Here is a 57,671-nt window from a genome sequence, read left to right on the forward strand (position 1 = left end):
CAACGAATTGCGGCGAGAATCATCATTTTTGCTATTTTTTATACTGCATTTGCGAGAATTCACGGGCGAAACTGCTTACCTGCTGCCAATCGGTGTATTCCACTTCTTTACTGGTATCTGTTTCTCCGCCGGTCATGCGCATAATAAGTTGAATCATGACCCGATCAAACCAGCGATAGCGTGGATAACGCAGCGCTCCAGCGAAGACGCCGCAGAGTGTCGGCTGCCAAGGCGAGCTTGCCAGGAACTTACGCACATAAGAATTGGTTTGGGGCGTGCGCTTCTCCGGTTTGCGCGCCGTCAGGTTCACGGCAAAGAAAGCGCTCGGCATAGTATTCAATTGTTCCAGGTGTTGGGTGATGAACTTCGTCAGCACTTTATCGAAGTGCCCATAACGAATAGAAGCTCCGATCATGACCTGTTGGTACTGCCCGAGATCGATATTCCCTACTAATGCCAGATCCTGTACGTCACAATTGACCATCGCGGATAATTCATTAGCCATATAAGAAGAAATAGCCTGAGTTTGCCCATCACGGCTGGAGTAAAGTATCAATGCCTTCATAACTACTTTTTCCTAATTCAAAGTTACTCGCGCCAGAATGTTGGCGTAAACAGTACCAGTAGGGTGAATACTTCCAATCGACCAAACAACATGGTTATCACCAGTATCCATTTAGCTGCGGCATTCATTGAGGTGAAGTTATCTGCTACCACCCCCAAGCCCGGCCCAAGGTTATTCAGCGTCGCAGTGACGGCAGCAAAAGCAGAAAACTCATCCACACCGGTAGCAATGATCGCCAACATACTAATGATGAACACCAGTGCGTAAGCAGAGAAGAATCCCCAGACCGCTTCCAGAATACGTTCCGGTAGCGCACGACGCCCCAGTTTGATGGTGTAAACCGCGTTCGGGTGAACCAACCGCTTTAATTCTCGCGAACCCTGCAGATACAGTAAAAGGATACGAATCACTTTAAGGCCACCGCCGGTTGAACCTGCACAACCGCCGATAAAAGCGGAACATAATAGAAGGATAGGAAGGAATAGCGGCCATTTGGCAATGCTATCGGTAGTAAAGCCCGCGGTCGTGGCCATAGATACCACTTGGAAAAACGCCTGATTCAGAGTTTCCAGACCGGATTTGTACACGCTGTGCTGCCACAAAACCAAAGTACAAACGACTACCAGCGTCAGTTGTACAAAGATAAACATCCGGAATTCGGGATCGCGCCAATACACTTTCAGGCTGCGCCCGCTCAGTACGGCAAAGTGCAGGCCGAAGTTACACCCCGAGATCAGCAAGAAGATGGCAATGATAGTGTTAATCGTTGGGCTGGCGAAATAACCGATACTGGCGTCATGAGTTGAGAAACCGCCAATAGCTATAGTTGAGAAACTATGCGAAATCGCATCGAACACCGACATCCCCGCCCCCCACAGGGAAAGCGCGCAGGCAATGGTGAGGAGCACATAAATAAGCCACAGGGTTTTTGCCGTTTCCGCAATTCGCGGTCGCATTTTATTATCTTTCAACGGCCCCGGCATTTCTGCCCGATACAGCTGCATTCCCCCGACGCCCAATATGGGCAAAATCGCTACGGCCAACACGATGATTCCCATTCCCCCCAGCCATTGCAGCATTTGCCGATAGAACAGAATGGCCTTGGGTAAAGAATCCAACCCGACCAGCGTAGTAGCGCCGGTCGTTGTCAGGCCGGAAAACGATTCGAAAAAGGCATCGGTAACCGAAAGGTTGGGTCGCTCAGAAAAAAGAAACGGCAAAGCCCCGACGCTGCCCAGCACCGTCCAGAACAGAACCACAATCAAAAAGCCCTCGCGAGGCTTCAGTTCATGTTTCTGTTTACGGTTGGGAAGCCAGAGAAACAGGCCAATCACCAGGGCAACAAAGAAGGTTTGACTGAAGGCACGACCGGCACCATCACGATAGATCAACGCCACCAGTCCGGGAATAAACATAGTTCCGGAGAATAAGATGACCAGCAGACCAACAATACGGGTTATGGCACGAAAATGCATTCCGGCACGTTCCTTAGCAATTCACTTGGATGGGGATTATTGCGAAATGGGCGTCAATTGCAACGAACCACGACTCAGATCGCGTAATTTCTCCCCGACCTGACTGGCCTGAGTCGCCGGTAAAGAGAGACGGAGATTGACCTGCGCGCCATAATTACCCTGTAAAATCTGACCATCAACCTGTTGTAGCAGTGATTCCACCATCGCCAACTGCGCGTAATCACATAACAAAGTATATTCCACCTGCGGCACTTTATACTTTACTTCGATTTGTTTCAGCGCTTGCTGCACTCCGCTGCCGTAGGCTTTGACCAGCCCGCCGGTGCCCAGTTTTATGCCGCCGTAGTAGCGAACGACCACTGCGGTTATTTCACCGATATGACTCCCCATCAGCTGTGCCAGTATGGGTTTACCCGCGGTTCCCGATGGCTCGCCGTCGTCCGAAAACCCTAGCTGCTGAGAATCTGTCGGTGCGCCAGCGACAAAAGCCCAGCAATGATGCCGGGCCGTTGGGTGCTCTTCTTTTATCTGCTGAATAAATGCTTTGGCTTCATTCACTCCGTTGGTATGTGCCAGCAGAGTGATAAAACGACTTTTCTTGATTTCTTCAGTGACGCTGACGGAAGCCGCCGGAATAAGAAAAGGCTGCATTAAGCCAGATTCAGATCGCGCGTCATATTCTCAACCCGCTTTTCATGGATAACGATATTGTCTTCAATACGGATGCCGCCATAAGGTTTCATCGCATCAATACGTTCCCAATTAAAATGCTTGCTGAACTCGCCGCTACGCCAAGGTGCCAATAGTGACTCAATGAAGTAGATACCCGGCTCGATGGTTAATACCATGCGCGGTTCGAGAATTCGGGTGCAACGCAGATACGGATACTTCGACGGTGCAGCCAGATGGCTACCTGTATCATCCTGCATAAAACCAGCCGAATCATGTACCTGTAGACCTAACGGATGACCCAAGCCGTGTGGCAGGAATGGGCAGGTCAAACCTTGTTCGACCATCGCTTCTTCACTGATATCCACCACTAATTTATGGGTGCGTAACAGTTTGGCCAAACGTTGATGCATTTGCAGATGGTAATCGGTATAGCGCACGCCGCTTTTAATGGTGCCAATCAGCGCCAGTTGTTCGGCATTCAGATCTTTGATTAACGCCGCAAAATCGCTTTTGCCGTTCGCCGCATAGGTTCGGGTCAAATCTGCCGCATAGCCGTTGTATTCCGCGCCAGCATCCATCAAAAAACTGCGCATTTCGGCCGGTGGTTGATGCTGCAATTTGGTGTAATGCAGCACCGCAGCATGCTCGTTCAGCGCAACGATGTTGTCATAAGGGACATCGGTATCGCGATGACCGGTTGCCATCAGATAGGCCAGATTGATATCAAACTCGCTCATGCCAGACAGAAAAGCTTCGTGAGCGGCGCGATGCCCAACTACCGCAGTTTTTTGCGCTTCACGCATACAAGTAAGTTCATAGTCGGTTTTATACGAACGATGATAGTGGAGGTAATCCAACACCGGCTTCGGATTGATATTTTCCATCGAGATACCCAAGCCACGAGCACGCTCCTGCGCATAGCCAATATAGGCAACTCGTTGACGCTGTTGTGGTAATAAACCAGCGATATCATCCGCTTTAGTTAACGGGAATATTTCGATGGATTTGGTCCAGAAGCTATCAGGCAAAGGTTCCACGCAGTGCCAGTAATCCACCGGTGAATAGAACCATAATTTTGGCGTATTAACACCATCGACCCATAACCAGCAGTTCGGTACTTCAGTCACCGGCACCCAAGCTTTAAACTGCGCGTTTGCCTTAAACGGATAATCGCGGTCATCAAGGAAAATGCGCTGCAACTCCCCGGAATGAATCAGTAAAGCATCAAGCTGATTGCGCTCTAATACTTCACGCGTGCGTTGCTGTAGCGTGGATAAATGTTCGTTATATAAAGAAGCCAGCGTTTCCATCAAAGTACCCTTTGCCATTAGAACTTCAGGTTTTTTATCTTATCACAGTCATCGGAGCCGTGTTTTATCTACGCTTAACCGTGGGATTGCCCACTAAATCCTTAATAATCATTACTTATAGCTAGATTCGCGGGGAAAAATCTCGTGGAAATTACGTCATTATATTATCGATGACAGCAGGATATCGTTCAAACTTAGCTGCCAATGAAATAATTAACCAGCATATAAAACAACAATAAATATTATATATATCAATGTATTCACCAAACCTTTGTGATCCTTGCTGCAAAAAACCAAACTCTTATTTGCATTTATTTAACAAAAAAACCACACTTCCTGAATATCTGGTCATACCAGATCACATGCGCTTATTCAGGAGATAGATATGCTCTACCAAAGCGAAACGCTACAGCTGCACTGGCTTGAAAACGGTATTGCCGAGTTGGTGTTCGATGCACCTGGCTCTGTCAATAAACTAGATACCAAAACCGTGGCCAGTTTAGGGGAAGCCCTAGGCGTGCTGGAAAAACAAACTGAACTCAAAGGGTTGCTGCTACGTTCCAATAAAGCAGCCTTTATTGTCGGTGCGGATATCACCGAATTTCTCTCTCTGTTTAATGCCCCGCCGGAAAAACTGCATGAATGGCTGGTTTTTGCCAACAACACCTTTAACCGACTGGAAGACTTGCCGGTTCCGACGCTGTCCGCGATCACAGGCTATGCGTTAGGCGGTGGCTGCGAGTGCGTGTTAGCCACTGATTTTCGTATCGCTTCCCCAGAGGCTCGCATCGGTTTGCCTGAAACCAAACTGGGCATCATGCCTGGCTTTGGAGGCTCCGTGCGTTTACCGCGCCTGTTGGGAGCCGATGGCGCATTAGAAATTATTGCAGCAGGTAAAGATGTTAACGCAGCCGAAGCGTTGAAAATTGGGCTGGTTGATGCCGTAGTCACTCAGGAAAAACTGATTCCGGCCGCATTGAGCATGTTGAATCAGGCAATTGCAGGCAAGTTAGACTGGCAGGCCGCTCGTCGTCCTAAGCTGGAACCGCTGAAACTGAATTCAACCGAAGCCGCCATGTGCTTCACCATCGCCAAAGGCATGGTAATGAAAGTGGCAGGCAAACATTATCCGGCGCCAATTACCGCAGTGAAGACCATTGAAGCCGCAGCCAAATTTGGTCGTGAAGAAGCACTGAAGCTGGAAACCAACAGCTTTGTGCCACTGGCTGGTTCGGATGTAGCCCGCGCATTGGTGAGTATCTTCCTCAATGACCAATACGTAAAAGGCAAAGCGAAAAAGCTGACTAAAGGCATTACTGCGCCAAAACAGGCTGCGGTATTGGGTGCAGGAATTATGGGCGGCGGCATCGCTTATCAATCTGCGCTAAAAGGCGTGCCGGTCATCATGAAAGATATCAGCGAAAAATCGCTGGATCTGGGAATGAACGAAGCAGCCAAGTTGCTGAATAAACAACTGGAACGCGGCAAGCTAGATGGTTTAAAAATGGCGAAGACGCTCGCAACCATTCACCCAACGCTGGATTATGCCGGTATTGAACGCGCGCAGATTATCGTTGAGGCAGTAGTCGAGAATCCTAAAGTTAAGGCCGCCGTTTTAAGTGAAGTGGAAGGACTTATCGGAGAAGAGACTGTCCTCGCTTCGAATACCTCGACCATTCCTATTAATGAACTGGCTAAATCACTTAAGCGGCCGGAAAACTTCTGCGGTATGCATTTCTTCAACCCGGTTCACCGGATGCCGTTGGTAGAAATTATCCGTGGCGAGAAGACTTCGGAAAAAACTATTGCGACCGTAGTGGCCTATGCCACCCAAATGGGGAAAACCCCGATTGTCGTCAATGATTGCCCTGGTTTCTTCGTTAACCGCGTATTGTTCCCGTATTTATACGGTTTCGGCATGCTGGTACGCGACGGCGTAGATTTCCGTCAGATTGATAAAGTCATGGAGAAACAGTTCGGCTGGCCGATGGGCCCTGCTTATCTTCTTGATGTGGTAGGGATTGATACCGCTCATCATGCTCAAGCCGTTATGGCGCTCGGTTTCCCTGAACGCATGGGCAAAGATTACCGCGATGCCATCGATGTACTGTTTGAAAACCAGCGTTACGGTCAGAAAAACGGTATTGGTTTCTATCGCTACACGCAGGATGCCAAAGGCAAACCGCGTAAAGAAAACGATGATGCTATCGACGGGTTGCTGGCTCCGGTCAGCCAGCCACGCCACACTCTCAGCGACGAAGAGATCATCGCCCGAGCGATGATCCCAATGATTAACGAAGTGGTGCGTTGCCTGGAAGAAGGCATTATTGCCAGCCCGGCCGAAGGGGATATGGCGCTGGTGTACGGCCTTGGTTTCCCTCCGTTCCACGGCGGCGTGTTCCGCTATCTGGACACTCTGGGCACCACTAAATATGTGGAAATGGCGCAGCGTTATGCCGATTTGGGTGCGCTTTACCACGTACCCGCCGGGCTGAGAGCCAAAGCCGAGCGTAACGAAACCTATTATCCCGTAGCGGCAACGCTGCCTGATATCTCCACTGACCAACCGGCATGAGGTCTGAAAAAATGGAAAACGTAGTCATTATTGACGCCGTCCGTACTCCGATGGGTCGCTCCAAGGGCGGCGCATTCCGTAACGTACGCGCCGAAGATCTTTCTGCCCATTTGATGCGCGCAGTGTTAAGCCGCAACCCAGCGCTGAATGCCGGTGAAATCGACGACATTTATTGGGGATGTGTGCAACAAACGCTGGAGCAAGGCTTCAACATCGCTCGTAACGCTTCTTTACTGGCAGAAATTCCACACAATGTGGCCGCAGTTACCGTTAACCGTCTGTGTGGTTCATCCATGCAGGCTCTCCATGACGGCGCGCGCGCTATTATGGTCGGTGATGCGCAAATCTGTCTGATTGGCGGCGTGGAACATATGGGTCACGTTCCAATGAATCACGGCGTTGATTTCCATCCAGGAATGGGTCGTTCAGTGGCTAAAGCAGCCGGAATGATGGGCTTAACCGCTGAAATGCTGGCAAAAATTCACCAGATTAGCCGTGAAGATCAGGATCAATTCGCCGTGCGCTCTCACCAGCGCGCTGAGGCAGCGACGCGCTCTGGCGCATTCGCCAAAGAGATTGTTCCAACCAATGGCCACGATGCCGACGGCGTATTAAAACGTTTTGATTACGATGAAGTGATTCGTCCAGAAACCAATCTCGCCAGTCTGGCTGGCCTACGTCCGGCGTTCGATCCGGTCAATGGTACGGTGACAGCGGGTTCTTCGTCAGCATTATCAGACGGCGCTTCAGCCATGCTGATTATGAGCGAATCACGCGCCAAATCGCTGGGATTAAAGCCACGCGCTCGTATTCGCTCCATGGCCGTTGTCGGCTGCGATCCGTCCATTATGGGTTACGGCCCGGTGCCAGCCAGTCAACTGGCATTGAAACGCGCAGGTTTACGCATTCAGGATATCGATTTGTTTGAACTGAACGAAGCTTTCGCCGCTCAGGCACTGTCCTGCGTGAAGGGGCTGGGTCTACGGGAAAGTATGGATGACAAAGTGAACCTGAACGGTGGCGCAATCGCTCTGGGCCATCCATTGGGCTGCTCGGGTGCAAGAATTTCCACAACCTTACTGAATTTGATGGAACGTCGCGACGCCCAGTTTGGCCTAGCGACTATGTGCATTGGTTTAGGCCAAGGCATTGCGACCGTGATTGAACGCGTTTGATTAAAACAAACTGTAGGACCCGTTAATTCGGGTCCGTACCACCGCTGTACCTGGAGTTTAGTTGCCGTATTTTCCCGCCTGTCAGGGGCGGGCTTTTTTTGTTCCGGCAAAACGGTAACCGGAACACAGCGATAAAACCGTCAGATAAAGGCGAACGCATCGCCGTAAATATGCGCTTCCTGCGCACCGCGCTCTGCACAGAAACGTTCGCGAGCTATTTTGGCCATTTCAAAACGGCCAGCAATGTAAATATCCTGCTCCGCCAATGAACCATAATCCTGCAACACTGCACTTAATACCGTGCCCGTTCTGCCACGCCATTCGTCTTCTGGCTGTTCCACCACGGGAATGACCTTCAACTGAGGGTATTTGATCGAGAGCGCTTCCAGCTCGCTTAAATCATAAAGATGCTTGGATTCACGTCCGCCCCAATAAATCGATACTTCCCGATTTGGTTTTTCAGCCAGCGCCGCCAGCAGAATGGAACGGGCATAAGAGAAACCGGTGCCGCCCGCAATCAGGATCATTGGACGCTCGCTGCCTTCGCGGAACCAAGCTTCGCCGTGTGGAATATCCACATCCAACGTTTTCTCTTTCAGAATGCGATCCATCACCGCCATCGCATACAGATTTAACTCAGATGCGCCAATATGCAGCTCGATATAAGCCTGCTCTAATGGCGTTGACGCCATAGAGAATGGGCGCTTATCACGCTCATCCATCACCACCATCAGGTATTGACCAGCGCGGAAAGAAAACGCCGATTCTGGTACCAGTTGCACTCGGTATACCGTATCGGTAATGGCCTCTACGGAGGTTACTTTACAGCTCAATGTCGTCATGCGTTCCCTCTGTCGGGTCATCAAATGCAAAACTATGGACAAAAATCACGCAATCAGCGCTCAGGCTCTTTGTCACTGAATATGGCAAGCTCATCCCAGATCGCATCTACACGCGTGCGAACCTGCTCATCCATCTTGATAGGACGGCCCCATTCACGAGGGGTTTCTGCTGGCCATTTGTTAGTGGCATCCAGCCCCATTTTCGATCCAAGACCGGAAACCGGCGAGGCGAAATCCAAATAATCTATTGGGGTATTTTCAATTAATACCGTATCGCGCGCTGGGTCCATTCGGGTGGTAATCGCCCAAATCACGTCATTCCAGTCTCTGGCATTAATATCATCATCACAAACAATAACAAATTTGGTGTACATAAACTGTCGTAAAAATGACCACACGCCCATCATTACGCGCTTAGCATGACCCGCGTATTGTTTTTTGATTGTGACAACCGCTAAGCGGTAGGAACAGCCTTCCGGTGGCAAATAGAAATCAACGATTTCCGGAAACTGTTTTTGTAAAATAGGCACAAAAACTTCATTCAGCGCCACGCCCATCACCGCTGGCTCATCCGGCGGACGGCCGGTATAAGTGGAGTGATAAATCGCGTCTCTACGCTGAGTGATATGCGTCACGGTAAACACCGGGAAGCTGTCTATTTCGTTGTAATAACCGGTATGGTCGCCATAAGGACCTTCTGGCGCAATATGACCCTGCTCAATATATCCTTCCAAAACGATTTCTGCACTTGCAGGAACTTCAAGATCGTTGGAAATACATTTAACCACTTCGGTTTTATGCCCGCGTAATAAACCGGCAAAAGCGTATTCGGATAAGGTATCGGGAACGGGAGTTACGGCAGCCAGAATAGTTGCGGGATCGGCACCCAGCGCAACCGAAACCGGGAAACGTTCACCGGGGTGCGCCTCGCACCATTCCTGATAATCCAGCGCACCGCCACGGTGGGATAACCAACGCATAATTAGCTGATTTTTACCTAACACCTGTTGGCGATAAATACCGAGATTTTGCCGTTCTTTATGTGGCCCACGAGTGATCGTTAACCCCCAGGAAACCAAAGGCGCGGCGTCTTCAGGCCAGCAATGCATCACCGGAATGCGGCTGAGATCCACATCATCACCCTGCCAGATTTGCTCCTGACAAGGGGCTGAACTCAGACGCTTGGTCGGCATATTCAGCACTTGTTTGAATTTGGGTAACTTATCGAATAAATCGCGGAATCCCTTCGGCGGATCCGGTTCTTTCAGGAAGGCTAACAGTTTACCAACATCGCGCAATGCGCTGACATCTTCTTGCCCCATGCCCATCGCAACCCGTTTGGCTGTACCAAACAAATTACAAAGCACCGGCATCTCATAGCCTTTAGGGTTCTCGAACAACAACGCGGGGCCGCCAGCACGTAAAGTACGATCGGCGATTTCTGTCATTTCCAGATAAGGGTCAATCGGCTGGGTTATGCGTTTAAGCTCCCCCCTCTGTTCCAGCAACGAGAGGAAGTCGCGTAAGTCACGGTATTTCATGATGATCATTATGGCGGCCACAGGATGGGCCATTATAGGCTGTCTTTATAGCAGTTGCTGTCTTTTTGTTAAAAATGTATACCTGCTCGCTGTAAATGTAGAATCGCCATCCTCCAATAGTATTTTTACACTAGAAATCATGGTTTGCGAGTGGGCAAAGCCATGATTCTAGTCAGGTCTTTATCTGTCACTGACGGCGACTTGTAGATATCAGGTACGCCTCAGCGCGAACAGCCAATGTGGGATCATCACTGACACGAATCCCCTGCGGCAGCACTGTTGGAATAAATACTTTTTTATCGCATTGCTGATCGGTAACTGTCTCGATAAATAACCGCCCCATATTTACCTCACGCCGTTCAGCCGGCCAGGACTGCGTCGGGTCAATCAAATTATCACCTTTCTGCGCTACGATGGCGTACAGGTCGTATTCTATAGGCCCCTTGGCTAGGCGTTGCCGCAATTCCTCTTGCAAGAAATCCGGCGACTTTGCCTTCGCCTGCTCATCGCTTAACCCTTGCCGTCCTTCCACCGGCTCCATACGCCAGCGAACCGCATACTGGGACTGATCTTTATAAGTGATAAAGGTACTCCCGCCCCAATAGGGAATTGTAGCGTAGCTGGCAGGGACGGGCTGTGATGCAACATACTGAGCTTGGCGCAAAGTATGAGGATGGGATTGGTTAAATGTGTTCAATCGCTCTGGATTGGGCTTTCCTGTTTCGGGATCTGGCGTCCTGACCTTTAAAAACTCGATAAATTCCTGCGGGGTTCGAGCAAAAAAGAAAGGGGATGAGATCATAACTAACTGCCAGCGAGAGTGCTTCGTATTAACCAGCTCAAACGCCAGTCCACGCAAGTTTTTGGCGTTATCGGCGGCCTTAGGATTCCCCCCTCCGATTGAAAATCGACCGACAACATCAGACTGCTCGTTTTTACGCAATAAATCAGCCTGTGAAAGTTCAGTCCCTTCACCGCTGGCGATAAACTTACCTGAAAAACAAAAGCCTTTAGCATGGGACGCCCGCTGTTTACTGTGTCGGCCGAATACATCATTTAGAGCGTTAACCATCTGCTCAGCGGTGATTTCTTGGGGAACTGCGCCGGAAACGCTTGGCAAGCAACCAAAAGTAATTAGACATGAGAGCAAGGAAAAACTAACTTTTCGCATCGATTTTCTCCAACCATTTCTATCTTAGCTGTAATGAATCGCGACCATCATTACTGCATATAATTTAGAAAATTCTCTCATTTCAAGCGGGCTATGTTATTTAACTAATCATTAAAAATATTAGTAAAACTTACATCCATTGGTGCTTTCAGATGCGCGATACAAACTTTCCTATTATCCAAACAGGAGCAAACCAATCCGCAGCAAGACATTGCATTCAATTGGAACTGCTCCTGGCTGAAAAAAAATTATTGGCAATAGAATGGAACCCAATCCGCTAGCGGCCGAGTATCGTGATATTCCTGCGGCTCCTCGCCGTGATGGAATACTTTAAAACCCTTATCTAGCACGCTGAAATAGCTTAGCTCGTTGCCGCTAACGTGCAGCAGACTGCCCTCGCGTAAAGCCACGACTCTCTCGCCTGGATTAACCGCGCAAAACTCAGCTAATCGCTCATCTCGCGTTTCTCCCATATGGCCACTGATATGCGCATCAATATAATGTGGATTAATTTGCAGCGGGAATAGCCCCAGCGACGGTAAAACAACGCTATTACGAACCGGCATATCATTAGTGGTACGAATACTCGGCGTAGCCACGTTACATCCTGCGCTCCAACCGACATAAGGCACATTGCGCTCGCGAACCACTCTCTGGATAGGAACGATCAGCCCTTTCTCATGCAGCATCTGATTTAGCATCCAGGTATTGCCGCCGCTGATTAAAATGCATTCCGCTTCGCCAATAGCCGCTACAGGGTCGGCGGCATGGTGAATACTGGTTACAGTGATGCCTAAGGTTTTTTCCAGTTCCTGAGCGCGTTGATCAAAATCGCTGCGGATCAATGCATAAGGGATAAGAACTGCTGAGGTAATTTTCCGGCTAGTGAGCATCACCCGAATACGATCTTTGGCATAACCAAGCAGTTCTGCGTCACCCGATACCTTGCCGTTACTCAGCAAAAACAACTCCATGACTCTCTCCTTTTACTATTCAACAGGACATATCTACATTAACTCGAGGCGACAATTCAGTTACACCGAGGATTAATAGGTTAGCCTTACTTATATCTGATTTCATATTTCAGGGTTGTGATACCTGCTGGGAAATCTGGTGTGCATGAATTAATTCACCATCACTACAAGGTATTCAATACTATTTTCAGCGGCTATATATCTGTTATCGCATTTGATATGCTGATGGATAGGATCTCGAGGCATATGAAATCATGGAATCTTGGTATTTATTATATTGTAAACGCGGACAAATCTTGCGAGCCAAAGAGCATTTAGAGCGTCAGCAAGTGGTGTGCCAAACGCCTATCGCTGCGGTCGAGAAGATTATTCGGGGCAAGCGTAAAGTGGTAGACGAGCCTTTGTTTCCCAATTATCTGTTCGTAAAATTTGATCCTGAGTGCATCCATACCACGACGATCAGCTCAACGCGGGGAGTCAGTAATTTTGTGCGTTTTGGCGCAGGGCCGGTTGTTGTCTCAGATTCGATTATTCAAGCTCTGCTCAACTATTCTCAGGAAGTGATTATCGATCCTGACACGCCTGCTTCTGGGGACAAAGTCCAGATTACTGAAGGGATTTTCGAAGGGTTACAGGCCATTTACGCAGAGCCAGACGGCGAAACGCGCTCAATGTTGCTTCTCAAAATCCTGAACAAAGAAGTTAGTCAAAGCCTGAGCAACAACCAGTTTGAGAAAATCTGATATCAATCTGAAAACATGACGAGGCAAGCGTGCTATAGCGCCTGCCTCGATATTAATGTCTAGCGCTGCATATGCTCATCATGCAGCCACTGAGCAACCTGCTTAGCGAAATAGGTTAATACCCCATCCGCGCCCGCACGTTTAAAGCATAGCAATGATTCCATTACCGCTGGTTTTTCCTGTAGCCAGCCGTTTTGAATCGCCGCCATATGCATCGCATACTCGCCAGAAACCTGATAAGCAAAGGTCGGAACGCCGAAAGTATCTTTAACACGGCGCACCACGTCCAGATACGGCATACCCGGTTTCACCATCACCATATCTGCGCCTTCCTGCAAGTCCTGCGCAATCTCTTGCAAAGCTTCGTCGCTATTGGCTGGGTCCATTTGATAGGTCTTTTTATTGCCACCTTTCAAATTGCCGCTCGAGCCAATCGCATCGCGGAATGGACCGTAGTAGCAGGAAGCATATTTTGCCGAATACGCCATGATTTGCGTATTAATCAACCCTTGAGCTTCCAGACAATCGCGAATCGCGCCAATCCGGCCATCCATCATATCGCTCGGCGCAACAATTTCAGCCCCCGCTTCCGCATGAGATAGCGCCTGACGCACCAGAATATCTTTGGTTATATCATTGATAACATAGCCATCTTCATCAATGATGCCGTCCTGACCGTGGGTGGTATAAGGGTCTAATGCCACATCGGTCAACAACCCTAGCTCCGGCACTGCGTCTTTTAACGCACGTACCGCTCGCTGCACCAAACCGTCAGGATTATAAGCTTCCTCTGCGTGTAAAGATTTGAAGCTCGACTCAATGACAGGGAACAGAGAAAGCACGGGAACACCAAGTTTCGCGACAGCTTCAGCTTCCTTCACCAGCAGATCGATAGTCATCCGCGATACGCCCGGCATAGAAGGCACGGCCTCTTGTCGGTTAGTACCTTCCATCACAAACACGGGATAAATCAGGTCATTAACCGTCAGTTGATTCTCGGCAACCAGGCGGCGACTGAAATCGTGGCGACGAACGCGGCGCATACGACGACCTGGAAAAGTACCCGGAAATGCATAGCTCATTTTTCTCTCCTAACTCAAACCAACCGGAAAACCCGGCGAGCGTTTTCAGCAGTTTTCTGTCCTAGCCATTCAGGGTCTTCTTCTCGCCAGGCAGCAACCTGCCGGACGATGTGAGGCAGAAAACAGGGTTCATTGCGACGAGATGCAGGTTTAGGATGAAGATCCCGGGGCAATAAATAAGGGGCATCAGTTTCCAACAATAAACGTTCGGCAGGAATACGTGGCAATAAGGCTCGCAGCTCAAGACCACGGCGTTCATCACATACCCAACCGGTCATACCCACTGACAAACCCAGCGACAGACAATCATCCAACTCCGAAGCCGAGCCGGTAAAGCAGTGCACGACAGCCGCGGGGAGCTTTTCCAGCCAGGGAGACAACAGATGGACAAAGCGATGATGAGCATCGCGGCAATGTAAAAATACTGGCAGTGACAGTTCGGCTGCAAGAGCCAGTTGCGCAGTAAATGCCGTCTCTTGCTCTACAGGTGTAGAAAAGTTGCGGTTAAAATCCAACCCGCACTCCCCTACAGCGACGACAGAAGGTGAAGCCGCTAGAGCATGAATTTGCTGCTCAACCGACGCGTTCCAACTACTGGCATGATGGGGATGAACGCCTGCCGTTGACCAACAGTAATCAGGGTACTGGGCCGCCAATAGTGCAGCTTCATGGCTTTCTTCTGCGCTGGTGCCGGTAATCAATAGACCAGCGACTCCTGCTTCTTTTGCTCTTTCAACCACCTGATGTCTATCTTTAGCAAACTGTGTACTGGTTAAGTTGACGCCAATATCAAACATGGTTATCCCAAAACAGAAGCCGCCCAAAGGGGCGGCTTGACTTGTAAAACTGAAGCTTAAGGTGCTTTAGGTTGGTCTTCCTCGTCCTCATCCTCTTCTTCTGTCACCGGACGACGCTGCTTACCGACATAAAAACGGGCAAAAAAGACGCCAACCTCAAACAGAAGATACATTGGAATCGCGAGTAACGTTTGTGAGAAGACATCGGGCGGGGTCAACAACATCCCCACGACAAAAGCGCCCACGAGTACATAAGGACGTTTTTTCTTCAAATCTTCGGGGCTGGTTACGCCACTCCAACACAATAAGATAATCGCGATTGGCACTTCAAAGGAAATCCCGAAGGCCATAAACAAAGCCATAACAAAGCTGAGGTAATTATTGATGTCTGTCGCAATCATCACGCCTTCCGGCGCCGTTTTCGCAAAGAAACCAAAAGCCAACGGGAAAACGATAAAGTAGGCAAATGCCATTCCCAGATAGAACAGCAGGCTGCTGGAAACCAGCAACGGTGCCATCAAGCGTCGCTCATGCTTATACAGCGCCGGTGCGATAAATGCCCACACCTGATAAAGAATCATTGGCGCGGCAACAAAAACCGACACCATCATGGTGAGTTTTATCGGCGTAAAGAATGGCGATGCGACATCGGTCGCAATCATGCTGGCACCTTGCGGTAGCTGCTTTATCAACGGCGCTGAAACTAACTGGTAGATATCATTGGAAAAATAAACCAATGCTAAAAAAACCACCAATACGGTGATTATGCAATTCAATAACCGCTTACGCAGTTCTATCAGATGACTGATAAGAGGTTGGGTATCATCAACAGCCATGTTTACCGATCGCCGCCTGGTTGGTTAAGACTAGGTTGTTTAGAAGCTGGCTCTGCATGGGATACCGGCGCAGAGTTAACCGAATTCGCCACTACCACATCAGTTTGATCCGCCGCCGCAGCGGGCGCTTTATCTTCCGAATGGCTTTCTACGTGGTGCTTTTCGAGATTAACTGGCGCTTCCGGCGCTTTCACCGGCGCAGAAGCAACTGTCGCTGACTCCGCAGGAGTCACGCCATCATGAATAGCTTCCGGATCGGTCACTAGCGGGTTATGAATGGTATGCTGCTCCAGCGCCGAATCCGGCCGGTAGGAACGCTTCAGCGATTCCGCCGCATCCTTTAACTCATCCATGGAAGCCTTTAGCTCAGGAGTCAGATTTTGCAGGCCCGCCTGTTCGGCTTTTTTCAGGCTATCCTGAAGTTCCTGCAATTTGAGTTCCTGAGACAGCTCATTTTGGACCGTAGCAGCAAGCGAACGCAATGCGCGGATCCAGCCAGCCACGGTTCTTACTGCTACCGGCAGACGTTCAGGGCCAAGTACAACCAGGCCAATGACCATTACCAGCAGCAGTTCACTAAACCCGATGTCAAACACGGTTTATACCTGCTCTTTGTTCTGACTCTTAGACTCTTCAGCTTTTACTTCTGGCTGCTTATCGGTAATAGTCTTCGTTGTAAAATCAGCGTCGTTACTGGTCTTTTCAACGTTTGTCGGAGTCTGGGTATCGTCACCAATCGCTTTTTTAAAGCCTTTGATGGAAGCACCCAAGTCAGAACCTAAAGTCCGCAGCTTGTTAGTACCAAACAGCAGAACAACAATTACGGCAATGATTAACAGTTGCCAAATACTGATACCACCCATTTCAATCACCTCTATTAACAGGGGTTATTCCAAAGATAACCGCATTATACGGCATAGTTTGTCTCTGGATACTGATCTAACTTACTACGTCTTACCTAATCTTTATACGGCAGACATTATTTGTAACGACGAGCTTTTCGAAACTGACCGCTACGAACTTGTTCGTCTCCAGCCGATAACCCACGCCAATGCTCCCGCCACCAGTAACCCGATAGAAATCTCGGTTGCACCAGACAGCTGGAAAATCGTTCCACTCACTAATAGTGTAGCGCCAACGCCGAACAAATACCGTGATTGCCCCTGACGTTGTTGCTGCCCTTGCATCTGCGTTGTGAGCTTATCTACGCTTTGCTGCAATAGTTTATGCTGCTGAAGGCTGTCGTAAACCAGTTCAGGCAACTCAGGGAATTTCTCTGCCCAGAAAGGTGCTTTTTCCTTCAATGCTCGAATAACCGCCGGAATCCCAACCTGATCTCGCAGCCAGCTTTCAAGGAAAGGTTTGGCCGTGGTCCACAGATCTAACTGCGGATAAAGCTGACGGCCTAACCCCTCAACATAGAGCAATGTTTTTTGCAGTAAAACCAACTGTGGCTGCACTTCCATATTGAAGCGGCGAGCAGTATTAAACAGATTGAGTAATACGTGCCCAAACGAGATTTCAGCCAACGGTTTTTCAAAAATGGGTTCGCAAACGGTGCGAATGGCAAATTCAAAGTCTTCGACGTTGGTATCGCGAGGAACCCAACCTGAATCAACGTGTAATTCAGCAACTCTGCGATAATCCCTATTGAAGAAAGCAATGAAATTCTCGGCCAGATAGCGCTTGTCCGCTTTATTCAATGAACCAACAATACCGCAGTCAATACCGATATAACGTGGGTTCTCAGGGTGTTCATAGCTGACAAAAATATTCCCCGGATGCATATCCGCATGGAAAAAACTGTCGCGAAACACTTGAGTGAAGAAGACCTGCACGCCGCGTTCAGCCAGTAATTTCATATTGGTGCCCTGACTTTCAAGAGCCGCAATATCAGAAACGGGAATACCATAGATACGTTCCATCACTAGCACGCTTTCCCGACAATAATCGGAGAAAATCTCTGGAACGTACAGCATCGGGCTATCTTCGAAATTACGGCGCAGCTGGATAGCATTGGCCGCTTCACGTAACAGATTCAGCTCATCCAACAGCGTTTTTTCGTACTCGCGCACCACTTCTCTCGGGCGCAGACGGCGGCCATCAGGCAACAATTTAGGTACCCAACCGGCAAGTCGATACATCAAACGGACATCAGCTTTGATAATCGGCCGTATATCTGGGCGGATCACCTTCAGCACCACTTCCTGACCATTCTCTTTTAAACGAGCCGTATGTACCTGAGCAATAGAGGCCGATGCCAGAGCTTCCTGTTCAAAATCATCAAACCAGGTTTCCAGCGGCCCGCCCATCGCCAACTCAATGTGCTTACGCGCCAGCGCGCCATCAAATGGGGCCACGCGATCCTGTAACAAGGCCAACTGATCGGCAATAACCGGAGGAAACAGATCGCGGCGGGTCGACATCATCTGGCCAAACTTAATCCAGACGGGGCCTAGTTCCTGCAACGCTAAACGCAGACGCTCGCCCAGAGGCTTATCTTTGTGACGATTAGGAATCCAGAAGAACAGATAGCGGCCAATGCGTAATGGCAGCGTTAAACGAATCTTCGGGATTAACTCATCCAGTCCGTAACTCAAAAATACCCGAATAATCAAATACAGGCGCCGAAGTTCTCCTGGCGTCATCGTTTTGCCTCCATCTTGGCCAACCGGGCATCAAAAGCATCCACATCACGCTTAATTGCATCAACTTCTTCGTTAAACCAGACAATCTCCAACGGAGCCGGTGCCAATTTCCACTCTTCAGTTAATACTTCAGCCAGATAAGCCTGCTGCTGCTGAAAACGGCTGACTAAAAACTTACCGCCTTTACGCAATGTCTGCCCTATTGTTTCTGCTGCGATATCACCAATATAGGGCGCTAGCCATTCGGCAGGTTCCCACTCAGCGAGATCTAATAAAGCCACCAATTGTTGAACGACCTGAATGTCACCATCGACGATCAGCTCACCGCTGCGCATTAAAGGTGACAGCTGCTGGCGATCCCGAAGCTTCGATAACACTGCAATTCCGGTTTTTACCGTACAGTCCGCATTGCCTTCCCACGCGCTCACAACGTCAACCTGGGCATCGCTGAACACCAGAACCAGAGGTTGGTTCAGCTCATGCAGCTCAACACGTAATACTTTGGAAGACAAACGAGAGCGAGCCGCTTTCATACCGCGATCGCGGAATAGCAGACTATTGAGTGCAGTTTCCAGAGCCGCCGTTATCAGCGGCGTTAATAAAATCGGCTTCAGCAACATTGGTTTTAACAACATTGGTTTCAACAACATGGGCACATCCATATCAGAACTTAAACCCACGGTGTAATGCGACAATACCGCCGGTCAAGTTTGTATAGGTTACATTTTCAAAGCCGGCATCAACCATCATATCTTTTAGCGTTTCCTGATCCGGATGCATCCGAATGGATTCGGTAAGGTAGCGATAGCTGTCAGCATCATTAACAACCATTCCACCAATTTTTGGCAGAATGTGGAATGAATAGGCATCGTAGACTTTAGTCAGCGGCTCCAGCAGCGGTTTGGAGAACTCCAGAACCAACAGGCGACCACCCGGCTTAAGAACACGGAACATGGATCGCAGCGCTTTTTCTTTTTCGGTGACATTTCTCAAACCGAATGAAATCGTGATGCAATCAAAATAGTTATCAGGGAAAGGTAAAGCTTCAGCATTTGCCTGCACGTAGCTAACGTTGCCAAGAATTCCGCTATCGCGCAGTTTTTCTCGCCCCATTCGCAGCATGGATTCATTGATATCGGCCAGAACGACCAGGCCTTGCTCACCTACCAGTCGAGAGAATTTGGCCGTCAGATCGCCCGTACCACCAGCGAGATCCAGTACTCGCTGACCACGGCGAACGCCGCTACAATCAATGGTAAAACGCTTCCAGATACGATGAATACCGAATGACATCAGATCATTCATCAAATCGTATTTCGCCGCTACGGAATGAAAAACTTCTGCCACCATGCCTTCTTTTTCTTCTTTGGCTATGGTGCGAAAACCGAAATGAGTGGTTTCCTTATCCTGATCTACCATTTTCTCTGCCTGCTTTTCAGTCAATCTTTCGGAGGAGTGTACCAGAACCGAGGTGAAAGCCCCACTTCGCCCAGCGTTAGCCGGTTAGCCTGTCCGCTGATTTTCAGCGCGAACATAGCGAGTGAGACACTGCTAATTCTGATATTTCAGTGAAGTCGAATCATCTTGTAACGACGATTCAGCCTCATCGTTTGAGAGGGCTAAATCCCCCTCTGGATCGTGCTCTGCAATGGCGCGTGCAGCCAATGACGGGCTAATAGGTTTTTTCACTTCAACACCTAAGGCACGAAAACTTTCAACTTGCCCTATCAGGTTACCACGGCCTTGAGCCAGTTTGTTCATTGCCTGACGATAACTTATATGTGCCTTATCGAGGCTTTGGCCTATGGATTCCATGTCATCCACAAACAAACGCAGCTTATCGTAGAGCTTGCCAGCTCGTTCGGCGATATGTTGGGCATTCTGACTCTGGTGCTCGTAACGCCATAAATTCGTAATAGTTCGTAACGCGACCAGTAACGTTGTCGGGCTTACCAGCATGATGTTGTGCTGTAGCGCTTGGGTGATCAACTCCGGCTGCCTATCTATGGCAACCAAAAAAGCAGGCTCTACCGGGATAAACATCAGTACGTAGTCGAGCGTACGTAAACCCGGCAACTGCTGATAATCTTTACGACCCAACTGTTTGATATGGTTACGCAATGATGAAATATGCTCGTTCAAAGCCTGAGTTCGCTCGGTGTCATTATCGCTATTGAAATAGCGCTCATAAGCCACCAGCGACATTTTGGCATCAATCACCACGTCCTTACCCTGCGGTAAACGAACAATCACATCCGGCTGCATCCGGCTATTGCCTTCAAGATTGACGCTAACCTGAGTTTGGTATTCGTAACCGTCCCGAAGTCCCGAGGCTTCCAACACTCTGCCAAGCACAACCTCACCCCAGCTCCCCTGAGTTTTATTATCACCTTTGAGCGCTTTGGTCAGATTGAGGGCTTCCCGTGCCATCTGGGCATTAAGTTGCTGTAGGCTCCGGATTTCGTGAGTCAGCGTATGACGCTCACGGGCTTCCTGACCGAAACTATCCTGAACCTGACGACGGAAACCGTCCAATTGCTCGCGCAAAGGCAGGAGCAACTTATCCAGACTCTGCTTATTCTGTTCATCAGCCCTACGGCCAGTTTGTTCAAAGATGCGATTTGCCAGATTCTCGAACTGAGTGGTCAGGCGTTGTTCACTATTCATCAATAATCGCTGCTTTTCTTCAGCAGCCAGGCGCGTTTCCTCCAGACGAATGGTGACTTCACGCAGTTCGGCCTCCTGCGCACTGTTCACTTCTCTCTGGGCGCGCAGTTCCTGATTAAGTTGCTCACATTCATTACGCCAATGATTAAGCTGCTGTAGCTTCTCACTGCCAGCAGCCAGCTGGCTATGCAGGCTGCGTAATTCCAACGCATTCTCCTGCAATTGTTGCTCTTTACGCCGTTGGGTCTCCTCCTGCTGGACTAAGTCCTGTTGCGACTGTTGCAATGATTGTTCCAACAGCCGTAGTTCAGTTTCTCGCTGTGTATTACGCTGCTGGAAACGCAAACTGGCAATTAACCAGCCCAGCAGGCCCCCCATAACACAGCCACTCAAGCCCCAAAATATACTGGTATCCACGCTGCCTCCGCCTCATTAACCCTCTGCCCGTCAAGGTAAGGGGATACTGTATGGATGTCCAGAGGGTTTTCGCCTTACATCCAAGGATGCGAAACAGTACGCAAAACTATAACTCCATGCAAAATTCGGTATTCTCGCCACCGGTAAATCGGCTAAAACAAAGTGGAACCGAATACAACCTGCAGGGAGGTCAACCCATCCAATGAGTAAGCCATTTAATTCCGAAAGCACCGGGCGCGAGGATGCCAAAGGCCCAAATCAACGCCGAAGTAATATTGGCAAACTGGAAATAACGTTGAGGCATGGCGCATATGCCAGCAACCAAAGGAACGATGGCGCGCAGCGGGCCGAAGAAGCGCCCGATAAAGGCACCAAATACGCCCCAGCGCTCAAAAAACGCGTGACCACGTACCAGTAATTGAGGATTTCGCGAAAGTGGCCACATGGTTGCCACGCGATCCTGATAATGGAAACCAATCCAATAGGAGAGCCAGTCACCGAAGAAAGCACCGGCCGCAGCCGCAGCCCAGATCGGCCAGAAGGGAATTCCGCTTTCACCGATGAGCGCCCCTAGCCCCAATAAGATAACGGTCGCAGGCAATAACAATGACAAAAAAGCCAGCGACTCACCAAAGGCAAGGAAAAAGACGATAGGTGCAGCCCAGATTTCATGTTCACGGACAAAATCCGTTATGTAGGTTATGACGTCATTGAGGGTCACATGCATCTTCCTGTTATTGATGAGATTACGAGCCAACAGCATAACCAATTCACGGCAGCTCTAACTCAACAAAAAATAAACGGCCGGTAAATGCCAGCCGTTTAAACAGGTTAACGTACAGAATTAAATATGTCAGGCATTTGCCGTGACGGAGCGCTTAGACATCTCGGCGGAACGACGAGTCCAAAGCTCACGCCATTTTCTCAAAGCGGCGATGAGGATGATTACGCCTAGCGTCATCATAATGATGGATATGATGCCGTTAAACAGGTTGTAGCCCGAAGCCGCAGAGTTAAAGTACACATGTCTGATCATCCAATAACCGGCATAATTTACGGTAACAAACAGGTAAGCCAGCGGGATAATACAGGTCAGCATATAGATACGTTTGGTAGCCAAACGCAGGATAATGGTTGCACCAATAATCAAGCCAACGGATGCCATTAACTGGTTTGATACGCCGAACAGCGCCCAAACGGAGTTGATATCACCAGAGTTCAGTAAATAGCCCCACAGCGCACAGGCGATAACGCTACAAGCCAGAGTACCCGGTAGCCAATCCGTACGTTTCAGTGGTGCCCAGATATCGCCGAGGAAATCTTGCAGCAGATAGCGTGCAACGCGGGTACCGGAGTCTACGGCGGTCAGGATAAATACGGCTTCAAACATGACAACAAACTGGAAGAAGTAGGCCGCCAGACTGCTGAACCATGGCACGCGGATAAAGATATCTGTCATACCTACGGCAAGAGTAACTGCGCCACCGGTACGACCGTAGAGATCCAGACCGATCTCCTGGCTTAGCGTTGGTAGGTTAACCACATCCATGCCCAACGCGCCCCAAGCTTCCGCAGAGGAGTTAATTGCAAAATAATCAGCGGGATGCAATGAAGTTGCAGCGATCAGCGCCATGACGCCAACCATACACTCGGCCAGCATAGCGCCAAAACCTACCGGTAAAATATCGCTCCACTTATCAATCTGTTTCGGCGTGGTGCCAGAACCGATAAATGCGTGGAAACCAGAGATTGCGCCACAGGCAATGGTAATAGAAATAAACGGCCAGACCGGGCCAGCCAGAACCGGGCCACCGCCGTGGATAAACTGAGTAACGGCAGGGAACTGAATTTCCGGGTTAATGAAAACAACGCCGATTATCAACGCGCCAAATACACCAATCTTCATAAAGCTAGACAGATAACCGCGCGGAGTTAACAGCATCCACACCGGCAAAGCGGTCGCGAAGAAGGCATACAAAGGCAGAATGATACTGACGGTATTGGCTTTCAACGTCAGCCATTCACCCAGCCAGGTTCCTTCGATATAAGGGCCCACGAAAACACAGACCATAATCGCGGCAATACCCACGTAGGAAGCGCCTCTCATGCTGCCGGTCATTCGCTCCCACAAACCTACGCAAATGGCGATAGGAATGGTCATGAATACCGCGAAAGCCCCCCAAGGGTTGCGCTCCAACGCATGCACCACAACCATAGATAAACCGGCCATAGTGATTGTGATGATGAACAACATAGCCAAACCGGTACACCAGCCGGCAATCGGCCCCAGTTCGGATTTTGCGACTTCAGAAAGAGATTTACCCTGATGTTTCATCGAGGCAAACAGCACGACGGTATCGTGGACAGCGCCACCGATGACACAGCCGATTAACAGCCACAGGAAACCCGGTAAGTAACCGTATTGCGCCGCCAGCACGGGGCCAACCAAGGGCCCCGCTGCTGCGATAGCCGCAAAGTGGCTGCCAAAGTTGACCCATTTTTTAGTAGGAACGTAATCTTTACCATCTTCGAAGGTGTGGGAAGGTGTAATTTCAGTATCATCGACCTGCAGTACTTTCCGAACAAAAAAGATACCGTATAAGCGGTAGCAGATCGTCAGAATACATACTGTGGCGATAACAAAGGTAATCGCATGTTGCATGATTATTCTCTCCAGGGAATTTATCAGGCGTTAACATACGCCTGGCCTATAAGAGAAGCGCTGAGGATCTGATTAAGCGGTCGCCAGCATGATTAAGCGGTCACAAAACGCCGCTAAGTGGCGATCGGAAAATTGAAGATATACGAAAGAAGCAAAAAGCTGACGACGGTACCGCCGCCAACAATATGATATTAATCACAAAAAATGAGTTTTATATTTAAGAGTTACTCAAGATAATACGACTGAAGTTGCTCTCTTTCAGCACGACCCAGACCGAACTCCTGCAGTAACCAGTTATCACGATTACCATAGCGGTCATTAATGCTGGTTAATGCGGTATGAAGGAATTCTTCTCTGGCTGAAAGCACGTAAGCGAACTGATTCAACGCATTATCGTGAAGCTTTTTAGCCAGTTCGCTCAACATTAATTCGCGGAACGGCGCGAGCGTCGTTTCAGTTAGCAAGTAATCCTCCAGAACCGTTGCTTCATCGGCTCCCAGCGCAAACAATACCAACCCGGAACCAACGCCAGTGCGGTCTTTTCCTACGGCACAGTGCTGCACTACGCCAGTACCTTCAGAATTACGCAATAAATGAACTAACTGTCGGTAAGCCGAGTTGTTAAAAGGCAAGCGGCGATAAAGCTCCAGCATAAATGAACGAGCATCAAACTCGGCTAGCGTTTCGTTACTGAGCTTATCCAGATTGGCGTTGACGTCGGTACTGAGAGGGTTCGCGGGGAAATGATGGTATGTGGCTCCTTGCCAAAGGATATCGGGTTTAGCCTGAACTTCATCGGCATCACGGTAATCCAGTATATGGCCAACGGCACGCTTATGCAGAAAAGTACGGTCTTTTTCACTCAACCGATCTAATGAACCGGAGCGAAACAGTAATCCTCGCTTAACTCTGCGGCCATCGGCTGCCAGGTAACCGCCAAAATCACGGAAGTTAATACCGCCATCAAGCGGAACCAGTGAGGGATGCTGTGTAAAAGGGGTAGTCATAATATCCTCTTATTATATCGTCCATTATAAGAGGTAAAACCTTACCAGATTATCAGTGGAAGGAAAGAACGGGCCACCAGAGGCAGCCCGACACGCGATTACAACAAGCGACGAGCTGCTTCAACCACGATTTTTACCGCATGACTTTCGGTTTTTTGCATAGTCTCTGCGTTAGGAATTTCTTGCTGGGTACGGTTTACGATAACACCGGCAACCATACCGGCGCGCAGGCCTTGGCTGGCGCACATAGTCAACAGCGTAGCGGATTCCATCTCATAGTTCATCACGCCCATAGCCTGCCATTCTTCCATCGAGCCACGGAAACGGCTCACTACGCGACCAGAGAAAGTATCGTAACGTTCCTGACCCGGATAGAAAGTATCGGACGAGGCGGTGACACCAATATGCGTGGTCGCGCCAATGGATTTAGCCGCTTCAACCAAGGCGGTAGTACAAGCGAAATCAGCAACCGCAGGGAACTCCATCGGTGCGAAATGCAGACTGGCACCGTCCAAACGCACTGCGCCTGTGGTTACCAGAACGTCACCGACGTTGATGTTAGGCTGAATAGCACCGGTAGTGCCGATGCGCAGGAAGGTACGTACGCCCAACTGAGCCAATTCTTCCACGGCGATAGAGGTTGACGGGCCGCCGATACCGGTTGAACAAACGATAACTGCCTTACCGTCCAATTCTGCACGCCATGAGGTAAATTCACGATGAGAAGCCAGATGTACTGGGTTATCCATTAATTTTGCAATTTTCTCAACACGTTGTGGATCACCCGGAACGATGGCCAAAGTAGCCCCTTTCAGATCGTCCTTCGTGAGGCCAAGGTGGAAAACATCGGATTTAGACATGTGAGACTCCTCTTTCATGAGAAATATTGTAGGGAGGAACAAAGAACTACTTTACTCAATATCACCGAATTATTTCGTGATAGCAGTCACTTTGATAGAAGAAATAGAATGTATAAGAACAAATAAAGTGTGACAAAAATCACAAAATAACACCGTTCAGGTTATTTTTTGTGCTTTAAAAGCCCTAAATAAGAGTAACAGCATCCAGATTCACTCAACGGCCGAAAACAGAGTGTGTGTCAGCTCACCTTTTCACCGTTCGAGCACACATTTAATCCGTTACGACATCGCCTTTCCGCCATTAATTGCAAATATTACCTATAGTTAAATCCGGAAAACTCATTCGCTAACTTCAGGGAGACCATTATGAAGACTGACCCACTCATTACTCTCAGGCAAACAGCCGGAAAGTTCACGCCGGCCGTTAATCCGTTGGCCTCCTCCGTTATTCATACCGATAAAAAAGGCATTCAGGCCGGTGATACTACAATCCCGTCGCAGGGTGATTTGCTGCCAGCTTATCTCGCTAAACCGGCACAACATAATGGCCCTTGCCCGGTGGTGATTGTAGTGCATGAAATCTTCGGCGTGCATGAACACATTCGGGATATTTGCCGCCGCTTAGCGAAACAGGGCTATTTGGCCATCGCTCCCGAGCTGTATTTCCGCCAAGGTGATGCCAGCGAATACAATGATATGAGGCAGTTAGTCAGCCAGTTGGTCAATAAGATCCCCGACCGACAAGTATTAGTGGATTTGGATCATACGGTTAACTGGGCCTCCCGCCACGGTGGGGATATCAGTAAGTTAGCGATAACCGGTTTTTGCTGGGGAGGGCGTATCGCCTGGCTTTATGCGGCGCATAATCCTCAGTTGAAAACGGCAGTAGCCTGGTATGGGAAACTTATTGGGGATAAAAGCCTTAATAGCCCGAAACATCCCGTTGATATTGCGATCAACCTTTCCGCTCCAGTACTGGGCCTGTACGGCGGGCAGGATTCAGGAATTTCACAAGATCAGATAGAAACCATGCGTCATGCACTACGTGCCGCCAATGCCGACGCTGAAATTATTGTTTACCCGGAAGCGGGCCACGCCTTTAACGCCGATTATCGGCCTAACTACAATGCGGAAGCCGCTCAGGATGCCTGGCAGCGAATGTTGGACTGGTTTGCTCGCCACGGCGTCAATGCCCATAAACCGGTCGATGATGCCTCTTAAACGTTTCAATCCATATCTTTCACCAACATTCCCACTTCGGCATAAACCTCCCCCAGCAGCAAGATAGGGGGAGGTTTTTATCTATCAGTCGCACAAAATTCTGCACGCATCAATTTGATACTTCTATTCTCCAATAGCGGTTTCACCGTCAGTACCTATCAGCTATAAAAAAGGGCGCTAACAAAGTTGAGAAGCGGAGACATGTGCCGAATGGGTCGGAACAGCGTGAGCCGTCGGCCCCCCTCTCGGTGCAGTCGCCCCACCAGCTTCGGGGTAACTGCATAGGCTTGCCATCAACAGCAAGGCCGCCACTGCGCCTTTGATTCAGTGATAAATAATCAGGCTTGCTCTTCACGCAGCCGCTGGGCCGCCAAGACCATGTTGGCCAGTGACTGACGGGTTTCTGGCCAACCACGAGTTTTCAGGCCACAATCCGGGTTAACCCACAGGCGTTCAGCCGGGATTCGCTGGGCCGCTTTACGTAGCAAGGCTTCAATCCATTCCACGCTAGGCACGTTCGGCGAGTGAATATCATAAACGCCGGGTCCAATCTCATTTGGATAGTCAAAGTCTTCAAATGACTCAAGCAGTTCCATATCTGAGCGGGAGGTTTCGATGGTAATCACATCCGCATCCAACGCAGCGATAGAATCCATGATGTCGTTGAACTCGCAGTAACACATATGGGTATGGATTTGAGTATCATCCTGCGCCACGGCGGCATTCAGCTTGAATGCATCCACTGCCCAGTCCAGATAGGCCTGCCATTCAGCCCGACGCAGGGGTAAACCTTCACGCAGCGCGGGTTCATCAATCTGGATAATACCGATACCGGCTTTTTCCAAATCTTCCACTTCATCACGCAGCGCCAACGCAATTTGCTTGGCGATGGTTTCACGGCTCACATCCTCCCGCGGGAATGACCAGCATAGGATAGTGACCGGCCCGGTTAACATGCCTTTCACCGGCTTGTCAGTCAGGGATTGCGCATATTGGGCCCATTCAACGGTAATCGCTTCTGGGCGGCTGATATCACCGATAATGACCGGTGGTTTTACACAGCGGGAACCGTAGCTCTGTACCCAACCGTTTTGCGTAAAGACGAAACCATCCAAATGTTCACCAAAGTATTCAACCATGTCGTTGCGTTCAGCTTCACCGTGAACCAACACATCCAGCCCCAGCCGCTCCTGCTCGGCAATCGCCTGTTTGATATGCTCGCTGATACCGGTGCGATAATTTTTGCCATCCAGGCGACCTTGTTTGAAGTCCAGACGCAAGCCACGAATTTCAGTGGTTTGCGGGAAAGACCCTATGGTGGTGGTCGGCCAGGCCGGTAAATTAAAGCGTTTACGCTGCGCTTCGGCACGCTGTGGGTACGGGTTTTGGCGCTCGCTGTCTTTCGGCGTTATAGCCGCCAGACGTTGTTCCACGTGTGGATTATGAACCCGACGAGAAGACTGACGAGCGCGAATTGGAGCGCTGTAATTCGCTAATTTTACTAGTTTTTCTTCGTCTGGCGCATTCAGCGCTTTGGTTAACAGAGACAATTCTGCACATTTTTGCAGCGCAAAAGCAAACCAGTTTTTCACTTCTGCATCCAAACGGGTTTCTTCACTGAGATCGATTGGGCTATGTAATAACGAACAAGAAGTCCCCAGCCATAGTTGACGACTGCCGACCAACGGCTGCAAACGTTCGAACCATGTGCTCAGATCGGCACGCCACACATTACGACCATTAATCACACCGAGCGACAGCAGCCAATCTTTGGGTAGTTTCTCATTCAGCGTAGCGATATCGTCTTTACCAGCCACTACGTCTACATGCAGCCCCTGAACCGGCAGAGCGCGAATAGTATCCAGATTGTGGCCGATGCTATCGAAATAGGTGGTTAGTAATAGTTTAACCTGCCCTTGTAGCGACTGGTAAGCCGGTTGGTAAGCATCCCGCCATTCTTTAGGCAGCTCCAGTACCAGCGCCGGCTCGTCGATTTGTACCCACTCGATGCCACGTTTAGCCAGCTCGGCCAAAACTTGCTGATACACCGGTAAGATATCTTTCAGTAAGGTTAAACGGTCAAATTGCTCACCTTTGACTTTACCCAGCCACAGATAGGTTATCGGGCCAAGCAGTACCGGCTTGATTTTGTGTCCGAGCGCCAGCGCTTCGTCGACTTCATCCAGCAATTGCGTCCAACCAAGCTTGAATTCCTGCCCTTGCTGGAACTCGGGCACCATGTAGTGGTAGTTGGTATTGAACCATTTGGTCATTTCTGCCGCCGCTGCCGGTTTACCGGTTGGCGCACGACCACGACCAATGCGGAATAATGTATCCAGATCGATACTCCCATCAGCATTCTGGTGGCGTGCCGGAACGTTACCCAGCAACAAACTCGTGGTTAACACATGGTCGTACCAGGCGAAATCGCCCACCGGAACCAGATCCACGCCGGCTTGCTGCTGTTGCTGCCAATGACGAGCCCGCAATTCGCGCCCCACATTGAGCAATTCTTCCTGCGTGATGTTGCCTGCCCAGTAACTTTCTTGTGCTTTTTTTAGTTCACGTTTCAGACCAACGCGTGGAAAACCCAGTGTGTGATTTAAAATTGCCATCGTCATACTCTCCATTTAGCCATCCAGATGTTTACACATCCATAATCAGCAGGTACTGTATTAACCACAAGCGCAATTTTTTCACTGTCACTGTGAAGGACTCTCATGATCGAACTGAAACACTTACGCACACTGCAAGCCCTGCGTAATACCGGATCGCTGGCTGCGGCAGCTACACAACTTCATCAAACCCAATCTGCCCTGTCACATCAGTTCAGTGATTTGGAGCAGCGTCTGGGGTTCCGTTTGTTTGTACGTAAAAGCCAGCCTCTGCGTTTCACTACTCAGGGAGAAATTCTCTTGCAGTTGGCCGAGCAAGTCTTGCCGCAAATCAAACAGGCACTGCAAACCTGCAAAGAACCCCATCAAACGGCCCTGCGGATCGCTATTGAATGCCATAGTTGTATTCAGTGGCTAACTCCAGCTTTGGACAATTTTCACCAGAACTGGCCGCAGGTCGCGATGGATTTCAAATCAGGGGTCACTTTTGATCCGCAGCCCGCGCTACAACAAGGTGAACTTGATCTGGTACTGACGTCTGACATTCTGCCCCGCAGCGGTTTGCATTACTCGCCAATGTTTGATTTTGAAGTCCGTCTGGTGCTGTCGCCGGATCATCCGCTGGCAGCGAAAGCACGCATTGAACCAGAAGATTTAACCGATGAAACTCTGATGATTTATCCGGTTCAGCGCCAACGCCTGGATATTTGGCGTCATTTCCTACACCCAGCAGGCGTTAGCCCCGCGCTAAAAAATGTCGATAACACCTTGTTATTGATCCAAATGGTGTCCGCACGTATGGGTATTGCCGCTTTGCCGCATTGGGTGGTGGAGAGTTTTGAACGTCAGGGTTTAGTCGTAACGAAAACACTGGGGGAAGGTCTATGGAGCCGACTGTACGCCGCTGTCCGTGACGGAGAGCAGCGCCAGCCGGTAACGGAAGCATTTATTCGTTCGGCGCGTCAGCACGCTTGCGCTCATCTACCTTTTGTAAAGAATGCGGAGCGACCCAACGCCGGTGTACCCACAGAGAGGCCATTATCACCGTCCCACCAATAATAAAGCTCGGCCAATGCGGTTTTTCCTGCCAGATAGCCAAGTTGACCAATAGGCCAGCAGGAACATGGACATTATTCATAATGCCGAGGGTGCCCGCATCAACCTGCGTGGCACCGTAGTTCCACATAAAATAACCCAGTGCGGAAGCTCCAACGCCCAGCCAAATCAAAACGCCCCACTGCAACTCGGTGGTTGGGAGTTTATTTGCGTTACCAAAGGCGAACCAAGCGACGACTGCGACCAACAAGGCTCCCAGATAAAACCAGGAAAAAGCGGTGTGCTGCGGAATCGGATGCACTTCCATCAGGCGTTTGTAGCCAACCTGTCCAATAGCAAAACAAACATTCGCCGCCTGAACTAAAGCCAATCCCAGCCAGAAATGCTCGCTCAGATGGTCATAACGAATGATAGCCGCACCAACTACCGCTAATAAAGCACTGAGTGCATAACCCCAGCGTAGCCGCTGACCGCGGAGAAGATCATAAATCAGAGTGACATACAGCGGCGTCATCACGGTAAACAGCAGGAACTCCGGCACGCTGAGATACAAATAAGCACGGAAGCTGAACAGGTACATAATACCTAACTGAATAGCGCCAACGGCCATATACAGCGCAATCACTCTGCCCTGAATATTCTTCCAGCGAATAAACGGCAGGAAAACCACGGCGGCTAAACCAACGCGCATCAGCACGGAGAACCAGCTATCGACCTGACCCGCCAGATATTCGCCGATTAAGCTGAAAGAAAATGCCCACAAGATAGTGGTAATAACCAATAACAACACGATAGGTTAAGCTCATCGAAGAAATAAAAACCAATTGTATCGGAAGCGAGAGCTGAATTTTGCACCAACATGGTTGACGTATGCATAATTATTGTTCGATTGATTGTCTTTCGCAGATTCTGGCAACCAGAAATAAGGAATTTAAGATGAGACAAATACATTTTCTGCTGGGCGCTCTACTTCTGCCCACCGTAGTATTGGCACAAAACAGCCTGACGCCAACGCCTTTGGAGCAGCAACAGCGCGTATTAAATCAACAAAGTGAACTGCACCAACAGCAGCGAACTTTGATAAATCAACAGCAAGAACAGCGCCGCTTGCAGCAGCAACATCAATATTCGCAGGATCAGCGCCGTTTGTTACAGCCAACACCGGTGGCTCCGATTGCTCCCCCCGCCGATCCTTTCAAGCGAACGACGCCAACGGTACCGAGTATTCAGCCGGTAAAACCTGCCCAATAACGCTCAGATTCTCACGCCCATTAGTGTTAAAATCAGCGGCGTAGTTATTGCAGCCAACGCGGTAGACATCACTAAACTGGCAGCGGCCGGGCCGGTCAATGCGTTAAATTGTCGCGACATCAGATACACGTTGACTCCGGTCGCCATCGAGCCAAGCAATACCACCACCTGAGTTTCCAGCGGTGGTAAGCCCATGGCCCATGCTAGAACCCACACCGCCAATGGCTGAACGATCAGCTTCAGAAAACACATCGCACTGCTGATACGCCACCCATCGCTGACACGGTATTCCGCCAATCCCATACCCAGTACCACCAATGACAGCGGCGGCGCAACCTGCCCCAACATACTGACCGGCTGATCGATCATCGGCGGCAATTTCCATCCTGTCAGACTGAATAAAGTGCCGGAGATAATGCCAATAATCAGCGGGTTGGTTAAAACACTGCGCGCGGTCTTGGCAAAGCCTTGCACCGTCAGCGAACCGTTACGCGCCCATTCCACCGACACCGTGACTAACGTCCATAAAATCAGACCGTTAAACACTAAAACCAACGCCACCGCTGGAATAGATTCTTCCCCCAGCATCAAAGTGGCTATGGGTAAACCCAGCATCACGTTATTGGAAAATATGCCGCCCAAAGCGAATACCGAGCCGGAAACACCGTCCAGCTTGAATACCCGCCGGCCAATGATTCGCCCAAGAATAAACACCAACAGACAACTGCCGAAAAAGGCGATTAGCAGGCGCGCGTCTACCGCAGGCCGATCGGCAAAATTACTCATCATCCGGAATAGCATGGCTGGTAAAGCGAGGGAAAAAACGAAGCGCGTCAGGCCATCGGTAATGTTTGACGGCCATTTTCCAATTCTGACCAGCCCATATCCCAGAACCAACAATACAAATAACGGCATAGACAACAAGATCTGATGCCAGAGGGAAAAGATAAAGGCGGGCATGAATAATATTCCTGTCGCGGGTTAGGGTCAGCCCGCCTGATAACGGAGGCTGACCTAATACCAACAGGAGTCTGACGGGTCAGCGTTCGGCAAAATCCACTGCGATCAAATCTATACGGTCGGTGCAGATACAGTCAACGCCCCAATCTAACAATACCCGCGCCCGCTCCGGCTTATTCACCGTATACACCAAAATATGCAATCCGGCGGCTTTCAATAGCGCCACGCGCTCCGCCGTCAGCTGTTTATGATTAATATGCAAAGATACGCAGTTCAGACGCCGCGTCAGCTCAAACCAGTTTTCATCCCATTCGTCCAGTAACAGCCCGCGCGGCAGTTCTGGGGCCGCTTCCTGCGCCGCTTCCAGCGCGGTAACAGAAAAAGAGGAAAGCAACGGAGGAATAGCCTGACCTTCCCACAACAACCGAGCCGCCAGCGCAACGATGCGGCCAGTGTAAGCTTCTACGCCGGTGGTGGGTTTTATTTCGATATTCGCCGCCATACCGTGCTCAGCGCAGCGCGCCGCCACTTCAGACAGCAAAGGCAGCCGCTCATCCTTAAACGCTGAGCTAAACCAATTACCGGCATCGAGTTGAACCAATTTATCCCAGGGCAAATCCCCCGCAACGCCCCAGCCGTTGCTGGTGCGCTCCAGCGTATCGTCATGGAGTAAAAATATCTGGCCGTCCTGAGAAAGTTTGGCGTCAAACTCAATCATTTTGTGGCCATGGCGCGCGCCGACGTCAATGGCCGCCAGCGTATTCTCTGGAGCCAGTGAACCACCGCCGCGATGAGCAACAATGGGAGGATAAGGCCAGTTTATATTCATCATTCCATCCGTAATCCGCTTTCGGTATCAAAAAAATGCAGCGCTTGCGCGGGCAGCGTGACATATAAGGTACTGCCCACATCTGGCATATTCTCATGGGAAAGACGAGCAATCACACCCTGTCCATCCCAGCGTCCATGAGCCAGATTATCCGCCCCTAGCAATTCCAGCGTTAGCAAGTTTAGCGCTACTCCGCCCTGCTCTAACGTACTGAGTTGAATATGCTCTGGTCGGATACCCAAGGTCAACCGCCGATCCGCCCATTCCGGTTTAGCATGCTCAAGCGGGATACAAGTTCCGTCGTTCAGTAAAAACTGCTCGCCGTTGGCGCTAACGCTGCCCGCTAACAAATTCATCGCCGGAGAACCAATAAAACTGGCGACAAACAGGCTGGCCGGCCGCTTATACACTTCGCTCGGCGTACCGATTTGTTCCGCTACGCCTTTATTCATCACAATGACCCGCTCGGCCAACGTCATAGCCTCTACCTGATCGTGAGTGACATATAAACTGGTGGTTTTTAATCGACGATGCAATTGCTGTAGCTCCAGACGCATTTGTACCCGCAGCTTGGCATCCAGATTCGACAATGGCTCATCGAAAAGAAAAACCGCAGGTTCCCGCACGATAGCTCGCCCCATCGCCACGCGCTGGCGCTGTCCGCCGGATAATTCGCGGGGTTTGCGTTGCAACAGCGGTTCCAACTCCAGGATTCGCGCCGCTTCGTCTACCCGCTGGCGTATTTGCTCTTTGCCAAATCCGCGGATTTTCAGGCCGTAAGCCATATTGTCGTAGACGCTCATATGGGGATAAAGAGCATAGTTTTGGAATACCATAGCGATACCGCGATCTTTGGGTTCCAGATTAGTCACCCGACGATTATCAATATAAATATCGCCGCTGGTGGTCGCTTCCAGCCCGGCAACCATTCGTAGCAAAGTGGATTTTCCGCAGCCGGAAGGGCCAACCATCACGATAAATTCGCCGTCGGCGACGTCTAGATCGATGGTTTTGATCACCGGCGTCACACCGTCATAGGATTTACTTACTGCCTGAAGCTTTAAACATGCCATATCAGATCACTTCTCACTGTCTACCAGACCGCGCACAAACCAGCGCTGCATCAGAAGAACCACCGCAACCGGTGGAATTAACGTCAGAATCATGGCCGCCATCACCTGATTCCATTGGGTCGGCGCGCCCGAACTGGAGATCATGCTGCGGATACCGGCTACGGCAGTGCCCATCGAGGCATCGCTGGTAATCAATATCGGCCACAGGTACTGATTCCAGCCGTAGATAAAGGTAATAACGAACAGCGCCGCCAGATTGGTTTTTGACAGCGGCAATACGATGTCCCAGAAAAATCGCATCGCACCGGCGCCATCAATGCGCGCCGCTTCCAGCAGTTCATCCGGCAAAGTCATAAAGAATTGGCGAAACAGGAAGGTGGCCGTCGCGGAAGCCATTAGCGGCAGCGTTAATCCGGTGTAACTGTCCAACATATTCAGGTTGGCGATCACCTGAATAGTCGGAAAGATTCGCACTTCCACCGGCAACATTAGGGTGAGAAAAATCAGCCAGAAAAACAGATTGCGCAGCGGGAAACGGAAATAAACGATGGCGTAGGCGGAGAGAATCGACACCGTAATTTTCCCAACGGTAATGGCAAATGCCATCACAAAACTGTTAAACAGCATCAGCCCAAAGGGAGTGCCGTTGCTGCCCACGCCCCCGTGCCAGATATTGCTGATGTTTTGCCACAAATGAGAGCCAGGAACCAGCGTTATCGGCACCTGAAACACCTGTTGGTCATCCAGAGAAGCGGCAACAAAAGCGACATACAGCGGGAATAAAATCAGCAGCACGCCAATAATCAGCATCACATGGCAGAAAATATCCAGCCCTCGGCGGTTCTCAATCATTGGTAACGCACCTTACGCTCAACAAAGCGGAACTGAATCACCGTTAAACCTATCACCAATAGCATTAACACTACGGATTGAGCGGCGGAGCTGGAGAGATCCAACCCGGCGAAACCTTCGCGATAGATTTTATAAATCAATGTAGTCGTGGACTGCACTGGGCCACCGCCGGTAGCGGCATCAATAACGGGGAATGTATCGAAAAAGGCATATACCAGATTGACCACCAGCAGGAAAAAACTCACAGGGGAAATCAACGGCAGCACAATATTAAAGAAGCGCCTAACCGGCCCTGCGCCATCAATCGCCGCGGCCTCAACCAGTGAACGAGGAATGGACTGTAATGCCGCAAGGAAAAACAAAAAGTTATAGCTGATTTGCTTCCAAACTGAGGCCAGTACCACTAAAAACATCGCCTGACCGCTATTTTGGGCATGATTCCAGCTGTAGCCCAACAGCCCAAGAAAGTGAGTAATCAACCCAAGTCCGGGGCTAAACAGGAAAATCCACAGCACCGCAGCGACCGCAGGAGCAACCGCGTAAGGCAAAATAAGCAGCGTTTGATAAATACGGCTGCCGCGCAGGACGTAATCCACCAAAGCGGCAAAAAACAGCGAAACGGCCAGACCGATTCCAGCCACTAATCCACTGAAAATCAGAGTGGTATAGAAAGAGGCCAGATAGTATTCGTCCTGAAATAGCTGGCTAAAATTGCTTAGCCCGACAAACTCACTGGAAAGTCCGAAAGGATCGAGAGACTGAACCGAATACCACAGCGCTTCTACCGCGGGCCACAGGAAGAAAATGGCGGTAATCAATAACTGCGGCAGTACCAACAAATAAGGTAGCCAACTACAGGAAAAACCGGGGCGGGACGTACTCATAACCGATTAACTCTTTGCAATGTTGAACTCTTCACACCACGCTCGCGGATAACCCTATGCAGCTATCCGCGAGGCGGTGTTCTCCGGTTTATCACCGAAGAATTAAATTACTTATTGGCTTGTTCGAAGCGGCGTAGCAGCACGTCACCGCGTTTTACCGCGTTGTCTAACGCTTCCTGCGGCGTCTTCTTACCTGTCCATACGCTTTCCAGTTCCTCATCAACCAGGGTACGGATTTGCGGCATGTTGCCCAGACGCAGACCTTTGGTATAAGGCAACGGCGGCTTGTTCAACATTTGGCGTGTGGCAACGTCTGCCCCCGGATTCTTATCGTAGAAGCCCTGTTGTCTGGTCAGTTCGTAGGCGGCGGTGGTAATCGGCAGATAGCCGGTTTTCTGATGCCATTCTGCGGCAATTTCCGGCTGTACCAGGAATTGCAGGAATTCGGCTACGCCTTTGTAAGTTTCTGGATTTTTGCCATTCATGACCCACAAACTGGCTCCGCCGATAATGGCGTTCTGCGGCGCATTTTTAGCATCGGCGTCGTAAGGCATCATGCCCACACCGTAATTGAATTTTGCGTAGTGACGAATATCCGCCAGCGAACCGGAGGAGGCAGTAGTCATAGCGCAGTCGCCGTTATAGAACTTGGCGGTAGATTCATCTTTACGGCCAAAATAGGTGAAATCACCTTTCTTATTCATATCAGACAGCAGCTGGATATGTTTGACCTGTAGGGATTTGTTGAACTCAAGAACCGCATCCATGCCGTCAAAACCGTTATTTTTGCTGGCGATCGGCTGACCGTGCCAAGCGCTGAAGTTTTCAATCTGGATCCAGCCTTGCCAGCCGCTGGCGTAACCGCAGGTCATACCGGCTGCGCGTAATTTCTCAGTATCTGCCGCCAGTTCCTGCCAGGTTTTTGGCGGCTGATCCGGGTTCAGACCGGCTTTTTTAAACGCATCTTTGTTGTAATACAGCACCGGCGTTGAGCTGTTAAACGGCTGGGATAATAAGTGGCCGGTTTTAGCGTCAGTGTAATAACCCGCGACCGTAGGAACGAACACCGACTCATCAAAATTCACACCGGACTCTTTAAATACTTCAAAGACCGGTTTTATCGCTTTACTGGCCATCATGGTAGCGGTGCCGACTTCATAAACCTGCAAAATTGCTGGCGCCTTACCCGAACGGTATGCGGCAATCCCCGCGGCAAGATTCTGCTCGTAATTACCTTTATACACAGGGACAATTTTATAGTCGGGATGAGCCTGATTAAAACGCTGGGCTAGAGAATCAACCTCTTTACCTAGCTCCCCTTCCATAGAGTGCCAAAAAGGTATTTCTGTCGCTGCGAGCGCATTGGCACTCAATGCCAAAGTGAGCGCAGCGCCAATAGCGGTTTTACGGAGAGTCTGATAGAACATGTCTAGCCCCTGAATCAATAAGTATGGCCCGCGCGTATAATGAATAAAGGGTCACGCGTGAGCGAAATAAATCAGTTTTTGTTCGAAAGCAAACATGACATCGATTAGTGACAGAAAAATAATATTTTTATGACAATGAAGCGACAAAGAAATGACAAAATAAAAACAATTATCGACAAATAAACAAATTAGCCAACAGTAATATATTTAAATGAAAGTAACGGCACGTCATTAATTGAAAATAATTAAATAATAAAAATCTATGTATAATAAATTCGAAATCAAACCAAAAAATGAAAATAAAAAATAAGATAAAGAAACAATATGTCGCCTTGAGGAAAAGATATTAATCATGCTAGTGTTTGTCCCGCACAGAGTTAACGGCTTTCATTTAAATCATCAATAAAACACCGTTATAAACTCTGCATAAGGAAATTCAATGTTATATTATAATACAAGGAATTAATAATGAAAAAATTAACCCTATCCGCCTTAATGTTTGCTGCTTTAACCAGTTTCACTGCCTATGCCGATTACACTCAACAGAATATAGATATAGATGCAGAAATCACCGATTTCGTGTCTTTAGTTAATTCACGCAATGCAAAGCTGAGTAGCATAACGTTAACTCGCAATCTAAACGACTATAACAACCCCGTTTATTCATCAACTCAAACTGTTCAGCTTAGAAGTGCAAACCCAGCCGATACCGGGGTTAGCATTTATCTGGAAAGCGAGCCAACGTTAATAGCTAACGAGGGTGCCCAAGATGAAAAAAGATTTACAGATCTCAGGGTAAACCTCAATAATTTTGAATTAAAAGTAGGTGTGGGGCAGGCAACTATATTTAATAAGGATGTCGATCTTGACCTGATCGTTAACGCAACGGTTCCTCAGAATGCTGCAACAGGTGAAAGATATACCGGCGTTATCCCGCTAATGCTGGAATCTGCTGCTTAACCGACGGTTAATTAGTCTCTAGTGTTAATATTAAATAGCGGAGATTTCTTCTCCGCTATTTAAAAATGAAATGGAAATTATCACCATGAATAATGGAATGGAATCCAATGGTATTAATCGCCAGTCGGATATTCAGTGGGATTATTTTATTTAATCTTATGACGATGCCTTTTTATGCTTGTAGCAAAGTGCTGATCGAACATTTACCGCCGCCGGGATTTACAGCTATAGATGAAGATTCATCGAAAAGTTTATTGGGCTTGGTGAATGGGAAACATCTACCTGCGCCGCTTCATTACTCATCTCAATCAAAAGAGATTTCTTTCGATAAAGAAATTTTCTTAAATAACGGTATCAGCCATGAAACCATTTCAGTATTAGATAAATTGCTCCCACAGATTGCCTATAATGAATGTAAATCAGGGTGCGATTATTTATTATCCGGTTATCGGGTTACATTGGATAAAGTAAACAATCTATTAATAATTAGAGATAAATCCCTTGATTATTTGATGCCCTCAACCACTTGGGGAATGGTTCATAACCAATCACTGAATTTACGTGTGGCAGACAATCATTATCGCGCCATATCGGCCAATGGTCAGGGTTATATCGGCCTTCCCTTTCAATCCTTTGGATACCTGAGCTGGTTTTATAATAAAACCGCCAATGTACAACAAATGTGGCATCAGGGTGAAACACACAAAGGGATCGGGCAAAGCTGGTATTTGCAAAAAAATTTCTCTTCGCTGTATTTACGCGCTGGCCGAAAGAATCATCTGGATAACGGTGCGGCCAGAGTCCAAACCCTGATCTCGCCTGGACTCGATCGGTTTGTCACTTTCGGAAGCCAAAGTTATATGGCGGAGAAAACCACTTCCGCAGGAACATTGATTTTGTACGCCGCTCAGCCGGGAGATTTCGATATTTACCGTGACGATCAGTTTATCCGCCGCTTCCCCGCTCAGTTAGGGCGTAATGAAATCAGCTACAACCAATTACCGTCAGGCTATTACAACGCCGATATTCGTTTAATCGATCGTTCTGGCCGCGAAATTAGCCGGGAAACTATGCCGATCGCCAATATCAGTTTTGGTGGTAATAGCGGTTGGTTTGCCACTTTCGGTCAATCTCAACCCACAAAATTTAAAGAAAAAAATCCCCCAACGGCTTATCTGTTACAGCTGGGGCGCAGCTTTCTCACTCCGTGGTTTAATTCTAATCTCAGCTTGTTGATGGATAACGATAAACACTGGGCTGTAGACGGCAATATCTCGCGGCCAATGTTTCTGTGGAGTATGGATATCGCTCCGACGCTAGGCCTGATGAGCGGCGAGCAGGGTTTTGGTGGCTACCTACGGCTGAGCGGTGGTAATAAAACGCTGGGACGCTGGTCAATTTCCCGCTATCAAACACCGGATGTTTCCCGCTATACCTCAATGGGAAGCAGCAGCGCATTTTCTTATGGTCGCCATTTTGGCCCAACGGCTCTGAGCTACAATTTTAATCAATCGGCGAATCGCTCTCAGCATCGCCTGCAAAGTGATTGGCACTGGCAACGACCTCAGTATCGTATTAATTTTTCGATAGGCGCCAAGAAAGAGTGGCGAAATAACCGCGCCAATGACTACGGCCTGTTTTTCAACGCCAGATTAATGCTCCAGCAACATAATATTCGCCTGACCAGTATTTATGCCAATAAGCAGTTAACCAACGGTATTGATTATGATCATTACCGCCAAAATGATGACGGCGGCTCCGGTTTAAGCCTCAATAGTACCCTGAGTGGCAAAAACCATAGTATGAGCAGCACAGTATCCCGGCAGGGCTCCCGAGGTAATTTGTCCATCGATGTGGGAGCGAACAATCAAACCATGTTCGGCGGCCTTCGTTACAGCGGTATGTTCGCGGCCAATACTCAGGGGATTGCTTTGGGGCCAGCCGGCTCCGGTGGCGGAGCCATGCTGGTCACCACGCCGGAAATTGGCGCGCCTTATAGCTTTAGAGTTCAAGGTCAACCGGTCACCGGCGGCAGTACGACCGCTATACCCGTGCCGCTTTATAACCACCAGAGCTTTGCCGACATTCAAACCAGCCGCAGTGATATGGATATGCATATTAATCTGCCGGTCAACATAATGCATGCTCATCCGGGGCAGGTTTTCTCGGCCAAAGCCGATATTCAACTCACTCTGCTATACAACGGTTTCTTTAGAACCCAGGAAAACCAGCCGGTCTCCGGCACCATTGTCGAAACCGGCGATGAGGTTCATCCCAACGGCCTGTTCTCTATTTCTTCTGGAAAAGTATTGAAATACATCAAGGTGAAAAATGAAACCGGCAGTTTTCTGTGTGATTTAAGCCAACAACGTAACCATTACTATCTTTGCCACCCAAACTAGCCATTGGTTTCATAATTATGGCCGGCTTCATGAATAAGGAAATAACGATGCCTCGATATTTATCACTCTCCCTACTCTTGCTTTTATCTGCTAGCAATAATCTGGCCTTTGCTAATCTCATCGCAGACCCAACGCGCGTGACTGTTGAAGGAATACAGAAATCACAGAAGATCCGGGTCTTTAACAGCGGTGATAATCCACTGTTCTTGGAGGTTTCTTTGGTCAAAGTGGAGAACCCCGGCGAGGCTAAAGAAATAAAAACGCCGATTGGGGAAATTAAACATCCAGAGATGATTTTTAATCCAACCCGCGTCACCCTGGCTCCCAATCAGGAACGCGAGGTTTCCATTATCCCGCTCAAGAGCCCTCAGCAGGAAACGCTTTATCGGCTGTATCTCAAACCGGTACACAACCTGAAAGCTGCCAGCCATTCGACAGAGCCAGCAAAAGATATCAGTGCTCCAATGGTTATCAGCGTGGGTTATGGCGTATTGATACACCACGTACCGGAAAAAGCGGCACAGTTGAAGGGGGAGGAGCCTTACATATGCGTTAAGGGTAACGTCCAACTCATAGCAAAAGGCAATATTCACCGCAAATTCACCGACCTAAACGATGCGTCGGCACCAAATGACAGGGGGGCTAAAAAAGAAATCATAAGCAGTAAGAATATCTATCCTGGTGTTCCTTATCTTACTCCAGTGAGAAAACTATCAGGAAAGGTGGATGGCGAGACAATTAACTATGACTGCGAATGACAGCATTCTGACCTTACTATTATCGTCAATATTAATAGCCTTACCGTTCGAAACGATCAGCGCCATTGATTTACGCCCGCACATTGTAAAAGTAGAGGCTGAGGAGACTCACATTGAGGTAATCAATACCGGGGAAAGCACCCAATACGTAGCCATTGAATTATATCGCCTGAATAACCCCGGTGTTCCGCCAGAGCAAGAGTCTTTAACTCCGCTAGGCATGGTCGCCCAACCATTATTATTCGCCGCACCAATGAAATTAACGCTGGGAGCCAATCAGAGTGGAAAAATTACGCTAAAAGCGCTCGGAAAACCGAATAAAGAGCAGGTTTATCGATTGAGCGTCATACCTAAGCAGAATCTGAAAACGCAGGGTGAATCTGGCTCAGTGATTGGCGTGCAAATCGCGTATATGGGGCTGATTCGACACCTGCCCCAAAAACCAGAATCACGCTGGCATCACCGCTGCGACGCAGAAGGCGTGACATTGTATAACCGGGGAAATATCCGCCAGCACTGGCAAAATTTATCGCCCAATACCGATTTTAATCTCTATCCCAACCAACAGCGGCAGCTCAAGGGACGTGAAGTAACGGCAACAGTCGATGGGCAATCCGTTACGCTTCCCTGCAAACGTAGCGGAGAATAGGAGGTTTTATGAAGATTCACCCTGTTCAATTCGCATTATTATTTTTTACGATGTCATTTCCGGCGATAGCTGCCAATCCTATTCCCATTGGGGATATTGATGTCAGCGTGGAAATAACCGAACAACCAAAAATCATTATTGAGAAATGCAGCGGGGAGCGGCTCAACAATATAAGTTTAAAGCGCTCTCTGAAGCCGGAAAAAAGAATCTATCACGCGCAAACCTGTGTTGCTGTAAAAGTCCGTCGTGTGAAAGGAGGGGGAGGATTCAGAGTCTGGCAACAGCAGCCACTTATTTTACAGAAATCCCAAAATAAGGACGGTGCAAATAAAGCATTCTCACCGGCAGAAGTTCGCTGGGGCGATTACGCAGCATCCTTACAAATCATTCCCGATGAAAAATCCCCCCCACTTATCTTTTACCCGATCAATAGGTTCGGGGGATGGAATACCGATACCTATACCTTAGATATTTCGGCCAAACCGCCCGTCGGAAGTCATACCGCAGGATTATATCAAGGGGTTTTAAGTTTGATTTTTGAGACGGAATCATAATATTCCTACTAAATATGCATACATCAGACAGGGAAGAATGATGAAAAAAACTGCGAATTATCGAAAATTTTGCTGCTGCGTAGGCGCACTGGCTTTTACTTCGACAGCGGCTGTGGCTCAAATTGCCACAACAGTAACGCCGCTTCCCCATAGTTATACCAATTGTCGGATGGCGCTCAGTCTAAATAACAGATTTATTAAGATCAGTTTTCACGCCTTTGTTCATGACGTTAAATTAAAAGAAATTCTACGCGACAGGTTTAATCTAAACGAGGACATACCCATCCCAGACCAACCGGAAGCTACGGTACTAAATTTATTTTTTTTCGACGAGGAAGGTCATAAAGACTTAGTGCAATACAACATTTCAGAAAGTAGCTTAAACGGCAAACAACCCACCAGATTTGAAGACCACAACAAACTTGTCTTTACGCACGATGTGCCGTTCCAGCAACAAATGAAGATTGCGCTCGAAACCCCCACCAAAGATCTAAAGTATTTGGCCGTTAATGCAACTTTGGGTTACCAGTATTCCGTCGGTGATAAAATCTATCGGTTAATTGATGAGAATGCCGTTACCTTTGGGCGCGATGGAAATACCTGCGACACAGTTAATATCCAAACGGTACAAGCTCCAGCGGCATTATATGTCGATCCTCAGTTCAAGCTGAATTCCGCCGTCTGGCAACTCAAGCCTATTGATTTATATCGGCTCAACTCACATAAAAAAAATGGGCTAACGGCTCAAATGATTTATCCCATAAGAAGTATTCTTTGCCTGAATTATCCGCCATTAGGAATAGATAATCCGAGCTATACCATAACGGCTACCGGCAAAAATCCCACGCAGTCGAATAACCATTTTAGCCTGATGAAAGACTCCGATAAGCAGATCCACTATGCGGTTGAGCTAGAGGATAACACTGGCTCCAGCTTTACACTGCCCGGTTCCTACACCATTAATCTCAAACAACAAACTCCAACGGGAGACGGCTGGAGGAAAAAAATCTGCTGGTCACCAAGAATCACGCTATTCCCGACTGACAGTACCGAACAGGGCCTTTATTCCGATACATTGTCTTTTACTATTACGCCGCACTCTTGACCGACGAGCATCTAAACTGAGCGAAAAAGGCTCGATAAAACCGAGCCTTCGAAGGAATTATCCCCCCAGATAAGCCGAACGTACCGCTTCATTGGCTAATAAAGCTGCACCGGTATCTTCCAGTACAATGCGCCCGTTTTCCAACACATAGCCTCTATCCGCCAGTTTTAAAGCCTGATTCGCGTTCTGCTCTACCAGGAAGATAGTCATGCCCTCCTCACGAAGTTGCTGAATAGTATCGAAAATCTGCAAAATAATAATCGGTGCCAATCCCAGAGAAGGTTCATCCAGCAATAACAACTTGGGCTGACTCATTAAGGCGCGCCCGATAGCCAGCATTTGCTGCTCGCCACCGGACATCGTTCCGGAGCGCTGGATTCGCCTTTCGTGCAAGCGCGGAAATAAATCATAAACACGCTCAATACGTTGCTGATACTGCTCGCGGTTGGCAAAGAAGCCGCCCATCGCCAAATTTTCCTCCACCGTCATGCGAGAAAATACCCGCCGTCCTTCAGGTACGATAGCGATAGCCTCACGCATTATTCGTGCGGTTTGCCAATCGGTAATCTCCCGGTCGAGGAAATGAATAGTGCCTTCCGTGGCGCGAGGTTCGCCGCACAGCGTGCCCAACAGAGTGGTTTTCCCTGCCCCATTTGCGCCAATCAGCGTGACAATCTCACCCTGTTGAATATGCAGACTTACCTGATGCAAAGCCTGAATTTTGCCGTAGTGGGCTGAAACCTGATTCAATGACAACATATTAAGCCTCACCCACTTTATTCACCCAAATAGGCCCGGATGACATCCGGATTATTGCGAATTTCCGCCGGAGTACCCTGCGCCAACGGCGTTCCCTGATTCACCACGTAAATGCGATCGGAAATGCCCATCACCAGCTTCATATCATGTTCAATCAACAGCACCGAAACCTGATGATGATCCCGCAGTTCCATAATCAGTTGATTGAGCTCGTCAGTTTCTTTTGGATTCAAGCCAGCCGCTGGCTCATCCAGCATTAGCAGTTCCGGCCGCGTGACCATACAGCGAGCAATTTCGAGACGCCGCTGCTGACCATAAGCCAGATTTCCTGCCTGCCGATTAGCGAACGCCAGTAAACCAACTCGTTCCAGCCATGTCGCGGCACGAGACAGCGCGTCTGCTTCCGCCCGACGAAACGCCGGTGTTTTCAGCAATCCGGCAAATACGCCACTTTTTAGGTGCTGATGTTGTGCCACCAGCAGGTTTTCAATCACCGTCATTTCACGGAACAAACGCACGTGCTGGAAGGTACGAATCACCCCCATTCGGGCGATAGCCTGACCCGGTAAACCCTCGAGATGACGATCACGTAGTTGGATGCTGCCACCGGTTGGACGATAAAAACCAGTCAAGCAGTTGAAAATTGTAGTTTTTCCGGCGCCGTTTGGTCCAATCAGCGAAACAATTTCACCTTCATTTAGCGTTAGCCTAACGTTATTGACCGCCAGCAGCCCGCCAAAACGCATCGATAGCCCTTCTACCCTTAACAAAGGTTGCGCATTCATGCCTGCTCCCCCTGTTTTTCTTTCGCATCAGCTACTTTTAATTTCAGCTCTGGGCGTTTCATTGGTAACAATCCCTGTGGACGCCAAATCATCATTAACACCATCAACGCCCCCAGTAACAACATGCTGTAGGCATTCAAATCACGCATTAACTCTCGCGATACCACCAGCAGAATCGCCGCCAGAATGACTGCAAATTGCGAGCCCATACCGCCTAATACCACGATGGCGAGTACAAAAGCCGATTCGACAAAGGTAAAGGACTCTGGACTGACAAAGCCCTGACGAGCGGCAAACAGCGTTCCCGCAAAACCGGCGAAGGCTGCACTGATGGTAAAGGCGGTCAGCTTGATTTTGGTTGGGCTTAAACCCAATGAGCGACAGGCAATTTCATCTTCACGTAGCGCTTCCCACGCCCGCCCTAACGGCATACGTAACAAGCGGTTGATGATAAATAGCGTCAGTATTACCAGCAGCAGCGCTACCAGATACAGGAAAATAATACGGTCACCGGGGTCGTAAGCCAGACCGAAGAAATTATGGAAGGTATCCCAACCGCCATCTTTGGTCGTACGACTGAATTCCAGACCAAACAGAGTCGGTTTAGGGATCTGGCCGATGCCGTTAGGGCCGCCAGTGATTTCAGTATTATTCAACAGCAAAATACGAACGATTTCGCCGAAACCCAACGTGACTATGGCCAGATAATCACCCCGCAGCCGTAATACTGGGAAACCGAGCAAAAAGCCGAACGCGGCCGCCACCAGTCCTGCCAGCGGCAGACTTTCCCAAAATCCCAGACCGTAATAATGATTTAGTAGCGCGTAGGTATATGCGCCAATCGCGTAGAACCCGCCGTACCCCAGCACCAGTAAGCCAGACAAACCAACCACCACGTTCAAACCCAGGCCCAACATGATGTAAATCAGCGTTAGAGTGGCGATATCAACCGTTCCGCGCGATACCAGAAATGGCCAGACCACCGCCGCTACGATAATCAGCGCAGCCAACAGCTTTTGTCTGGTGGTTGTCGCATCAAAGCTCGGTAAAACCCAGCTTGGGCCAGAGATCTTCTTCATGCCTTGTTGCATTAACGGCCGAAATAACTGGAAGAAAAACACCACGGCACAACCAATGGCGATCCACATCCAGCGCACTTCACCCGCGCCGTGCACCACCAAACGCGTGCCGTCCAGCGCCAATTGTAGCCCCATCAGAAACGAGGCCAGCACCAGCATCACGAAAGTAGAGATAATCGCGTTGACGAAGTTAAGTTGCTTCATACTTTCTCAACCTCCGGACGGCCCAGAATTCCTGTCGGCATTACCAGCAATACGGCAATCAGCAGCGCAAATGAAACTGCGTCTTTATATTCTGTACTCAAATAAGCTGAGGTGAGCGCTTCAGCTACGCCGAGGATTAACCCGCCAATCATCGCTCCGGGGATACTCCCAATCCCCCCCAATACCGCCGCAGTAAAGGCCTTCATTCCCGCCATAAAACCGATGTAGGGGTTAATTACGCCGTAGAATTGTCCTAATAACACGCCAGCCACCGCCGCCATCACCGCGCCGATGACAAAGGTCAGGGAGATAACCCTATCGGTATTAATACCCAGCAGGCTGGCCATTTTCAGATCTTCCGCACAGGCTCGACAGGCCCGCCCCATACGGGAATAACGAATAAAAAGCGTCAGCGCCAGCATGGCGAGGAAAGTCACAATCCAGATGGTAAGCTGCATCGTGCTTATCGTTGCAGCAAAACCGTTGCTTTCAGCCAGCGTCCACTGACCAGTGACCAGACTAGGCAGAGCCAAATCTCGCGATCCTTGAGTCAGGCTGACATAGTTTTGCAAAAAGATAGACATCCCGATTGCCGAGATCAGAGCGATCAAGCGCTTAGAGCTGCGTACCGGCTTGTAGGCTACCCGTTCAATGCTCCAGCCATAGGCGCTGGCGATCACAATGGCCACAACAAAAGCCGAACCGATCAACAGCCAACTGGCGTCAATCCCAACCATCATTAGGGCGGCTATAACGATAAAAGAGACGTAACTACCGATCATATACACTTCGCCGTGGGCAAAGTTGATCATGCCGATAATGCCGTACACCATGGTGTAACCAATCGCGATCAGCGCATAAGTGCTGCCCAAGGTGACACCGTTAAACATCTGCTGCAAAAAGTAGAGAAACTGTTCTGACATAGCCTAACCCTTAATTCTCTTGCCTGGCCGCCCTTCCCACCCGCTCCATACCAATGATGGCAGGAAACATCCCCCGGAGACGGGGGATACATTGCGGGTAAAGGGGCCTGATTGCCATCACAGGCAACCTCACTGCTGAATATTTCGTGAGTGGTTATTTGACGGCGGTAGAAGAACCGTCGGCATGCCATTCAAAAATGCCGAATTCGAAACCTTTCAGGTCGCCTTTTTCATCCCAGCTTAGCGGCCCCATCACGGTTTCAACCGGCTTACCGGTTTTCAGATCTTTCACCAAATCGGCTGGCTCCTGGCTACCGCTACGTTCCATTGCTGTGGTTAGCGATTGCAATGCCGCGTAGGTAGTCCAGACGAATGGGCCGGTTGAGTCCAGTTTCTTGGCTTTCAGCGCATCGACGATAGGTTGGTTGGCAGGAACCTGATCGTAACGTTTAGGCAGCGTTACCAACATGCCTTCAGAGGCGGCGCCAGCGATATTGGAAAGCGAGGAGTTACCTACGCCTTCTGGCCCCATAAAGCGGGTGGCCAGGTTAGCCTGCTTGGCCTGACGTAAAATTTGCCCCATTTCCGGGTAGTAACCGCCGAAGTAAACGAAGTCGACGTTTTCTTTCTTCAAGCGAGCCACCAGCGTTGAGAAATCCTTATCACCCGCGGTCACGCCTTCAAACAGCACGACGTCAGTGCCCTGTTTTTTCAGGCTGTCGCGAACTGAGCGTGCCAAACCTTCACCGTATTGCTGTTTGTCATGTACTACGGCAATACGTTTTGGCTTAATAGTTTCGAGGATGTATTTCGCAGCGGTTGGCCCTTGGTCAGAATCCAGACCGGTGGTACGCAGAACCATTTTATAACCACGGGTGGTCAAATCTGCGTTAGTAGCCGCTGGGGTGATCATAATCACGCCTTCATCTTCATAAATATCTGAAGCAGGCTGTGTGGAAGAAGAACAAAGGTGGCCGATAACATAGCGAATACCATCGTTAATCACTTTGTTTGCCACGGCGACCGCTTGTTTCGGGTCACAGGCATCATCATATTCTACGCCAACCAGCTTATCGCCGTTGATCCCACCTTTGGCATTAATATCCGCAATAGCCTGACGAGCACCGGTAAATTCCATATCGCCATATTGTGCCACCGGGCCAGACATCGCACCGACGATAGCCACCTTAATATCCTTCGCTAACACCGAATGGCTCATTGCCATAACCATACAGCCCGCCAGCAACGCCTTACTTTTTGTCAATTTCATCCGCGCATTCCCCATCTGTCATTGTGAACGTACTGTTGTGTTTGCCGGGCCAATTCATCGCTACTTTTAGTTTTTATCCATAAGTAATAATGATTTAGTCTTTTATATGGCAATATTTTCTAATAAGACTTTATTTTTCAGACCATTAAACAGGAGTTTTATGCTGCAAATCAACTCAGACAAGCAGAAACAAGCGGTGCAAACAAGATAAAATAAGGTGCTATTTGTAGGGTATTTGCACAATCGATAGTGGGTTGTGCTGGTTATCATTCCATTTACTAATTTTTAACTCGGAAAATGCGCGGCGTGAAAAACATTTTCCGCCGTTCACGTACAGAAAAACTTACACATGCGCTTCCTCTCAGATCCAGTACACTATCCCTCTACTTTTTATTCGGAATATCCCCGATGAAATTGACCATTGAGCGCTTAACTCAGCTATCACATCAAGATCTTATCGATCTGGCAAAAATCTGGCCAAAACAGCAACCCGCCGACTGGCAGAGCTGGATTGATGCAGATCGGCCGCTATTTGCCGCACGTTTTAACCAAAGATTGCTGGGAGCAGTGAAAGTCCGGCTGAGTGCAGAGCGGGCGGAGCTAGAAGATTTACTGGTACGGGAAGTGACCCGTCGTCGCGGCGTGGGATTGTATCTGGTAGAAGAAACCCTGCGTCAACTGCCAGCCGTTCAGCACTGGCAGTTGAGTTATGGCGAGGTCCCTGGTGTTGGACGCTCTGAAATGGAACAATTTATGCTCGCCTGTGGTTTTCATTCTGGCGAGCAGGGCTGGCAGCGTTAAAGCCGCTGGCCCATCCGCCATACGGCGGCCACGTTGCGTGCAGTAACGCGCAGATTTTCCTGCGCTTCCGCTAACGCCTCGGGTAAAGTCACAATACGGTTTACCACGGAGAATACCGCATCTAAACCGTATTGATGTACTACCTGATAGTCCTGAGTCATACCTCCCGCCAGAGCAATAGTCGGAATTCCTAGCGCTTTGGCGGTCCGAGCCACGCCAATTGGCGTTTTACCGTGAATTGTCTGGCTATCAATCCGGCCTTCCCCGGTAATCACCAGATCGGCACCATTCATGGCCTCTGCTAACCCTAATGCCTGAATAACAATCTCAATACCGGGTTTAAGCTGTGCGTTGAGCAAACCAAACAAAGCCGCGCCCATACCACCTGCGGCACCGGCTCCTGCCGTTTCGATCACTGAACGTCCCGTCAATGCGTCAATGTGCTCACCGTAGTGGCGCAACGCGCCGTCCAGCGTGCTGACCATCTCAGGCGTTGCCCCTTTCTGGGGGCCAAATACGGCAGAAGCGCCCTTCGCTCCGCACAGCGGGTTATCGACATCACAGGCTACGATGATCTCGGTCTGAGCCAACCGCTCATCCAACGCCGATAAATCAATATGATGCAATCGACTTAGCGCCGCGCCGCCGCCGGGCAGCGCTTCGCCCTGAGCATCGAGAAAATACGCGCCCAGCGCCTGCATCATGCCAGCGCCACCATCGTTGGTTGCACTGCCGCCAATTCCCAGAATGATTTTACGCGCGCCTTTATCTAACGCAGACAGAATGAGCTGGCCGGTGCCAAAACTACTGGTGTGCAGCGGATTGCGCTGTTCCTGCCGCACCAGATGCAAACCGGAGGCCGCCGCCATTTCAATCACCGCCGTTTCACCGTCGCCCAGCCAGCCGTAAAAAGCCTGCACCGGCTGACTCAGCGGCCCGCTGACTTCAACCTGAATAATATCGCCACCGGTCGCCGCGACCATTGATTCAACGGTGCCTTCTCCACCGTCGGCCATGGGTAATTTAACGTAATCTGCCTGCGGGTAAATCTCGCGAAAACCTTGTTCGATAGCTTCAGCAACCTGCATTGCCGTCAGGCTTTCTTTAAATGAATCGGGCGCAATAACAATTTTCATCAAATACCTCGTTAACCCGCCAAGTTAAATACGCCGAACATCAGCGTGGAAACCAGTGCAATGGTGAAGCCCACCAACGTTTCGTATGGCAACAGTTTCAAACGCTCATGCACCTGCATATTGACGCTGCCGCCGGTTGCATGGAAGAAACTGCCGTGTGGCATGTGATCCAGTACCGTCGCGCCAGCATGTACCATGGCTGCGCCAGCCAGTGCCGTTACGCCAAGATCCAACAATGTTGAACTGAATACCGCCGAAGCCACCGCGGTGCCCGCCGTGGTTGACGCCGTTGCCATCGACATCAGCGCCCCGGAAATCGGCGCTAACAGATAAGCAGGCATACCTGATGCCGTTAATCCTTCGATCAGTACGTCTTTTAGGCCGGAATGAGCAATAATGCCCGCCAAAGTACCGGTTCCCAGCAGCATAATGGCAACCGGTGCCATGCGACTCAAACCGGAAATCATATAGCGGTTCGATTCGCGCCAGCGCCCCATGATCACCGCGCCAACCAAACCACCCAGAGGCAAAGCCAGCAACGGATCGATGGTAACACCCGCAATTGGGCGCAAAGCCAACAGCGCGATAGCCACTAATGGAGCCGAAATCGCAGCGGTAAAGGACGGAAGCTGGTTGGTTTCATGCACAATCAGCTCATCGGCGTTAACCTTGCTGCCTTTGTGTTTCAGATGCTTAGCTAAATAATAGGCCACAACCAGGCCAAACAAACCGGGGATAATGCCGGCGGCCATCAGAGAGGTCAGTGGCACATGGAAACTGTCTGCGGCCGCAATGGTATTTGGGTTCGGAGACATCACGTTACCCGCCTTACCGCCGCCAATCATCGCCAGCAGAATAGCCATTTTGGAAATATCGGCTCGATGAGCAATCGCCAGAGCAATAGGCGCAACGGTAATCACCGCTACATCAATAAATACGCCTACGGCGGTTAACAGCATAGTCGCTACCGCCAAAGCCAACAGCGCGCGCTTCTCACCCACTTTGCGCACAATTGTTTCTGCGATGGTATTTGCCGCGCCGGATTCAATTAACACTCCGGCAAGCACACCGGCCGCCAAAATACGCAGCACCGCATTGGTAATGCCCTGAGCGCCGCTGATCATCAGGCTGACGGTTTGAATCAGATCCGCACCACCGACTAACCCACCGGCGAGCGCGCCAGCCATCATGCCGTAAACCGGCGGAACTTTACGTAATATCAGCACGATGGAGACAATAAGTGCCACCAGCGCGCCTAAAGCTGAAACCGTTGTCATGTTCTGCTCCCAGTGTACTTTCTAATTTTATTTTTCAGGGTAAGGAGCCGGCATTATGTAAACTTCACCGGAGAAAGGCATGGTAGGATTGACCAGAAAATAACTAGGATAAACGAGATGTAATTGTAGAAAGCCACAAATCAGCCGTAGATTTGCAGACCGATATACAAGCGCAACAAAGAAGGTAACTGATTGATTTTTAAACCCGTTATTTCTTCTATTTTTTGCAGGCGATAGCGTAGGGTATTCACATGAATATGTAGCAGCCGGGCTGATTGAGACAGATCACAATTCTGATCAAAATACTGTTGCAGCGTCTGTCTTAGTACACCTTTACCATCCGCAGCGCAAAGCTGCGCCCAACTGGTGCCCAATTCCTCTGCCTGCCAAGTCCCCGCAAACTCCCCTAACAACGCCGGCAAAGAGTAATCGTTGTAATACAGCGTCTTATGCCTTAACCCCAGCCGTTCAGCCATTCCCTGCGCCGCACGAGCGGTGAGATAAGAGCGACGAATACCTTCAACGCCGGGGAATTGGCCACCGACAAAAATGCGCACATCGAAACGCGCCTGAAGCTGAGTCACAAAGGGCTGAAGCTGCTTATTTAAAGGACGCGACGGCTTATCTCCAGCAGCCAACGCCAGCGGTTTGAGCATCACTAATTGGTTAAAACCATTCATGCTAACCAGATGGTCACGACCAGTCGCATCCAGCACATCAATAAGCTGGCGCAGAGATTCATGATCTGGCTGATTCAGTTGGATAATCAGAGCGATGCGCGGCAAGGTTAAATTCAGCCCCAAATAGGCCGCCATTGAACCTATTGATGTGTCTTGCTGATACTCAGCCAATAATTGGCTGACTAACTCTTCCCGATAGCGTTTTTCCCACTGGGTTTGTTCCAGCAAGGCGGCCTGTTCCAGAATCAGCTCTGCAGCCATTCGCACTAACTCGGCATAAGCGCGAACCTGCGCCGGTTCACCAGAAATGCCAATGACGCCCACCAACTGCTGGTGAAAAATAATCGGCAGGTTAATTCCGGGTTTGACTCCCTTCAACTTGGCAGCAGTAGCACAATCAATTTCTACCACTCGATTTTCCATTAAAGCCAGCACCGCCCCCTCATGGCGCTGATTAAGGCGCAGCGGATCTCCAGAGGCAATAATAATTCCCTTATCATTCATGACATTAACCGAGTACTGGATGATACTCATGGCTCGCTGAACAATCTGCCGGGCGGTGGTTTCTTCAAGATGGTTTTGACGCATGGGCTTCCTGTCTGGAAACGCTGGAGAATTAAGGGAAAACAAGTATTACGATAGTGTACGGAAATCCAAACGCCGTTACCGATAGGCGTCTCAAAAAACCGAATATTGAAATGAACGGATGGCAGTTAAAAGCTAATTCGGAAGAAAATCATATAAAAAATATTGATGAAAACCAGAAAAGCAAAAGGGCGATAAATAATTATCGCCCTTTTCTGTCTTTACGCGGATTTACGCGGATGTTGCTCTTAGGCTTCGATAGCCATGCGTAACTTTTTCATCGCGTTCTTTTCAAGCTGACGAACGCGTTCTGCAGAAACGCCGTACTTATCGGCCAACTCCTGCAAAGTAGATTTGTTGTCATCATCCAGCCAACGGGCACGAATAATATGCTGGCTACGCTCGTCCAGACCTTCCAACGCATAGGTCAGTTTGTCCGCTGCGTGGCTTTCCCAGTTATCTTCTTCAATACCATCGGCAAAATCAGAAGTTTTATCCTGCAAATACAGAACGGGAGCCATAGACTGACCGTCGCGTACTTCATCGTCCGGAGTTGGGTCAAAAGTCATATCCTGCGCGGACATGCGAGATTCCATTTCACGAACGTCTTTGCTGGTCACACCCAGCTCTTTGGCAACCATTTCAACTTCTTCCTGATTAAACCAACCTAAACGCTGTTTGGTTTTACGCAGGTTAAAGAACAGCTTACGCTGTGCTTTGGTGGTTGCGACTTTGACAATACGCCAGTTGCGCAGAACATATTCATGAATTTCTGCTTTGATCCAGTGTACCGCGAAGGACACCAGACGCACCCCAACTTCCGGGTTGAACCGACGAACTGCTTTCATCAAGCCAATATTACCTTCCTGAATCAGGTCAGCCTGTGGCAGACCGTAGCCAGAATAGTTACGGGCAACATGAGCAACAAAGCGCAGGTGAGACAGGATTAGCTGTTTAGCCGCCTCCAGATCGCCCTGGTAATGCAGCCGTTCAGCCAACTCACGCTCTTCCTCTGCTGTCAGCATAGGATAGGTATTGGCAGCCCGAATATAGGCTTCCAGACTACCTTGCGGTACTAAGGCTAAAGTTTGCATTTCTTTGGTCATTTAAACCCTCTCATAGCATGTGCAGATCGTGCATAAACTCTCGGCGCGCATATTTTAGCATCCGGATAACCAGATTCAAGCACCGGGCACCTTATCATTTCACTGTGCTCTTCGACCGACTAACGCCACAAAAGTTCAATATAGATCACAGTTTCAACGCTGGATCCTAGCCGATAACCTGTGGATCTTACCAGTAGTTATTGCCTGGAAATTTGTAGAAATGGCGGTAGTCACGATGATTATGCTTCCCCTGCTTAATCGGAAACCGCAGGGGAAGAGTATAGCAAAAATTGCTTATTGCGGTGTAAATCGGCGTAAATGTTGAACAGTTGCCAGCCAGGCGGCGATCCAGCCGATCATGGCAGAAATCAGCACCAGCAGCAGGGATTCATCCCAGCTCAGTCCGTGCAGAGAGAAACTGGTACCGAATACCGTCGCTACCTGCGCCACTACCGAACCCAACTTCCACACCAGTGCTTCCGACAGAATTAGCGATAGAACTGCACCACCCAGACCTAGCATCGCGCCACCGTTCAGGAATGGCCGCAGAATAAAGCCATCTGTGGCACCAATCAGTTTCATCACATTGATAGTGTCGCGACGACTGAAAATGCTCAATCGCACGCTGTTACCGATAACCAGGAACACCGCAACGACCATCAACACGCCGATCATCGCCGCCACTTGCCCAACCAGGCCGGTCAACGCCGCCAGTCTTGCAAACCAGCTATCGTCCATACGAACTTCTGCCACACCTTCAACCTTGGTGACACGATCCCGCAGGGTATCCAGCGTTTCAGAGCTTTGGAAACTCATTTGCGGCGTGATGATCGCCACCGCTGGCAGCGGATTCTCTTCCAGCATATCCAGCGCACCGCCGAAACCTGACCAGTTGCGGAACTCACCCATCGCTTCTTCCCGCGACAAATAATTCACTTTTTCCACGCCGGCTTCTGCTTTCAATGCGGTTACCACATTTTCCGCAGCGTTATCGTCAAGAGACTTATCCAGATACACCGTAAGCTGTGGCGTCGGGTACCACTGTTCAGCGGCGGTGCTGACGTTCTTCCAAACGATATAGCATACACTCGGCAACGTCAGAGAAATGGCGATCACCATGACCGTCAGCAGGGTAGCCAGAGGCTGGCGCATCATATCGGCCAACGCATTGACCCATGAATAACGCCACTGTTCGCGCCAGCCGCCTTTCAACGCTTTGGTTTTTGCTTTCTTTGCATTATTCGCCATGACGCGCTCCTGACATTCTTCCCTGACTGAGCGTTAGAATCGGGTAACGACGCCGCGCAATCAGCGAAGTATCGTGGGTGGCCATCAAAACGGTCACGCCAACACGGTTAAACTCTTCAAACAGGCGCAAAATACCTTCCGACAGGGCTTCATCGAGGTTACCGGTAGGCTCATCCGCCAGCAATACCGCCGGCTTATTCACTACCGCACGGGCAATACCAACCCGCTGCTGTTCCCCGCCAGAAAGCTGGATCGGGAAGTTTTTCGCTTTATCCAATAAGCCGACTTTATCCAACGCCGCCGATACCCGACGACGGATATCTTCGGTACTGGCACCGGCAATAATCAACGGCATCGCGACATTGTCATACACGGTTCGATCCAGCAGCAAATGGTGATCCTGAAAGATCATCCCGATCTGGCGACGCAGAAAAGGAACCTCGCGGTTTTTCAACCGGCTGATATCGTGACCGCCAAACCAAATGTGGCCGGCACTAGGCCGTTCGATGCCACAAATCAGTTTGAGCAGCGTACTTTTCCCAGCGCCGGAGTGGCCGGTCAAAAACGCCATTTCCGCCGGGCGTAGATGAAAATCTACCCCTTGCAGCGCTTGTCGGCCGCCCAGATAAGCTTTACTGACCTGTTCAAAGCGAATCATCCGTATTAATCCTCTCGGGCAAAAAGAGCCTCAATAAAATCGTCAGCCTTAAATGGCCGCAAATCTTCAATACCTTCTCCAACGCCGATATAGCGGATCGGAATACCAAACTGATCGGCAATGGCGAAAATCACCCCGCCCTTGGCGGTACCATCCAGTTTAGTCAGGGTTATCCCCGTCAGGCCAACCGCTTCGTTAAACAGTTTGGCCTGGCTTACCGCATTTTGTCCGGTGCTGGCATCCAGCGTCAGCATAACCTCATGAGGGGCATCGCCGTCCAGCTTTTTCATTACCCGGACAATCTTCTTCAGCTCTTCCATCAGGTGAGCTTTATTCTGCAAACGCCCGGCGGTGTCCGCCAATAGCACATCGACGCCACGGGCTTTAGCTGCTTGAATCGCATCAAAAATAACTGAGGCGGAATCCGCGCCGGTATGCTGAGCGACCACGGCAATTTTGTTGCGCTCGCCCCAAACCTGTAGCTGCTCAACGGCGGCAGCGCGGAAAGTGTCCCCAGCGGCCAGCATGACTGATTTGCCTTCGGC

General features: G+C 49.6%; 54 protein-coding genes (1 of these 54 running past the window's edge). 13 read left to right on the forward strand and 41 right to left on the reverse strand.

The features are described 5' to 3' along the window. Positions 1-31 precede the first annotated feature (31 nt). Genes hemG through pepQ form a run of 4 tightly spaced genes read right to left on the reverse strand, consistent with a single transcriptional unit; the run spans position 32 to position 4,022 of the window. Positions 32-565: a menaquinone-dependent protoporphyrinogen IX dehydrogenase gene (gene hemG, locus ACQ4OC_RS12555; RefSeq protein WP_064514266.1), complete on the reverse strand. Its 534-nt coding sequence runs from the start codon at positions 563-565 to the stop codon at positions 32-34. Positions 566-588: 23 nt separating this feature from the next. Next, on the reverse strand, positions 589-2,040 hold the full coding sequence (gene trkH / locus ACQ4OC_RS12560; RefSeq protein ID WP_064514267.1) for a Trk system potassium transporter TrkH: 1,452 nt from the start codon (positions 2,038-2,040) through the stop codon (positions 589-591). Positions 2,041-2,076: 36 nt separating this feature from the next. Next, on the reverse strand, positions 2,077-2,691 hold the full coding sequence (locus tag ACQ4OC_RS12565; RefSeq protein WP_064514269.1) for an IMPACT family protein: 615 nt from the start codon (positions 2,689-2,691) through the stop codon (positions 2,077-2,079). Then, positions 2,691-4,022: a Xaa-Pro dipeptidase gene (pepQ, locus tag ACQ4OC_RS12570; protein WP_430971228.1), complete on the reverse strand. Its 1,332-nt coding sequence runs from the start codon at positions 4,020-4,022 to the stop codon at positions 2,691-2,693. Before pepQ ends, ACQ4OC_RS12565 begins: the two co-directional genes overlap by 1 nt. 385 nt (positions 4,023-4,407) lie before the next feature. Here pepQ and fadB point away from each other — a divergent pair, with 385 nt between their 5' ends. Together fadB and fadA are read left to right on the forward strand one after the other, a co-directional pair. Beyond that, positions 4,408-6,597: a fatty acid oxidation complex subunit alpha FadB gene (gene fadB / locus ACQ4OC_RS12575; protein WP_064514273.1), complete on the forward strand. Its 2,190-nt coding sequence runs from the start codon at positions 4,408-4,410 to the stop codon at positions 6,595-6,597. An 11-nt stretch (positions 6,598-6,608) separates the two neighbouring features. Further along, entirely contained in the window at positions 6,609-7,772 is a 1,164-nt protein-coding gene (gene fadA / locus ACQ4OC_RS12580) for an acetyl-CoA C-acyltransferase FadA (RefSeq protein ID WP_064514275.1), read from the forward strand. Between the two features lie 140 nt (positions 7,773-7,912). Here the strand turns inward: fadA and fre are convergent, their stop codons facing one another. The 4 genes from fre to pepE all read right to left on the reverse strand — a co-directional run bounded on the left by fre (position 7,913) and on the right by pepE (position 12,300). Then, positions 7,913-8,614 carry an NAD(P)H-flavin reductase gene (gene fre, locus ACQ4OC_RS12585; RefSeq protein ID WP_064514277.1) on the reverse strand — a complete coding sequence of 234 codons (702 nt, stop codon included), beginning with the start codon at positions 8,612-8,614 and terminating at the stop codon, positions 7,913-7,915. A gap of 53 nt (positions 8,615-8,667) precedes the next feature. Next, entirely contained in the window at positions 8,668-10,164 is a 1,497-nt protein-coding gene (gene ubiD, locus ACQ4OC_RS12590) for a 4-hydroxy-3-polyprenylbenzoate decarboxylase (RefSeq protein WP_064518312.1), read from the reverse strand. Between the two features lie 178 nt (positions 10,165-10,342). Further along, positions 10,343-11,326, reverse strand: coding sequence for a catalase family peroxidase (locus tag ACQ4OC_RS12595; protein WP_064514279.1), 984 nt, complete (start codon positions 11,324-11,326; stop codon positions 10,343-10,345). A gap of 248 nt (positions 11,327-11,574) precedes the next feature. After that, complete coding sequence (pepE, locus tag ACQ4OC_RS12600) at positions 11,575-12,300, reverse strand: dipeptidase PepE (protein ID WP_064514281.1); 726 nt, start codon at positions 12,298-12,300, stop codon at positions 11,575-11,577. Positions 12,301-12,554: 254 nt separating this feature from the next. Here pepE and rfaH point away from each other — a divergent pair, with 254 nt between their 5' ends. After that, the gene (gene rfaH, locus ACQ4OC_RS12605; RefSeq protein ID WP_064514283.1) at positions 12,555-13,043 is read left to right on the forward strand and encodes a transcription/translation regulatory transformer protein RfaH; all 489 of its coding nucleotides are present in this window, start codon (positions 12,555-12,557) and stop codon (positions 13,041-13,043) included. Positions 13,044-13,102: 59 nt separating this feature from the next. Here rfaH and hemB read toward each other — a convergent pair whose 3' ends face one another. The 13 genes from hemB to udp form a co-directional block, all read right to left on the reverse strand. Further along, on the reverse strand, positions 13,103-14,125 hold the full coding sequence (gene hemB / locus ACQ4OC_RS12610) for a porphobilinogen synthase (RefSeq protein ID WP_064514285.1): 1,023 nt from the start codon (positions 14,123-14,125) through the stop codon (positions 13,103-13,105). A gap of 14 nt (positions 14,126-14,139) precedes the next feature. Then, positions 14,140-14,922: a 3'-5' ssDNA/RNA exonuclease TatD gene (gene tatD / locus ACQ4OC_RS12615; RefSeq protein WP_064514287.1), complete on the reverse strand. Its 783-nt coding sequence runs from the start codon at positions 14,920-14,922 to the stop codon at positions 14,140-14,142. A gap of 56 nt (positions 14,923-14,978) precedes the next feature. Further along, a complete protein-coding gene (gene tatC / locus ACQ4OC_RS12620; RefSeq protein WP_064514289.1) occupies positions 14,979-15,758 on the reverse strand; it encodes a Sec-independent protein translocase subunit TatC in 780 nt (259 codons plus the stop codon). 2 nt (positions 15,759-15,760) lie between these two features. Beyond that, a complete protein-coding gene (gene tatB, locus ACQ4OC_RS12625) occupies positions 15,761-16,354 on the reverse strand; it encodes a Sec-independent protein translocase protein TatB (RefSeq protein WP_064514291.1) in 594 nt (197 codons plus the stop codon). Between the two features lie 3 nt (positions 16,355-16,357). After that, complete coding sequence (gene tatA / locus ACQ4OC_RS12630; protein ID WP_049601001.1) at positions 16,358-16,621, reverse strand: Sec-independent protein translocase subunit TatA; 264 nt, start codon at positions 16,619-16,621, stop codon at positions 16,358-16,360. A 150-nt stretch (positions 16,622-16,771) separates the two neighbouring features. Then, entirely contained in the window at positions 16,772-18,406 is a 1,635-nt protein-coding gene (ubiB, locus tag ACQ4OC_RS12635; protein ID WP_064514293.1) for a ubiquinone biosynthesis regulatory protein kinase UbiB, read from the reverse strand. After that, the gene (gene ubiJ, locus ACQ4OC_RS12640; RefSeq protein WP_064518314.1) at positions 18,403-19,056 is read right to left on the reverse strand and encodes a ubiquinone biosynthesis protein UbiJ; all 654 of its coding nucleotides are present in this window, start codon (positions 19,054-19,056) and stop codon (positions 18,403-18,405) included. The genes ubiB and ubiJ overlap by 4 nt, the downstream gene beginning before the upstream one ends. Positions 19,057-19,069: 13 nt before the next feature. After that, positions 19,070-19,825 (reverse strand): bifunctional demethylmenaquinone methyltransferase/2-methoxy-6-polyprenyl-1,4-benzoquinol methylase UbiE, encoded by a 756-nt coding sequence (gene ubiE / locus ACQ4OC_RS12645; RefSeq protein WP_064514294.1) that lies wholly within the window; start codon positions 19,823-19,825, stop codon positions 19,070-19,072. A 132-nt stretch (positions 19,826-19,957) separates the two neighbouring features. Then, positions 19,958-21,490 carry a DNA recombination protein RmuC gene (gene rmuC, locus ACQ4OC_RS12650; RefSeq protein ID WP_430971214.1) on the reverse strand — a complete coding sequence of 511 codons (1,533 nt, stop codon included), beginning with the start codon at positions 21,488-21,490 and terminating at the stop codon, positions 19,958-19,960. Between the two features lie 190 nt (positions 21,491-21,680). Continuing rightward, complete coding sequence (locus tag ACQ4OC_RS12655; protein ID WP_064514298.1) at positions 21,681-22,211, reverse strand: DedA family protein; 531 nt, start codon at positions 22,209-22,211, stop codon at positions 21,681-21,683. Positions 22,212-22,343: 132 nt separating this feature from the next. Continuing rightward, positions 22,344-24,152, reverse strand: coding sequence for a carbon starvation CstA family protein (locus tag ACQ4OC_RS12660; RefSeq protein WP_064514300.1), 1,809 nt, complete (start codon positions 24,150-24,152; stop codon positions 22,344-22,346). A gap of 224 nt (positions 24,153-24,376) precedes the next feature. Beyond that, positions 24,377-25,159 (reverse strand): tyrosine-protein phosphatase, encoded by a 783-nt coding sequence (locus ACQ4OC_RS12665; RefSeq protein ID WP_064514302.1) that lies wholly within the window; start codon positions 25,157-25,159, stop codon positions 24,377-24,379. A gap of 98 nt (positions 25,160-25,257) precedes the next feature. Then, on the reverse strand, positions 25,258-26,019 hold the full coding sequence (gene udp, locus ACQ4OC_RS12670) for a uridine phosphorylase (protein WP_049600980.1): 762 nt from the start codon (positions 26,017-26,019) through the stop codon (positions 25,258-25,260). Between the two features lie 366 nt (positions 26,020-26,385). On the opposite strand from udp, the gene ACQ4OC_RS12675 reads away from it, so the two are divergent. Beyond that, positions 26,386-27,240, forward strand: a complete 855-nt coding sequence (locus tag ACQ4OC_RS12675; protein ID WP_430971215.1) for a dienelactone hydrolase family protein — start codon at positions 26,386-26,388, stop codon at positions 27,238-27,240. Positions 27,241-27,578: 338 nt separating this feature from the next. On the opposite strand, the gene metE is transcribed toward ACQ4OC_RS12675, so the two are convergent. Further along, complete coding sequence (gene metE / locus ACQ4OC_RS12680) at positions 27,579-29,855, reverse strand: 5-methyltetrahydropteroyltriglutamate--homocysteine S-methyltransferase (RefSeq protein WP_120806492.1); 2,277 nt, start codon at positions 29,853-29,855, stop codon at positions 27,579-27,581. Positions 29,856-29,960: 105 nt separating this feature from the next. Between metE and metR the strand changes: the two genes are divergently transcribed. Then, the gene (gene metR, locus ACQ4OC_RS12685) at positions 29,961-30,914 is read left to right on the forward strand and encodes an HTH-type transcriptional regulator MetR (RefSeq protein WP_430971216.1); all 954 of its coding nucleotides are present in this window, start codon (positions 29,961-29,963) and stop codon (positions 30,912-30,914) included. Here the strand turns inward: metR and ACQ4OC_RS12690 are convergent. Beyond that, positions 30,802-31,701 (reverse strand): carboxylate/amino acid/amine transporter, encoded by a 900-nt coding sequence (locus ACQ4OC_RS12690; RefSeq protein ID WP_064514310.1) that lies wholly within the window; start codon positions 31,699-31,701, stop codon positions 30,802-30,804. The genes metR and ACQ4OC_RS12690 overlap by 113 nt on opposite strands. 146 nt (positions 31,702-31,847) lie before the next feature. On the opposite strand from ACQ4OC_RS12690, the gene ACQ4OC_RS12695 reads away from it, so the two are divergent. Beyond that, positions 31,848-32,162, forward strand: coding sequence for a hypothetical protein (locus ACQ4OC_RS12695; protein WP_430971217.1), 315 nt, complete (start codon positions 31,848-31,850; stop codon positions 32,160-32,162). Positions 32,163-32,165: 3 nt separating this feature from the next. On the opposite strand, the gene ACQ4OC_RS12700 is transcribed toward ACQ4OC_RS12695, so the two are convergent. The 6 genes from ACQ4OC_RS12700 to ugpB all read right to left on the reverse strand — a co-directional run bounded on the left by ACQ4OC_RS12700 (position 32,166) and on the right by ugpB (position 38,187). Continuing rightward, positions 32,166-33,122 (reverse strand): AEC family transporter, encoded by a 957-nt coding sequence (locus ACQ4OC_RS12700; RefSeq protein WP_430971218.1) that lies wholly within the window; start codon positions 33,120-33,122, stop codon positions 32,166-32,168. 79 nt (positions 33,123-33,201) lie between these two features. Further along, positions 33,202-33,951 carry a glycerophosphodiester phosphodiesterase gene (ugpQ, locus tag ACQ4OC_RS12705; RefSeq protein ID WP_430971229.1) on the reverse strand — a complete coding sequence of 250 codons (750 nt, stop codon included), beginning with the start codon at positions 33,949-33,951 and terminating at the stop codon, positions 33,202-33,204. Beyond that, positions 33,951-35,024, reverse strand: coding sequence for a sn-glycerol-3-phosphate import ATP-binding protein UgpC (locus tag ACQ4OC_RS12710; protein WP_064514318.1), 1,074 nt, complete (start codon positions 35,022-35,024; stop codon positions 33,951-33,953). The genes ugpQ and ACQ4OC_RS12710 overlap by 1 nt, the downstream gene beginning before the upstream one ends. A 6-nt stretch (positions 35,025-35,030) precedes the next feature. After that, positions 35,031-35,876 (reverse strand): sn-glycerol-3-phosphate ABC transporter permease UgpE, encoded by an 846-nt coding sequence (gene ugpE, locus ACQ4OC_RS12715; RefSeq protein ID WP_064514319.1) that lies wholly within the window; start codon positions 35,874-35,876, stop codon positions 35,031-35,033. Further along, on the reverse strand, positions 35,873-36,760 hold the full coding sequence (gene ugpA, locus ACQ4OC_RS12720) for a sn-glycerol-3-phosphate ABC transporter permease UgpA (protein ID WP_064514321.1): 888 nt from the start codon (positions 36,758-36,760) through the stop codon (positions 35,873-35,875). Before ugpA ends, ugpE begins: the two co-directional genes overlap by 4 nt. Positions 36,761-36,867: 107 nt before the next feature. Next, positions 36,868-38,187: a sn-glycerol-3-phosphate ABC transporter substrate-binding protein UgpB gene (gene ugpB / locus ACQ4OC_RS12725; RefSeq protein ID WP_430971219.1), complete on the reverse strand. Its 1,320-nt coding sequence runs from the start codon at positions 38,185-38,187 to the stop codon at positions 36,868-36,870. Positions 38,188-38,655: 468 nt separating this feature from the next. On the opposite strand from ugpB, the gene ACQ4OC_RS12730 reads away from it, so the two are divergent. The 6 genes from ACQ4OC_RS12730 to ACQ4OC_RS12755 all read left to right on the forward strand — a co-directional run bounded on the left by ACQ4OC_RS12730 (position 38,656) and on the right by ACQ4OC_RS12755 (position 44,615). Further along, entirely contained in the window at positions 38,656-39,147 is a 492-nt protein-coding gene (locus ACQ4OC_RS12730) for a CS1 type fimbrial major subunit (protein ID WP_430971220.1), read from the forward strand. A 107-nt stretch (positions 39,148-39,254) separates the two neighbouring features. Then, entirely contained in the window at positions 39,255-41,549 is a 2,295-nt protein-coding gene (locus ACQ4OC_RS12735) for a TcfC E-set like domain-containing protein (RefSeq protein WP_235601014.1), read from the forward strand. Positions 41,550-41,596: 47 nt separating this feature from the next. Further along, on the forward strand, positions 41,597-42,307 hold the full coding sequence (locus tag ACQ4OC_RS12740; protein WP_064514329.1) for a fimbria/pilus periplasmic chaperone: 711 nt from the start codon (positions 41,597-41,599) through the stop codon (positions 42,305-42,307). Beyond that, positions 42,276-42,956, forward strand: a complete 681-nt coding sequence (locus tag ACQ4OC_RS12745; protein WP_240442700.1) for a hypothetical protein — start codon at positions 42,276-42,278, stop codon at positions 42,954-42,956. The genes ACQ4OC_RS12740 and ACQ4OC_RS12745 overlap by 32 nt, the downstream gene beginning before the upstream one ends. Positions 42,957-42,964: 8 nt before the next feature. Further along, complete coding sequence (locus ACQ4OC_RS12750) at positions 42,965-43,510, forward strand: fimbrial protein (protein WP_430971221.1); 546 nt, start codon at positions 42,965-42,967, stop codon at positions 43,508-43,510. Between the two features lie 37 nt (positions 43,511-43,547). Next, entirely contained in the window at positions 43,548-44,615 is a 1,068-nt protein-coding gene (locus ACQ4OC_RS12755) for a hypothetical protein (protein ID WP_430971222.1), read from the forward strand. A gap of 57 nt (positions 44,616-44,672) precedes the next feature. Here the strand turns inward: ACQ4OC_RS12755 and livF are convergent, their stop codons facing one another. The 5 genes from livF to ACQ4OC_RS12780 all read right to left on the reverse strand — a co-directional run bounded on the left by livF (position 44,673) and on the right by ACQ4OC_RS12780 (position 49,635). Beyond that, positions 44,673-45,374, reverse strand: coding sequence for a high-affinity branched-chain amino acid ABC transporter ATP-binding protein LivF (livF, locus tag ACQ4OC_RS12760; protein ID WP_064514333.1), 702 nt, complete (start codon positions 45,372-45,374; stop codon positions 44,673-44,675). Between the two features lie 17 nt (positions 45,375-45,391). Beyond that, a complete protein-coding gene (livG, locus tag ACQ4OC_RS12765; protein WP_064514336.1) occupies positions 45,392-46,159 on the reverse strand; it encodes a high-affinity branched-chain amino acid ABC transporter ATP-binding protein LivG in 768 nt (255 codons plus the stop codon). Then, positions 46,156-47,442: a high-affinity branched-chain amino acid ABC transporter permease LivM gene (locus ACQ4OC_RS12770; RefSeq protein WP_064514337.1), complete on the reverse strand. Its 1,287-nt coding sequence runs from the start codon at positions 47,440-47,442 to the stop codon at positions 46,156-46,158. The genes livG and ACQ4OC_RS12770 overlap by 4 nt, the downstream gene beginning before the upstream one ends. Further along, on the reverse strand, positions 47,439-48,365 hold the full coding sequence (livH, locus tag ACQ4OC_RS12775) for a high-affinity branched-chain amino acid ABC transporter permease LivH (protein WP_049600927.1): 927 nt from the start codon (positions 48,363-48,365) through the stop codon (positions 47,439-47,441). Before livH ends, ACQ4OC_RS12770 begins: the two co-directional genes overlap by 4 nt. A 154-nt stretch (positions 48,366-48,519) precedes the next feature. Next, a complete protein-coding gene (locus ACQ4OC_RS12780; protein ID WP_064514339.1) occupies positions 48,520-49,635 on the reverse strand; it encodes a branched-chain amino acid ABC transporter substrate-binding protein in 1,116 nt (371 codons plus the stop codon). A 408-nt stretch (positions 49,636-50,043) separates the two neighbouring features. On the opposite strand from ACQ4OC_RS12780, the gene panM reads away from it, so the two are divergent. Beyond that, entirely contained in the window at positions 50,044-50,436 is a 393-nt protein-coding gene (gene panM, locus ACQ4OC_RS12785; protein WP_064514341.1) for an aspartate 1-decarboxylase autocleavage activator PanM, read from the forward strand. On the opposite strand, the gene ACQ4OC_RS12790 is transcribed toward panM, so the two are convergent. The 7 genes from ACQ4OC_RS12790 to ftsY all read right to left on the reverse strand — a co-directional run. Continuing rightward, positions 50,433-51,572 (reverse strand): glycerate kinase, encoded by a 1,140-nt coding sequence (locus ACQ4OC_RS12790; protein ID WP_064514343.1) that lies wholly within the window; start codon positions 51,570-51,572, stop codon positions 50,433-50,435. The genes panM and ACQ4OC_RS12790 overlap by 4 nt on opposite strands. Positions 51,573-51,583: 11 nt before the next feature. After that, complete coding sequence (locus tag ACQ4OC_RS12795) at positions 51,584-52,849, reverse strand: GntP family permease (RefSeq protein WP_064514345.1); 1,266 nt, start codon at positions 52,847-52,849, stop codon at positions 51,584-51,586. Between the two features lie 140 nt (positions 52,850-52,989). After that, positions 52,990-54,117, reverse strand: coding sequence for a sugar diacid recognition domain-containing protein (locus ACQ4OC_RS12800; RefSeq protein WP_064514347.1), 1,128 nt, complete (start codon positions 54,115-54,117; stop codon positions 52,990-52,992). A gap of 245 nt (positions 54,118-54,362) precedes the next feature. Next, positions 54,363-55,220, reverse strand: a complete 858-nt coding sequence (gene rpoH, locus ACQ4OC_RS12805) for an RNA polymerase sigma factor RpoH (RefSeq protein WP_064514351.1) — start codon at positions 55,218-55,220, stop codon at positions 54,363-54,365. A 294-nt stretch (positions 55,221-55,514) separates the two neighbouring features. Further along, the gene (gene ftsX, locus ACQ4OC_RS12810) at positions 55,515-56,468 is read right to left on the reverse strand and encodes a permease-like cell division protein FtsX (RefSeq protein ID WP_064514353.1); all 954 of its coding nucleotides are present in this window, start codon (positions 56,466-56,468) and stop codon (positions 55,515-55,517) included. After that, entirely contained in the window at positions 56,458-57,126 is a 669-nt protein-coding gene (ftsE, locus tag ACQ4OC_RS12815) for a cell division ATP-binding protein FtsE (protein WP_049600906.1), read from the reverse strand. Before ftsE ends, ftsX begins: the two co-directional genes overlap by 11 nt. A gap of 5 nt (positions 57,127-57,131) precedes the next feature. Further along, a protein-coding gene (gene ftsY / locus ACQ4OC_RS12820) for a signal recognition particle-docking protein FtsY (RefSeq protein ID WP_430971223.1) crosses the window boundary here: on the reverse strand, positions 57,132-57,671 show its 3' end. 1,128 nt of this gene lie beyond the right edge of the window; only the last 540 of its 1,668 coding nucleotides appear in the window; the start codon falls outside the window, past its right edge; its stop codon occupies positions 57,132-57,134.

This window comes from Yersinia sp. J1 (genome assembly GCF_050586585.1).
Lineage (GTDB): Bacteria > Pseudomonadota > Gammaproteobacteria > Enterobacterales > Enterobacteriaceae > Yersinia > Yersinia entomophaga.

What these genes read in the sequence shown, in the direction of transcription:
- ACQ4OC_RS12800 (WP_064514347.1), bottom strand. Translation starts at nt 54,117, where the DNA reads ATGCGTCAAAACCATCTTGAAGAAACCACCGCCCGGCAGATTGTTCAG.
- ACQ4OC_RS12740 (WP_064514329.1), top strand. Translation starts at nt 41,597, where the DNA reads ATGCCTCGATATTTATCACTCTCCCTACTCTTGCTTTTATCTGCTAGC.
- ACQ4OC_RS12745 (WP_240442700.1), top strand. Translation starts at nt 42,276, where the DNA reads ATGGCGAGACAATTAACTATGACTGCGAATGACAGCATTCTGACCTTA.
- livF (WP_064514333.1), bottom strand. Translation starts at nt 45,374, where the DNA reads ATGTTGTCATTGAATCAGGTTTCAGCCCACTACGGCAAAATTCAGGCT.
- udp (WP_049600980.1), bottom strand. Translation starts at nt 26,019, where the DNA reads ATGTCTAAATCCGATGTTTTCCACCTTGGCCTCACGAAGGACGATCTG.
- ACQ4OC_RS12790 (WP_064514343.1), bottom strand. Translation starts at nt 51,572, where the DNA reads ATGAAAATTGTTATTGCGCCCGATTCATTTAAAGAAAGCCTGACGGCA.
- fadA (WP_064514275.1), top strand. Translation starts at nt 6,609, where the DNA reads ATGGAAAACGTAGTCATTATTGACGCCGTCCGTACTCCGATGGGTCGC.
- tatA (WP_049601001.1), bottom strand. Translation starts at nt 16,621, where the DNA reads ATGGGTGGTATCAGTATTTGGCAACTGTTAATCATTGCCGTAATTGTT.
- ACQ4OC_RS12695 (WP_430971217.1), top strand. Translation starts at nt 31,848, where the DNA reads ATGAGACAAATACATTTTCTGCTGGGCGCTCTACTTCTGCCCACCGTA.
- metE (WP_120806492.1), bottom strand. Translation starts at nt 29,855, where the DNA reads ATGGCAATTTTAAATCACACACTGGGTTTTCCACGCGTTGGTCTGAAA.
- fadB (WP_064514273.1), top strand. Translation starts at nt 4,408, where the DNA reads ATGCTCTACCAAAGCGAAACGCTACAGCTGCACTGGCTTGAAAACGGT.
- ftsX (WP_064514353.1), bottom strand. Translation starts at nt 56,468, where the DNA reads ATGGCGAATAATGCAAAGAAAGCAAAAACCAAAGCGTTGAAAGGCGGC.
- ftsE (WP_049600906.1), bottom strand. Translation starts at nt 57,126, where the DNA reads ATGATTCGCTTTGAACAGGTCAGTAAAGCTTATCTGGGCGGCCGACAA.
- ACQ4OC_RS12750 (WP_430971221.1), top strand. Translation starts at nt 42,965, where the DNA reads ATGAAGATTCACCCTGTTCAATTCGCATTATTATTTTTTACGATGTCA.
- metR (WP_430971216.1), top strand. Translation starts at nt 29,961, where the DNA reads ATGATCGAACTGAAACACTTACGCACACTGCAAGCCCTGCGTAATACC.
- ACQ4OC_RS12780 (WP_064514339.1), bottom strand. Translation starts at nt 49,635, where the DNA reads ATGAAATTGACAAAAAGTAAGGCGTTGCTGGCGGGCTGTATGGTTATG.
- ubiJ (WP_064518314.1), bottom strand. Translation starts at nt 19,056, where the DNA reads ATGTTGTTGAAACCAATGTTGTTAAAACCAATGTTGCTGAAGCCGATT.
- ACQ4OC_RS12665 (WP_064514302.1), bottom strand. Translation starts at nt 25,159, where the DNA reads ATGACTACCCCTTTTACACAGCATCCCTCACTGGTTCCGCTTGATGGC.
- ACQ4OC_RS12770 (WP_064514337.1), bottom strand. Translation starts at nt 47,442, where the DNA reads ATGAAGCAACTTAACTTCGTCAACGCGATTATCTCTACTTTCGTGATG.
- ACQ4OC_RS12595 (WP_064514279.1), bottom strand. Translation starts at nt 11,326, where the DNA reads ATGCGAAAAGTTAGTTTTTCCTTGCTCTCATGTCTAATTACTTTTGGT.
- ACQ4OC_RS12730 (WP_430971220.1), top strand. Translation starts at nt 38,656, where the DNA reads ATGAAAAAATTAACCCTATCCGCCTTAATGTTTGCTGCTTTAACCAGT.
- ubiE (WP_064514294.1), bottom strand. Translation starts at nt 19,825, where the DNA reads ATGGTAGATCAGGATAAGGAAACCACTCATTTCGGTTTTCGCACCATA.
- livG (WP_064514336.1), bottom strand. Translation starts at nt 46,159, where the DNA reads ATGAATGCGCAACCTTTGTTAAGGGTAGAAGGGCTATCGATGCGTTTT.
- ACQ4OC_RS12755 (WP_430971222.1), top strand. Translation starts at nt 43,548, where the DNA reads ATGATGAAAAAAACTGCGAATTATCGAAAATTTTGCTGCTGCGTAGGC.
- livH (WP_049600927.1), bottom strand. Translation starts at nt 48,365, where the DNA reads ATGTCAGAACAGTTTCTCTACTTTTTGCAGCAGATGTTTAACGGTGTC.
- ugpA (WP_064514321.1), bottom strand. Translation starts at nt 36,760, where the DNA reads ATGAGTACGTCCCGCCCCGGTTTTTCCTGTAGTTGGCTACCTTATTTG.
- rfaH (WP_064514283.1), top strand. Translation starts at nt 12,555, where the DNA reads ATGGAATCTTGGTATTTATTATATTGTAAACGCGGACAAATCTTGCGA.
- ACQ4OC_RS12565 (WP_064514269.1), bottom strand. Translation starts at nt 2,691, where the DNA reads ATGCAGCCTTTTCTTATTCCGGCGGCTTCCGTCAGCGTCACTGAAGAA.
- ugpB (WP_430971219.1), bottom strand. Translation starts at nt 38,187, where the DNA reads ATGTTCTATCAGACTCTCCGTAAAACCGCTATTGGCGCTGCGCTCACT.
- ACQ4OC_RS12660 (WP_064514300.1), bottom strand. Translation starts at nt 24,152, where the DNA reads ATGCAACATGCGATTACCTTTGTTATCGCCACAGTATGTATTCTGACG.
- ACQ4OC_RS12795 (WP_064514345.1), bottom strand. Translation starts at nt 52,849, where the DNA reads ATGACAACGGTTTCAGCTTTAGGCGCGCTGGTGGCACTTATTGTCTCC.
- ACQ4OC_RS12735 (WP_235601014.1), top strand. Translation starts at nt 39,255, where the DNA reads ATGGTATTAATCGCCAGTCGGATATTCAGTGGGATTATTTTATTTAAT.
- hemB (WP_064514285.1), bottom strand. Translation starts at nt 14,125, where the DNA reads ATGAGCTATGCATTTCCGGGTACTTTTCCAGGTCGTCGTATGCGCCGC.
- tatC (WP_064514289.1), bottom strand. Translation starts at nt 15,758, where the DNA reads ATGGCTGTTGATGATACCCAACCTCTTATCAGTCATCTGATAGAACTG.
- panM (WP_064514341.1), top strand. Translation starts at nt 50,044, where the DNA reads ATGAAATTGACCATTGAGCGCTTAACTCAGCTATCACATCAAGATCTT.
- tatD (WP_064514287.1), bottom strand. Translation starts at nt 14,922, where the DNA reads ATGTTTGATATTGGCGTCAACTTAACCAGTACACAGTTTGCTAAAGAT.
- trkH (WP_064514267.1), bottom strand. Translation starts at nt 2,040, where the DNA reads ATGCATTTTCGTGCCATAACCCGTATTGTTGGTCTGCTGGTCATCTTA.
- ACQ4OC_RS12710 (WP_064514318.1), bottom strand. Translation starts at nt 35,024, where the DNA reads ATGGCATGTTTAAAGCTTCAGGCAGTAAGTAAATCCTATGACGGTGTG.
- rpoH (WP_064514351.1), bottom strand. Translation starts at nt 55,220, where the DNA reads ATGACCAAAGAAATGCAAACTTTAGCCTTAGTACCGCAAGGTAGTCTG.
- pepQ (WP_430971228.1), bottom strand. Translation starts at nt 4,022, where the DNA reads ATGGAAACGCTGGCTTCTTTATATAACGAACATTTATCCACGCTACAG.
- ugpE (WP_064514319.1), bottom strand. Translation starts at nt 35,876, where the DNA reads ATGATTGAGAACCGCCGAGGGCTGGATATTTTCTGCCATGTGATGCTG.
- fre (WP_064514277.1), bottom strand. Translation starts at nt 8,614, where the DNA reads ATGACGACATTGAGCTGTAAAGTAACCTCCGTAGAGGCCATTACCGAT.
- ACQ4OC_RS12675 (WP_430971215.1), top strand. Translation starts at nt 26,386, where the DNA reads ATGAAGACTGACCCACTCATTACTCTCAGGCAAACAGCCGGAAAGTTC.
- ugpQ (WP_430971229.1), bottom strand. Translation starts at nt 33,951, where the DNA reads ATGAATATAAACTGGCCTTATCCTCCCATTGTTGCTCATCGCGGCGGT.
- ubiD (WP_064518312.1), bottom strand. Translation starts at nt 10,164, where the DNA reads ATGATCATCATGAAATACCGTGACTTACGCGACTTCCTCTCGTTGCTG.
- ubiB (WP_064514293.1), bottom strand. Translation starts at nt 18,406, where the DNA reads ATGACGCCAGGAGAACTTCGGCGCCTGTATTTGATTATTCGGGTATTT.
- pepE (WP_064514281.1), bottom strand. Translation starts at nt 12,300, where the DNA reads ATGGAGTTGTTTTTGCTGAGTAACGGCAAGGTATCGGGTGACGCAGAA.
- ACQ4OC_RS12700 (WP_430971218.1), bottom strand. Translation starts at nt 33,122, where the DNA reads ATGCCCGCCTTTATCTTTTCCCTCTGGCATCAGATCTTGTTGTCTATG.
- hemG (WP_064514266.1), bottom strand. Translation starts at nt 565, where the DNA reads ATGAAGGCATTGATACTTTACTCCAGCCGTGATGGGCAAACTCAGGCT.